Raw genomic sequence first — 41176 nt, forward strand, 5'->3', positions numbered from 1 at the left:
ACGACGGAAGGAATGATCAAAGCGACGGAAAGAAGTCAAAGCGACGGAAAGAAAGGCTAGAGCGACGGATAGAACAGTCAAGGTGACGGAAAGAAGGGGCAAAACGACGGAAGGAATGATCAAAGTGACGGAAAGAAGTCAAAGCGACGGAAAGAAAGGCTAGAGCGACGGATAGATCAGTCAAGGTGACGGAAAGAAAGGGCAAAACGACGGAAGGAATGATCAAAGTGACGGAAAGAAGTCAAAGCGACGGAAAGAAAGGCTAGAACGACGGATAGAACAGTCAAGGTGACGGAAAGAAAGGGCAAAACGACGGAAGGAATGATCAAAGCGACGGAAAGAAGTCAAAGCGACGGAAAGAAAGGCTAGAGCGACGGATAGAACAGTCAAGGTGACGGAAAGAATGGCCAAAACGACGGATACACTTATCAAAGAGACGAAATAGCAGTAGCATTCGTTGTTTATTATTTGGTAATGTGGACGAAAGGAGTGATATTTTATGAAGTATTCAGCACAATATTTTATTGAGAAATTAAATTTAGCAGAGCATCCAGAAGGAGGGTATTATATATCCTCATTTAGAGCAGCTGAGGATATGACTGTAAGAGATGTGCAGAGACCAATTTATACGAGTATTTATTTCTTACTTCGTTCACAGGATATATCGCATTTGCATCGTTTGAAATCGGACGAACTTTGGTATTATCATGCTGGCAGTCCGTTAACAGTCCATATGATTTTCCCAGATGGTACATATGAGGCGAAGAAGCTAGGATTAAATGTTGAAGCAGGAGAAGTACCACAAATAGCAGTACCGAAAAATACTATATTTGGCTCATCCGTAGAGGATGTAGATACATTTAGTTTAGTAGGCTGTATGGTTGCACCAGGCTTTGACTTTGAAGACTTCGAATTATTTACACAGGATGAGCTTCTAACGGACTATCCACAGCACGAGGAAGTTATTCGAAAAATGGCTTACACGACAATTCAAGAATAGAAGAAAAGTAGCCGTCTCAAATCAGTTGAGACGGCTCATGCCATTGAAAAATGATTATATCAATGAAATTAAGTTGTCAAATTTAATAAGGTATGGCTCTTCGGCAAAAAGAGGGGTTAATTTCCGTTCCGGCGGGCGCTTTGTCGCTGACGCTTCGCTTTCGCACAGATAAAACATTTGTTGCTGACGCTTCGCTTTCGCACAGAGCAAAGCTTCCTGGGGCGTCCGATGAGCCGCTTGGGGCAACAGATGTTTTTTGTGCGAAAGCGTAGTGTAACGTAGCGGCAGCAACACGATGTTGGTCACGAAAGCGTTATCCAAAAATCACCGCTAATATGTGCTCCGGTTAACTGCTCAGTACGTTGAATTGACAGCATAGTCCCATCCCCTTAAATGGCTTTATTTTGGTGTGTATTTAAGTAGTTTGAATAGTTCTGTTCGTTCTTTATCTGTTAAATCGCGCCACTGCCCAACCTTTAAATTGCCAAGCTTAATATTCATAATACGAATGCGTTGTAGACGCTTAACGGAGTAGCCAAGTGCCGAACACATACGACGTATTTGACGGTTTAAACCTTGCTCTAAAACGACTTTAAAGACTTTATCAGATATTTTTTCAACATAACAAGGTAGGGTTGTAGTATCTAAAATATCTACACCAGTGCCCATTTTTTTGATGAATTGTTCCGTAATAGGTTTATCAACTTGCACGATATATTCTTTTTCATGATGGTTTTCTGCACGTAAAATTTTATTAACGATGTCCCCATCATTGGTCAGTAATAATAGCCCTTCTGACTCTTTATCCAGTCGTCCAATATGGAAAATACGAAGGGGGTGATTAACAAAATCAACGACATTTCCTTTTATATGACGTTCAGTTGTGCTTGTAATTCCTACTGGTTTGTTTAAGGCAATATAAACGAGCTGTTCTTCTTTTTTTACCTCTTTTCCATCAACACAAACCATGTCACCAGTCTCAACCTGACTGCCGACTGTAGCAAGTTCACCATTAATCGTTACTTTACCTTCTGCTATCCATTTATCTGCGCCTCGACGAGATACAATACCTGTTTCACTTAAATATTTATTAATCCGCATACTGTTCTCCTATACATTTATATTATTTTTAAGTATACATTATAGTTGGTCTCACCGTGAATCCTTGAGGCTTTTCTGATAAATATAGCCTCTCTAGGAAATCATTTTCCGTTGGCCTTCTCGTCGTTCATACTTCGTTCCATATGCTTTCATACCAACCTACTTTTTTAATAAAACTAGATTTTTAGTATTGATTCGAAAAAAAATTAAAAAAGTTGAAATTATTTTTCGTTTCTGACAATATATTGTGTAAGAGGGTATCTATGAAAATATTGTTATTTCGATATAAAATGGCGATATTTGTAGAATATTTTCTCATTATTTTGTGTAAAGGGGAGAAGTAAAATGGTTTATGCATTTCCAAACACTGAAGGATCGGTAGTTCAATTCAAAGAGAAATATGAAAATTACATTGGTGGGGAATGGACACCTCCAGTGAAAGGACAATACTTCGATAATGTTACACCTGTTACTGGACAAGTTTTTACACAATTAGCTCGTTCTACTGCTGAGGATATTGAACTTGCAATTGATGCAGCACATGCCGCGAAAGAAGAATGGGGCAAAACATCTCCAACAGAGCGTGCAAACATTTTACTTAAAATTGCGGACCGCATAGAACAAAACTTAGAAAAGCTTGCCGTTGCCGAAACATGGGATAACGGAAAAGCGGTACGTGAGACATTAAATGCAGATATCCCTCTTGCCATTGATCATTTCCGTTATTTTGCGGGGGCTTTACGTGCACAAGAAGGCGCGGTAAGCCAAATCGATAATGATACAGTCGCTTATCATTTCCATGAGCCAATTGGGGTAGTAGGTCAAATTATCCCTTGGAATTTCCCGTTATTAATGGCTGTTTGGAAGCTAGCACCTGCACTTGCAGCTGGAAACTGTGTAGTATTGAAACCTGCAGAGCAAACGCCAGCTTCGATTATGGTGCTCGTTGAATTAATAGAAGATTTATTGCCATCAGGTGTACTGAATGTTGTCAATGGCTTTGGTTTAGAGGCAGGGAAGCCGCTAGCATCGAATCCACGCATCGGTAAAATTGCTTTTACTGGTGAAACAACGACTGGTCGCTTAATTATGCAATATGCTTCACAAAACCTTATTCCTGTTACATTAGAATTGGGCGGCAAGTCACCAAACATCTTCTTTGAAGATATTATGGATGAAGATGATGCCTTTTTAGATAAAGCAGTTGAGGGCTTTGTATTATTCGCTTTAAACCAAGGTGAAGTATGTACATGTCCTTCTCGTGCACTAATCCAAGAATCTATTTACGATAAATTTATGGAGCGCGTCCTACAGCGTGTTGAATCGATTAAAGTTGGGAATCCACTTGATCCGAATACGATGATGGGAGCACAGGCTTCGAGTGAGCAAATGGAAAAAATCCTTTCTTACTTAGATATTGGTAAGCAAGAAGGTGCTGAATGTCTAATTGGAGGAGAGAAAAACAGTGTAGGAGCAGGCTTTGAAAATGGCTACTACATTAAACCAACTGTCTTCAAAGGACATAATAAAATGCGCATTTTCCAAGAAGAAATTTTCGGGCCAGTTGTTGCTGTAACAACATTTAAAACAAAAGAGGAAGCATTAGAAATTGCAAATGACACATTATACGGTCTAGGAGCAGGTGTATGGACTCGTGATATGAATACAGCTTATCGCTTCGGTCGAGGTATCCAAGCAGGTCGTGTTTGGACAAATTGCTACCATGCTTATCCTGCACATGCAGCGTTCGGTGGTTATAAAATGTCGGGTGTTGGTCGTGAAAACCATAAGATGATGTTAGCGCATTATCAGCAAACGAAAAACTTATTAGTTAGCTACAGCGAAAACAAACTTGGTTTCTTCTAATTAGTAGGGAGGTGCATGAGCGTGGTCGTGCGTGTTTTAGCAACAGAAGAAGCGCTAGCACTAATCGAATTATTGAAAGAAAAGCATGGGCCCATTATGTTTCATCAATCAGGTGGATGCTGTGACGGTTCCTCGCCGATGTGTTATCCAGAGGGAGACTTACTATTAGGCGATCAGGATATTTGCCTTGGAGAGATTGGTAGTACTCCCTTCTACATGCATAAAAATCAATATAACTATTGGAAGCATACACAAATAATCTTGGACGTTGTCGATGGTAGAGGTGGCATGTTTTCACTGGAAGGCGTTGAAGGTAAGAGGTTTTTAACAAGATCAAGAGCCTTTTCTGCTGAGGAATTAATAGAATTAGGGTTAATTTAAAGACTTTAGTGACAGCGGTAAAAAAATATTGCCGCTGTTTTTCTATGTTAATTTTTCTGGGAGAATGTATGTAAGGCTATATTTCTTGGAGAGTTACGTAATATCAAAAATAATTGTAATCGATCTGGTTGGGTTTCTTTGAATATGACTTTCTATTGGTCATTTCAATCAGTGTCTGCCCCTCCATTCATTTTTAATTATTTCTATTAAACCACTCATATTGAGTAACACGCACATTACATTAATGTTAATAGGTTAACTGTTACAAAGCCGAGATTCACGATTAAAAGATGGATATGACATTTGTAAAAACCTATACCATGCATAAAAGTTGATCTTCGTTACGGCTGGGCGACTCCTTGGGGATCAGCGATAGAGGAACGAAGGCTAAAACCATCACGTCTTGTGATAACGCCTTCGTGACCAACATCGGCTCATTGGACGCCCCTAGGAAGCTTTGTTCTGCGCGAAAGCGAAGCGACAGCAACAAATGTTTTATCTGTGCGAAAGCGAAGCGACAGACAAAGCGCCCAGACGGAACGGAAATCAACCCCTCGTTATGGCGATGAGTCAAAATGGATGAATCCTTTTTTGTTTTTTTACGTAAATATGGAAAAGGAGCGTGTTAAACATGGATTTTGTTATGATTGAAAATCAGTTTACAAATACAGTGGAGGATGTCTCAAAGGCTGCTGGTCGGACGGTTGATCGTAAAATTGTGTTGGCAATCGCTAGCAAATATGTGGCATCCGGAAAACCTTTTGATTCCGTTAAATATAAAAAAGTATTACAAGAAATGAAAAAGCAAACGTCATGGTCATCTCCGTTAAGAACAACGGTAGGTTATAGTATTGCTGCAAATTTGATGGAGCAAGAGGATACAGAACAAGCAGTAAAAAATTTGCTGACTAACGTTTGCATAATGAAGGAAGCCAAATTTAGAAGTGGGAATTTTAGTTTTATAGGAGCACAGTTTTTAACGGAAGAGGAAAGTGAGAAACGTGCACATGCACAGGCAGCACGTGCATTATTTGACGCAATTCGCAAACATCATCGTTTTTTAACATCATACGATGATATTCCCTATGCCGTATTGTTAAGTAGCCCATCTGACGACGCTGAGCTACGTGCAGAAACAATGAATCGTTATTATAAAGAATTACGTACATATAGTTTTAATGCAGGTAATGAGCTTCAATGGCTATCGCAAGTACTGACTTTTTTATCACCTCAATATGATAATAAGTTAGTGCCTAATGTTGTAACGATCCGTGACACACTAAAAAATCAGGATGTAAAGGTCAAGACGATGCACTATCCATTACTGGGCTTTTTAGCAATCCTTGAAGTGAATCAAGCACAGCTTCAACAGATTGTTGATTTATATCATGAGTTAAAGGATCTGAAACTTTTAAAATGGCATCGTGAATTCGTGTTATTTATGGCCACGCAAATTGCTATTTATGATATGGCAAAGGTACAACAATCCTTATCAATGTCGATCATGTCATCCATTGAATTGTTAATTCAAGCACAACAGGCAGCAATGTTAGCAGCAGTTAGTGCAGCAGCTGTAGCATCAAGCTCTTCGTGATAAAATAAGGAAGAACTTGATTTTTGGAGGTGCATTTGAAGGATGAAGGAAACAAAGCTTTGGATGAATGGCCAGTGGCAGAACGCAAAGGAAACATATGAACTGAAATCACCCTATAGTGGTGAGGTTATTGCAAAGGTAGCTAAGGCGTCAATTTCTGATGTTGAACGAGCAATAGAAGGTGCACAGGAGACATTCCAAACGTTTAAAAAGACAACAGCCTACGAACGTGCCGAAATATTATATAAAGTGGTCGACATCATGCGCCAACGTAAAGCGGAATTAGCTGAAATTTTGGCTATAGAGGCAGGTAAACCAATATCAGCAGGTTTAACCGAAATTGAACGTACAATAGCAACCTATCAATTTGCCGCAGAGGGAGCTAAGCAAGCAAAGGGTGAAACAGTACCGATGGATGCTGCACCTGGGGCAGGAGATCGTATTGGCTGGACAAAGCGAGAACCTCTAGGTGTAATTTCAGCCATTACACCGTTTAATTTTCCCTTTAATTTAGTGGCACATAAATTAGGTCCTGCCTTTGCAGTTGGAAATACGGTCGTCTTAAAGCCTGCGACGCAAACGCCATTAAGTTCTATCGTGATGGCGGAAATTTTCCAGCAAGCAGGTCTACCTAATGGCGCGCTTCAAATTATGACAGGTAGCGGTGGGGAGCTAAGTGATACACTTGTGACCCACCCGCTTGTGAAAAAAGTAACATTCACGGGAAGCGGTAAGGTTGGATTGGGCATTAAAGAAAAAGTAGGTTTGCGTAAAGTTACTTTAGAGCTTGGTTCCAATGCAGCTGTAATTGTCGAGCCATCGACACCGATTGATAAAATTATTTCGCGCTGTGTCGGCGGTGCCTTTAATTTTGCTGGACAAGTTTGTATCTCCTTACAACGTATTTATGTGCACGCATCTATTATGGATGAATTTACAAAGGCATTTGTAGCTGAGACGGAGAAATTAGTGGTAGGTGATCCACTAGATACAAATACTGATGTTAGTGCAATGATTAACCCAAAAGAAGTTGAACGTATGCGTCAATGGATTGAGGAAGCCAAGTCACAAGGTGCGGTAGTTGCTACAGGAGGAACATTTACGGAGCGTACTTTAACGCCGACTGTAATGACGAATGTGACGGCGAATATGAAAATTGTTTGTCAGGAAACATTCGCGCCAATCGTCTCAATTGTTTCATATGAAACATTAGACGACGCTATTCGACTAGTGAATGAGTCGGAGCTTGGCTTAAATGCTGGAATATATACGAATGTATTACAAGATGCATTACAAGCAGCGGATGAATTACAGGCAGGTGCTGTTATGATTAATGATATTCCGACATTCAGGGTTGATAATATGCCATATGGTGGTGTAAAAATGAGTGGCTACGGACGCGAAGGCATTAAGTGGGCAATCGAAGAAATGACAGATATGAAATTTATTACGATGAAAAAATCATTCTAATTTGCATCAGCACTTTTTCTACGATACGATGGCGAAAGAACATTCATGAAGGGAAGTTGCAAGAACTATGACAAACAACGCAATACCGATGGGTCAGTCACGTACAGTTCAAACGCGTCTCGTATTACCGCCAGATACAAATAATCACAACTCCATTTTCGGTGGAAGAGTGTTAGCGTATATTGATGAAATTGCTGCAATTACAGCAATGAAGCATGCAAAAGGGCATGTAGTCACAGCCTCTATTGATTCAGTTGATTTTTTATCGGCAGCACATGTAGGGGCTATTTTAGAAATTGAAAGTATTGTTTCGTCAACGGGACGTTCTTCAATGGAAGTTTATGTTCGAGTTATTTCACGAAACATTGAAACTGGTGAGGAAAAGTTAACGACGGAATCCTTTGTAACGATGGTTGCAGTAGATGATGACGGAAAACCTAAGCCAGTTCCTGCAATTTATCCTGAAACAGATGTAGAAAAACGTCTGTTTGAAACTGGACCAGCGAGACGAGAGCATCGTAAACAAAAACGTGAGTTATCGCATTAAAAATAAAAAAGGGAAATTGACGTATGCTGTCAGTTTCCCTTTTTTGTGCTTACATTTTCAACTCATTTACCACATTAATTAGTGAATCGGAAGAAGAGGAAACTAGTGTAGCCCCTTGTGACAGTTCAGTAATCAAGTTAGAGATTGCTGAAATATCTCTTGATGTATTTACATACTGCTGTTGAATTCCAGAAACAGCATCGGCGATATCATTAAATGATTTAGATAAACTGTTTTGTGTATCTACGCTATGTTGAATCTTTTGATCAACGTTAATAACCGAAGTCGACATGGTTGTAATATTACTTTCTGTTTCTTTAATGAGATGGGAAACATTTTGTACAGCATTTTTTGTTTCCTCAGCAAGCTTACGAACTTCCTCTGCAACAACAGCAAAGCCTTTACCATGCTCACCTGCACGGGCTGCCTCGATAGAAGCATTCAGTGCTAATAAGTTCGTTTGATCGGCAATTCCTGTGACCAGTCCTACAATTTCCGATATTTTTTGAGAAGATGTGCGTAACTGGTTCATCGTAACTTCGAGGCTGTTTACACTTTGTAAAATTACCTGTATTAAATCATTTTGATCTTGCAGCTGCTGCTGTCCACGTCTGGATTTTTCCTGTGTATCAGCAACAAAGCTTAAGCCTTGCTTAGTAGCTACTGCGATATCATCTGTTTGAGAGGAAATGACTAATAAAGAAGCTGCTGTTTCTTCACTAATCTCATTGAGTTCCTCTGCCGTTTTTTGAATGGTAGTAACAAGTGCATGTTTTGTTTCACCGTCTACTGCACGAATGCGTTCCTCTTCTTTTTCATAGGCTTCGATTACAAGCTGCTGTTCAAAGTTAATGATTTTGCAGAAGGCATTGATAGCACGAATTGCATCATGTTTTGATATATCTAACTCATCTGTAAAGCGTGTAAAGGTAGCTGTTAACGATTGGAATGAGGCGATATACCACTTTGATTGTAGACCAATTCGAACATGGGTTTCGGCAATTGCCTTCCGTTCATTAATATAAGAGTCATTAATACGACTTTCAAAAATATCACTCAAATGTTTATGTAAAGTAACTTTTAAACGCTCAATTTGTGACGTTCTGTTTATAATTTCTAACAAATCTTGGCTCAAACTAATGGCTGCATAAAATTGATCCACCATTTCAGGAACTAAATCCTTAGCTAAAGGCTGTAGTTGTTTAATGATGGCTAAATCCTCAATTGTTAAATCTAAAAGCTGTAACTGTTTTTGAAGTTTTGGATGGTTTGATACATCCAATTGTACATTGCTCTTATAATTTTCAGGTGTTAATGTAATTGAGTAGCTAGAATCGCTCTTTTTTGTAAACCAACTCATCGTTGTTTGCTCCATTTCTTAAGTCCGTATTATGTATAGAATAGTAAACTAAATACCTATTAAATTGCTTGGGTTCGTTAATTTGCGGAATATATAGTATTTAATATATTCTACTATTTTTTGTACTATATTTGGTTGAAATTTTAGTTTATTTCTATATTTTTTTATCAATTACAGATGATTGTCAATTAAAAGTCATGAAATAGACTACTAAAAAGGTAATAGGTAAATTGAATTTGAAATAGGAAACCTGTAAAATACGAACTGTTTAGCTTGAACGTAACAATAGTTTTGAGGAGGTATTATATGGAGAAGAAACGTTTCAAATTTGTCATTCCGGTTATGGTAATTGTAGCAATTGGGTCGGTTTACATGTTAAGAAACTACTATGCTGAAGTACCAAACTTAGATCAACTATTAATTACTATCTGTGCAACATTAGTATCTGGGGTGCTCGCATACTTTTTATTTCCACAGCAAGGTGAAGATAAAGTTGATGACCGCGGTCCTTACTAATAGTGAAAGGCACCTTAGAAAAATCTCTAAGGTGCCTTCAGCTTGTCGACAAAAGAATAATTGGTGGATTTCCAAGCCGAGGGACACTTTCCGTGGGCTTGGCTTCAATCTTCTCGTCACTCCGTTCCTGTGATCCCGATTGTAATGTTAATATTCAAGGATAAACGATTACTTTTAAGTTTTAAATAAATTGAACCAACCTTTAAGTTTAAAGATTGCCAGCATAAATAAAGCGATAAGAATCATAATTCCGAGTACAACAAAGTAGCTAAATTTCCCATGTAGTTCGGGCATATAGTCAAAATTCATTCCATAAACACCGGCAATAAATGTTAGAGGAATAAAGATTGTTGAAACAATTGTTAAGGTCATCATAATGCCATTCATGCGACTAGAGCTCATCGCCATATAGCTATCACGCATATCAGCAGTGAGCTCGCGGTTAGATTCGATCATTTCGGTGAGTTTTAGCAGATGATCGTAAATATCTCCGAAATAAGCACGTTCTGATTTTTTAAGAGAAAATCGATAAGAGTTAAGGATACGATATAATAAATCACGCATTGGTAAAATGGTGCGTCTTAAATCGAGCAAATCACTACGGAATTCAAATACAATTTTCATGGCATTGGGGTTACTTTGGTATGTAAGCTCATCTTCAAGTTCATTTAAATGATCCTCAATTTTATAGACAAGTGGGAAATAGCTATCAACGATTTTATCGATTACCTGGTACGTTAAATACACTGTGCCACGTTCCCAATTCTTTGGCTGTTTTTCTAACATCTTTTGTACTCGATCTATTTCCGGTGCTACATTTTTGTGGAATGTGACAATATATTTATTAGAAACAAAAATATTTACTTCCTCAGATGTTAATTCTTCGTTCATCCTTTGAATAACAAAGAAATGGAAATCATCATAAAAATCGAGCTTTGGCCGCTGTAAACGCATTAAACAATCTTCTATAGCGAGTGGATGGAAGTGGAAAAATGTGTCTAACAGTAATTCTTCCTCATCGGTCGGACAATTAAAATCGACCCAGTACCATTCAAATTCGTTTTTGTGTATATCTTCAAGCGGAAATTCCTTTATAAGTTTTTGGTCTTTTGTAATTCCAAATGTGCGTATCACAGCATTCACCTCAATTCTTTTAATTCTATCCTAACAGGTGTATTGATCTTCACATGAAAGAATGCCTTAAGTTATCAATTATGCCTCGGCATAATTGCGTCCAGAATCGGCTTTGTGGTTAGGCATGCACGAGGGTTGACACGATGTCGGTCATTTCAGTAATGCCACAGGACGTGGTGTTCTTAGGCTGAGTTCCTCTATTTCAGCGGGTGTTTGGACACCTGTACCTGTCGCTACGCTTTCGGTACAAAAGACATTTGCTGAAAGAAGTTATACGCTTTCTTTATAACATATCCAACCGCCAAATAAAGTAGTGGCAAAGAATCTAGATGGTTTTGTAAAGCCTGCCTGCTGTAATAGTGATAAAATGTCCTCTTCACACATAAATGAAAGAGAACGGATGGATTTCTCCATTTCCGCTACGTCTGATGGTGAGAGCTTTGTATGCTGTAGCCAATAAGCACGCCATAAATTAAATTGTAGCTCGGTTTCTAAGGAACCTGGCTGCCCGTATTTTGAGACGAGCACAAATGGAGCATCAGGCTTTAAATTATTTGCTATTTCTTTTAATGTTGCAAGTTTCTCTTGATCATCTTGTATAAAATGAAGCACTAATACACAGCTTGCTGCATCAAATTTTACTGAAGACGGCTTAGTATCCAGTATAGTTCCTTGATATAAAGAAATATTATTAGGTAGAGATTTTAAACGTTCGCTAGCTATTTGTAGCATCGCTTCTGATGGATCGATGCCAACAAATGACCAATGAGGTCTTTTCTCAGCGAGCTGTAAAATTTCATTACCGCTTCCGGAACCAATTACTAAAAATTCAGCGTTCTCAGGTAATGCAGATTGATAAAAGGTTTGTGTTAAACGCAGCATTGCATCGTAGCTTGGTAGCGTACGACGAATACCTTTTTCATATTCATTTGCAAGTGTGTTATTAAATTCCATCAAGTATCACATGCCTTTCAAAAAAAATTTAATAAAGCCAATTCATATTTGAAACTATTTGAGGGGTAGTTCCGTAAAAAGTAGTACATAAACTAAAAAATTATATGGAAGGGTTGATATAAATGGAAACAAAATGGTCTAAGGTAATCATACACGCAAGTGCATTTTTTGCGCCATGGTTAGTACCTATTATATTTTTCTTAATTGGCTCGGATGAAGAGGTAAAGAGTGTTTCTGTGCAAGCTTTATTATTCCAAATTGTCATTGGAGCATTACTTACAATTTCGGGTATTTTAAGCTTCCTGCTCATTGGTATACCGTTCGTGATTGCTTTCGGCATTATGTATGTTATCGTACCAATTATCGGTATTGTGAAGGCTTTATCTGATGAGCCTTGGCGTTATCCAATTGTTGGTCGCTGGGTATAATTTTTATAGACGCAAGTATATGCTAGTTGCATATGCTTGCGTTTTTTCTTTTGCCGATAAGGGTATCTTATAGTTAAAACATTCGGTGGATTTTTTCTGTGTGCGAAATAATTGCAATTATTTTCAAGCGTTTTGTATAATATACTCAAAGAAAGTCAAAGATAGTCAAAGTCAGTGTAGTAAGCGAGGTGTATTCCTAAAATGCGTAATATATCAGACATCATAGAAGGCTACTTAAAGCAAGTACTTGAATTAGGTGGAGAAGGGCATGTTGAAATAAAACGTAGTGAAATCGCAGATAAATTTCAGTGCGTGCCCTCACAAATAAATTATGTAATTAATACAAGATTTACTGCCGAACGAGGTTACCTTGTTGAAAGCAAACGTGGTGGTGGTGGATACATTCGAATTTTACGTGTCCGCGCGAATTCACAAATTGATCTAATCGATGATGTCCTCAGGCAAATAGAAGGTGGGGCATCGCAAACAATGGCAGAAGATTTAGTTTATCGACTAATTGATGAGCAGGTAATTTCAAGGCGAGAAGCGAAAATAATATTAGCAGCAGTTGATCGTTCAACTATTGATTTGCAACTCCCGTTACGGGATCATATTCGAGCAAAAATTTTACGAGCGATGCTAACAACGATTAAATATGAACAGCAAAAATAAAAGAGGTGATGGAAATGATATGCGAACATTGTCAGCAGCGTAATGCGACAGTTACCGTAACACAAGTTCAAAGTGGTCAAAAGGTGGAGCACCATTATTGTGACGTCTGCGCCTCGCAGTTCCATCCATTTCATGCTGAATTTAAGCAAGAGCCAATATCTATTCAACAGCTATTATCTAATTGGTTTGGCTCACCTTCATGGCAGCAACAAAAAGTGGGTGAAAAACAGCAGGCACCACCACAACCGCAAACATGTCCACAATGTGGATTTACGTATAAACAGTTTTTAAAAGAAGGCAAATTTGGATGCCCTAGCTGCTATGACACCTTTAGCGAGCACTTACCGAAACTCTTTAACCGCATACAGGCTGGGCCTCAACATATAGGGAAAATGCCCGGTGCTCGAAGCAATGTTTATGTCATCAAAAAGCAAATTGAGGATATTCGTAAACGTATGAAGCTTGCTGTAGATAAAGAACAATTTGAAGAGGCAGCTAAGCTTCGCGATGAAGCGAAGGAACTTGAGAAGCAGGTACAATTTGAAGGTGGTGATGTGTCGTGATGATTGAATCGTTTTTAGAGCGTGCTACACCAATATGGATGAGTGTGGAGGACGATTATTCAGATATTGTCATTAGTACACGCATTCGCCTTGCTCGAAATTTAGATGGTTATCGTTTTCCATTAGCTTTTACAGAGGATGAAGCATTACATGTAGAACAGGCAGTTACACATGCAATAAAGGACAGTACAGAACTTCAAGAAAATTATTCATATTTTGCTATTAAGGATTTAACGCCTTTACAACGTCAAATACTTGTAGAAAAACATTTAATTAGTCCTCAGCTTGCAAAAAAAGAGCAAGTTGGCTCCATGCTCTTATCTGATGACGAATCAATTAGCATTATGGTGAACGAAGAAGACCATTTACGCATTCAATGTATGACAGCGAGTTTTCAACTTCAACAGGCATACGAGCAGGCCAATAAAATTGATCGTACCTTAGAGAAAGCTTTGCCTTATGCATTCCGAGATACATTTGGTTATTTAACAAGTTGCCCAACAAATATTGGTACTGGTTTGCGAGCATCTGTCATGATGCACCTGCCAGCCCTTACACTCACGGCTCAGATGAATCAAATCATTAATGCAATGACACGATTAGGAATGACGGTAAGAGGAATATATGGAGAAGGTAGCGAAAATATAGGTAACGTTTACCAAGTGTCAAATCAGATTACACTAGGAAAAACAGAGGATGACATTTTAGCGGACATCCAAAGTGTCGCTGAAAAAATAATTCAAAAAGAACGGCATGCAAGAGGCAAGTTAATGGAAAAAGCAGAACTTGCTCTAGAAGACCGTGTGTACCGTGCTTTAGGTACGTTAACATATGCTCGAATTTTAACGAGTGAGGAAGCCGCTACCTGTCTATCAAATGTTCGTTTAGGCGTAGATTTACAGTTAATTGAAGGTATTAAAGCGACTAAATTAAACGAATGTGTAGTCAGTATGCAACCTGGATTTTTACAGAATTACGCAGGGGACGTTTTGCCGCCTGCTGAGCGAGATCGCGTACGGGCTGAAATGCTTCGTGAGGCACTGTCTCGAGAAAATGTGAGTAAGCCTATTATTCGGGGAAAAGGAGAGGATTCATTTGATGTTTAATCGTTTTACACAACGCGCACAAAAAGTATTACAGCTTGCACAAGAAGAGGCAATTCGTTGGAAGCACGAATCAATTGGAACAGAGCATATTCTTTTAGGGCTTATCCGTGAAGGTGGCGGTATTGCTGCAAAAGCATTAGAAGCCATTGATATTAGCCCTCAAATGATTGAAGCGGGTATTGAAGAACTTGTAGGGAAGGGGAAAGAGGATGTTGGCCCAATTGTCCACTACACACCTCGAGCTAAAAAAGTAATAGAGCTATCAGTCGATGAATCACGTAAATTAGGTCATTCCTATATTGGAACAGAGCATTTACTATTGGCGCTTATTCGTGAAGGTGAAGGGATAGCGGCTCGCGTATTAAATAATGCTGGTGTCGGATTGAATAAGGCTCGTCAGCAAGTGCTATTGTTATTAGGCAATAACGACAATGCTCAATCTGGTCAACAAGCTGCACAGGCTGCCAATACACCAACATTGGATAGTCTTGCTCGTGATTTAACGCAAATTGCTCGTGAAGGTACTTTAGATCCAGTCATTGGTCGAAGCAAGGAAATTACACGTGTTATCGAGGTTCTATCTCGCCGTACAAAAAATAACCCTGTATTAGTCGGGGAGCCAGGTGTTGGTAAAACAGCTATTGCTGAAGGCTTAGCGCAGCAAATTATTAATAATGAAGTGCCAGAAATTCTTCGTGATAAACGTGTTATGACACTTGATATGGGGACAGTTGTTGCTGGAACAAAATATCGCGGTGAATTTGAGGATCGCTTGAAAAAAGTAATGGATGAAATTCGCCAAGCAGGTAATGTTATTTTATTTATCGATGAACTGCATACATTGATCGGTGCAGGCGGTGCAGAAGGTGCCATTGATGCGTCAAATATTTTAAAACCATCTTTAGCACGTGGCGAGCTTCAATGTATTGGCGCGACAACACTTGATGAGTATCGCAAATATATTGAAAAGGATGCGGCATTAGAGCGCCGGTTCCAACCAATTCAAGTTGATGAGCCGACTGTAGAAGAAGCGATCCTAATTATTCAAGGTTTACGTGATCGCTATGAAGCACATCACCGTGTGAAAATTACAGATGAAGCAATTGAAGCGGCAGCAAAAATGAGTGACCGATATATTTCTGACCGTTTCTTACCAGATAAGGCGATTGACTTGATTGATGAAGCGGGTTCTAAAGTACGCTTACGTTCATTCGCGGTACCACCAAACTTAAAAGCGCTTGAAGATAAATTGGAAAATGTACGCTCTGAAAAGAATGCAGCCGTTTCTGGTCAAGAATTTGAAAAGGCAGCATCTTTAAGAGATACAGAGCAAAAGCTAAAAGATGAAATTGAAACTACGAGAAAAAATTGGAAGGAAGAGCAAGGTAAGGCTGAATCAAAAGTGACAGTGGATGATGTAGCAGCGGTAGTATCTATGTGGACTGGAATTCCAGTATCAAAAATTGCTTCCGAAGAATCTTCTAAGTTATTACAACTTGAAGAAGAGTTACACAAACGTGTTGTAGGTCAAGGAGAAGCGGTAGAGGCAATTTCTCGCGCAATTCGTCGTGCAAGAGCTGGATTGAAAGATCCGAAACGACCAATTGGTTCATTTATTTTCTTAGGCCCTACAGGGGTTGGTAAAACAGAGCTTGCTAGAGCATTAGCGGAAGTTATGTTTGGCGACGAGGATGCAATGATTCGCGTTGATATGTCTGAGTACATGGAAAAACATTCGACTTCACGTTTAGTTGGTTCACCTCCTGGCTATGTAGGCTTTGATGATGGCGGTCAACTAACAGAAAAGGTTCGTCGTAAACCATATTCTGTAGTATTACTAGATGAGATTGAGAAGGCTCATCCAGATGTTTTCAATATCTTACTTCAAGTACTTGAAGATGGCCGTTTAACAGATTCTAAAGGTCGAGTGGTAGATTTCCGCAACACAGTTGTTATTATGACATCAAACGTTGGTGCGGACGCTTTAAAATATCGTAAAAACCTTGGTTTCAATGTAGGTAGTACTGATACGAAGTATAAAGATATGAAGGGTACAATGCTCGAAGAATTAAAAAAAGCATTCCGCCCAGAGTTCTTAAACCGTATCGACGAAATGATCGTCTTCCACTCACTAGAAAAAGAACATTTAAAAGAAATCGTAGCGATGATGGCGAATGCTTTAACAAAACGTCTGAAAGAGCAAGACATTTCGTTAGAGTTAACGGAATCGGCTCTTGAAAAAATTGCAGAGGAAGGCTACGATCCTCAATACGGTGCTCGCCCACTACGTCGTTCATTACAAAAACAAGTAGAGGACCGTTTATCGGAAGAACTACTGAAAGGCAATGTAGAGAAGGGTAACCAAGTAATCATTGATTACGTGAATAATGAGTTTGTTGTGAAGAAAAAAGAGGAAGTATCTACTTCTAAATAATCTTCATATCATACGATAAAGTGAACCTTCGCTTTCGGTACAGATAAATTACTGCACATTCATGCGGGGTAAACATTTCATTTGAAAAGGACAGCAAGGCTATAGTGCCAAGCTGTCCTTTTTTATGTACAATAAACATAAGAACAAATATTCGAGGTGGATGCAATTTGGCAAAGAAAAAAACAAAATTTGTATGCTCAAGCTGTGGTTATGAATCTGCAAAATGGATGGGGAGATGTCCAGGGTGTGGGGAATGGAATAAGATGGTTGAAGAGGTGGAGGTCGTTGCAAAAGGGCCGCGCGGTGCATTCCAACATTCTGCTACGGTTACCCAAAAGGCCCTCCCGATTATGCAAATTGAAACTGCTGAGGAATCACGAGTTGCTACAGAAATGGGCGAGCTTAACCGAGTATTAGGAGGAGGCATCGTACCAGGTTCTCTTGTGTTAATTGGGGGAGATCCTGGGATTGGGAAGTCGACGTTATTATTACAAGTATCTGCGTTGCTGTCGAATAAGGGACATCGTGTGCTCTATATTTCCGGTGAGGAATCCATCCGTCAAACAAAGCTGCGTGCAGAACGTTTAGGGGTGATCTCACAGGAGCTTTATATATATTCTGAAACGAATTTAGAGTTTTTAAATCAGACCATTGATGATGTGCAGCCAAAGTTTGTTATTGTCGATTCTATTCAAACTGTTTTTCATCCAGAGATAACGAGTGCACCTGGTAGTGTATCACAAGTGCGTGAATGTACAGCAGAACTTATGCGAATTGCAAAAACAAAAGGAATTGCCATATTTTTAGTCGGACATGTAACAAAAGAGGGGCAAATTGCAGGACCACGTATTTTGGAGCATATGGTTGATACGGTATTGTATTTTGAAGGAGAACGACATCATAATCACCGTATTTTACGCAGCCAAAAAAACCGCTTTGGCTCTACGAATGAAATTGCAATTTTTGAAATGCTTCAGGGGGGCTTAAAGGAAGTGTTAAACCCGTCTGAGTTGTTCCTACAGGAGCGTTCACAGGGTGCGGCTGGATCAACAATCGTAGCCTCAATGGAAGGTACACGGCCAATTCTAGTTGAAATTCAGTCACTGGTAACACCAACAAGCTTTAATTATCCGAAACGAATGGCAACGGGTGTCGATCAAAATCGTGTGCAACTGCTTATGGCTGTCCTTGAAAAGAGAATGGGTCTCATGCTACAGGCACAGGATGCATATATTAAAGTTGCTGGCGGCGTGAAGCTTGATGAGCCTGCCATTGATTTGGCTGTGTTGACAAGTATTGTTTCGAGTTTTAAGGATCAAGCTGTTCGGGCAACGGATTGCTTTATTGGGGAAGTAGGTTTGACAGGCGAGGTGCGTCGTGTATCTCGTATTGAACAACGTGTGATCGAGGCAGCAAAGCTCGGATTTAAGCGGGCCTTCATACCAGCCTCAAATATCGGTGGTTGGGATTTCCCTCAAGGTATTGAGATTGTTGGTGTAGAAACGATAAAGGATGCATTGAATGCTTGCTTTAGAGAGCTATAAAGAAGTTTGTGCATGTTGGACAATGTTCTGACATGCACTTTTAATTGCATGAGTGGAGATTTGTTTTTTTAAAATTCATAGATAGAAGGTAGGAAACTCAAAGAGGGGAAATGGCGTCTATGATAACGTCCGTGAAAATGCTTGTTTAATGCCGAGCTGGTGCCAAAGAGCATTTCGGATTTTAGAATTTTAGAAATTGATTTTCAGTAGACTTGGGATGATCAATTGATGGATGAAATTACCGATGCTTTGATAGGGTCATAAAAGATTTTCTGCAGTAAACTATGTATAATTATATATTAAGAATGGGAGGTGACAGTTTATGAAAAAATTTGTTCAAATTGCTTTTTTACTGATTGGAGGAGCATTAGGCCTTGTTTTCTTACCGCCATTATACGAATTGCTTCATTTATCATCTAATCCTTGGCTTGATAACCCTTATGTATCAGTAGCTTTAGGAGCGCTTTTACTATTTACATTATCATTTGCCTTTTCAGATTATTTTGTAAGGCTCATTAGCTGGATGGAAGAGGTGCTATTTAAAGTACCGGTTGGTGACTTATTATTTGGTACACTTGGACTTGTTATTGGACTAATCGTTGCGTATTTCTTAGGATTTGCAATCGATAGTATTGATTTACCGAGTTTTACAAAGGTTTTACCAATTATACTGTCATTTATGCTTGGGTATTTAGGGTTCCGTGTAGGCTTTAAAAAGCGAGATGAATTAATCCAGCTATTTACTTTGCGTGGTAATACTTCAAAGAAAAAATTAGCGGAAGGTGTAGAGGCTCAAGAGGTACGAGGAAGCTATAAACTGTTAGATACTAGTGTTATTATTGATGGTCGTATTGCAGATATTTCTGAAACAGGCTTTATAGAAGGTACACTAGTTGTACCCCAATTTGTCCTTACTGAGCTCCAGCACATTGCTGATTCTTCGGATACATTGAAGCGTACAAGAGGTCGCCGCGGCTTAGATATTTTGAAAAAATTACAAGATGAACGTATGACGAAGGTTGAGATTACTGAAGAGGATTTTGAGGATGTTCAAGAGGTTGACTTAAAGCTAGTCCGCCTTGCAAAGAAAAGGGGCTACGATACACAAATTGTGACGAACGACTTTAACCTTAACAAAGTTTGCGAGCTACACCACGTTAAAGTGCTAAACATCAATGATTTAGCAAATGCAGTCAAACCTGTCGTAATTCCAGGTGAGGATATGCAAGTGATGGTCATTAAAGATGGGAAAGAGCATAATCAAGGGGTTGCTTATTTAGATGATGGCACAATGATCGTTGTTGAAGGTGGACGTAGCTATATAGGACAGGCAATTACAGTAACCGTAACAAGTGTTCTTCAAACATCAGCTGGTCGTATGATTTTTGCTAAACCAAAGGATGACTAGGAAGTGGGAAATGTGCAATATGAAGTAGTATTGCCTGCTGCGGGAAGCGGAAAGCGAATGGGTGCAGGGCAAAATAAGTTATTTTTAAATCTTTTAGAAAAACCGATCCTCATACACACACTGGAGGTATTTGAACAGGATGGTCAGTGTACGGGTATTTGGCTTGCAGTAAAGCCTGAAGAGCGTGTATTTATTCAAGAAATGCTAGAGAGGTATGGAATTACTAAAGTTAAAGGTTTACCTGATGGTGGAGCAGAGCGACAGCATTCCGTCCATTCGTGCATGAAAGAGATGAAGCAGGTTGATATTGTGCTTGTGCATGATGCTGCGCGTCCATTTATTACTCACGACATTATAGCGAATCTTGTGCAAAGTGCGCATGATTTTGGCGCTGCGATTGCGGGTGTTCGTGCGAAGGATACGATGAAAAAAGTACGTGATGGTGTTATTGAAGAGACGATTGATCGAGAAAGCTTATGGATGATTCAAACCCCACAAGCGTTTCAATTTGATTTGATTGTAGAGGCAGAGGATGTCGCTGAGAAGGTGGGCTTCCTTGGTACCGATGAGGCAATGCTTGTTGAACGTCTTGGTCATGAGGTGCATATTGTAGAAAGTAGCTACGAAAATGTAAAAATGACGACGCAAGAGGATTTAGTTTTCGGTGAAGCGATCTTGCGTAAACGTGCTTTGGGTTGCTAATGTGGAAGAATGTGAAAGAGACGAGGTGTAAAAAGCCGAGTCTCTTTTTTGCATTAGGACCAGTATTATGTTTTAGAATATAGAATAGAAAACATCACTAAATGCGTTATTCTACGGCCAGTAATTTAAGAGTGTCAATCTTTTAAATGGGGGAGATTCAACTGAGAGACATTAGTACTTGGGAAAGAATAGGTTACGGTGGAAAAAGTACGCTAGAAAAAGAAGAGCTAATTGCTCCATCTACTAACGAAAAATATTTAATTAAGTACCCTCGTCAGTTTCAAGTAGGTGTTTCGTGGGAAGATATAACAGAATTAATTGCTGCTGATATAGGGGAATTAATTGGGTTACGAATGATGGATGTTGAAATTGTTTTACGACATGAAAAGAGAGGAAGCCTTTTAAAGAATTTTATTCCTAACAATGTAATGAATGAGGAGGGTGGAGCTTTACTTAGTATGTTAGATGGGTATGAAGAGTTTATTAACTCATCTTTGAAAGGACATGAACTTATTGAACAAGGCTTTCATTTTATAAAACAGTTATATTTTTGGGAACAAATTAAGGAAGATTTTATTAATATGAATTATTTTGATATATTAATTGGTAATCAAGATAGACATCCTTATAATTGGCTAATTTTATTTGAATCTACGAAAAAACAAACATTTTCACCGATTTATGATAATGGAGCATCATTAGGCTTTAGATTTGATGATTCGCAGCTAGTGAATCATATTAAAGACAATCTTTTATTAGAGAAATATATACGTAAATCAACTGTAAAAGCCGGGTTATTTGAAAAAAAGAAAGTCCAAGCTTCAGAGATGATACAGTATTTGAACATGCATTATAAACAGGAATCAGAACCAATAATTAAACGAATAAAGAGCTTTGATTTTCATCAATTTTATAAGAAAATTGAAGTGTACGATATATTAAGTAATACGCAAAAAGAATGGTTGAAATTAATCGTTTCCCATAGAAGGGAAAGTATTCTAAAATGGTTGAGAGAGGAGGAGTAATTATGAATAAACATCAATCTTTATGGCTTGTTTGGCAGAATGCAGAGACACGTTTGTTTTATCATATTGGTACATTGTCTTTTACAAATAATCAATATGAATTTTACTATACGTGGCAAAGTGCGAGTGGTCAAAAAGTGAAAGATGCTTTAGAGAATGGTTATATGTTACATCCTTCATTCCCTGATTTACAAAAATGCTATAAGGCTAACGAATTGTTTGCAGCATTTGATCGGCGCCTACCATCAGAGAAGCGAGCGGATTTTACACAAATTATAAGTGAGCTACATCTAAGTGCAGCTCCGTCAAAAATGGAGCTATTAGAGCAAACTAGAGGTAAATTAGCGACAGACACTTATTCTTTTGAAAAGCCATTAAAGGTGGAAAACGATAAGCTTGTTACAGCATTTTTTGTCCATGGCATGCGACATCAACAAGACTTACCTACTAACTGGGCAGATATTGTGAAAATGACAAATAGAGTCTATTTACAAGCAGAACCAGAAAATCCTGTAGATAAAAATGCAATTGCTATTTATGCAGGGATGGGGACGAAGTTAGGTTTTGTTCCCCGGTTTTATGCGACTGGTATTTCAGCATTACTGAAGAGAGGTCTTCAACCTACTATTCAAGTGGATACAATTAATGATAAATCTACACCAGACTGGTGGTTAAAAGTTGAACTTAAAAGTAATTTTAATGAACTATCGCCAGAGGAGTTAAAACAGCTAGATCCGTTATTTGAATATGTCATTTAATTTATACAAAACCCCGCAGAGGAGTACTATTCACTTCTCTACGGGATTTTATTTTGAGTTTAAGTAGACTACTTCTCTTGTTTCTCATCCATTAACTACTCTTCTTAAGCATTCACCGTTTGCTTAAATGTGGTCTGTTTCTTTTTGCAGAGAAAATCCACTATTTCATAATACTCTTTAATTCCTCTATAAAAGCAGACCGTCTTGGGTAAGTTTGCAGTAAATCAGCAATTAACCGTTCTGCTTCTATGGCATAGCCAGCCTTCCGCATAATATTGATAGAACGACAGACATCTTTATAATTTTTTCGATTAGTGGAAGATTGAGCATCGATAGTGACGGCGTCAATGAAGAGTGCACAAACTTCTTCATAGTACTGCTCTTTAATGAATTGATAATAGTCCTCTATTCGTGTTGGGTATTTTTTGCAATAGTCTAGAATACGTTTAGTTTGTTGTTCTTCTACAATAAGTCTTGCATATAAGTGTGAATTGGCAAGGCTATTTAATAATTCTTCTAGAACCTCAGGCCATTGTTCAGTAGAGTGAAGAGCTTTGAATTCCTTGTAAAAATCATAATCACCTTGTTGTAATAGCTTTAAAGCTAATTCACGCATTTCTTCTGTATGCCCTAAATGCTGATGAGCTATAAAAGCATAGCGTTGCCACATGCTCACAATGCCAGGAAGTTGTTGATCTTGCTGGATCCCATCCGCTGTCAATTGTAATGTTTTTTCATATTCGCCATGGTTAATGGCAGATTGAATAAGTTGTTCACGCATATGGTAGTCCTCAATATGCTTTTCCAAAAATGCCTCTACTTCCTTACTACTGTATTTATTCTGCAATAAGTGAAGCTCAATCTGCTTTAACTCTTTATTAATATATTGTGCATTCCAATCATCTGATGTACTTTCCATCGAATGAATAAGGGTTTTGAATTGCTCTTCAATCGCATCATCCATACAAAGAGGAACACAGGCATGGAGCAAATGAATTCGACAGTCTACCCAGCCATCTAACTCGTGTTGCATTGCTTTTTGAATAACAAGTTCATATACTGTTTCATACTGCTCTTTTGACCAAAGACTAACTCCTTCTTCAATCGCTTGACTAATTAATTCAAGACTTTCATTTATGGCATCACCGAAATGACCATCGGAATCATCACCATATTGTAGTGCCTCTAATGTGTATTGAAGGCACAGAAAACTAAGCTCAATAGCTGTAATATAATTCTCTTCGTCAATATGCTCCTTAGCGTGTTGAAGTGTTGAGTAGACACCTTTTAGTGCTTTCGATGCCCGATGACGTGGGATAAAACCGCTACGCCCCTCCTGCCCGCTTTTTAGATGCTGGACAATCATTTTTTTAGCGGCCTTTACTATATCTGTTGGCTCCATTAGTCGCATTTCTAATTCTTGCAAAAAATTCGGGGAGTTCTTCCCAACTGTTAGAATTAGGCTTATTAAATTTTCTTTTGTTTGTGTTGTTAGCAATTGCTGTAATGTTGATTTTTTGACTTTAGATGATCTATATACTGGTGCAGGAGGGTTGTTAAGCTGTTCCTTAATCGCGTATAGCACAGCGGCAATATGCTTGCAATCATCATCGAAAGGGCAGTCACAATTCGCATATGTAATATCGCCATTTGATGTGATGACGACGTCTACAGTATACGGTTCAGTTCCTTCAACCTCTGCCTGCCAATTGCTATTGTCAATTTGCATAATATCAATGACATGATTTTTTACATAATAATCGTGTCCACGCTGTACAATTACTTTTTTAAATTGCTTTTCAAAAGTATTGATGTTCATTTTAGTCCCGCCTTATCGTATTAGATTAATGCAAGCATAACAAAAAATACGAGGGAAATGAGAGCTCAATAGTATATAACTTTGTCGAGACACTCATTTCCTAGGAAATATGTTAAAATGTGAGGGTATAATATAGAGTAAATATAAAAGTGAAAGAAGGTGAATGAGACTGCCTTATGAGCTGAATAGACGCTTTTTAAGTCTGCATATTTTTTGAAGTAAATGGGCTTCGTGTGGTGGATTTTATTTATCTTATTAGACAGTCTCAAAATCATATGTTTCGAGTGGGACAAGGATTTGACGTGCATGCATTTGAAGAAGGGCGTCCATTAATTATTGGTGGTATAACAATTCCTCATGAAAAAGGGTTAGTAGGGCATTCGGATGCAGATGTTTTATTACACACTGTAACAGATGCAGCGTTAGGGGCTATTGGTGAGGGAGATATCGGTCGTCATTTCCCAGACACAGATCCTGCGTTCAAAGATGCTGATTCAGCGAAATTATTAGAGCATATTTGGAAGATTGTTGAGGACAAGGGGTATGTTCTAGGCAATGTGGATTGTACGATTATGGCACAACGTCCGAAAATGGCACCATATATTGAACAAATGCAAAATCGTATTGCTGAATTACTTCATGCAGAGCCTTCTCAAGTGAATGTTAAAGCAACAACAACTGAACGTTTAGGTTTTACAGGTCGCGAGGAAGGGATTGCGGCTATGGCGACAATCCTATTGATGAAGAAGTAAAAGCAGGCTCTCGGCGCTTTTATTTCCTGTAACAGAGTGGTAAAATGAACAAAGTCAATTTTTTGAACGAAAATTTAGGAGGCTTTTAATTATGGCGAAAGAAGTTCGTGTTCGTTACGCGCCATCCCCTACTGGTTTCTTACATATCGGTGGAGCGCGTACAGCGTTATTTAACTATTTATATGCAAAACATCATAACGGTAAATTCATCGTACGTATTGAGGATACAGATATCGAGCGTAATGTAGAGGGCGGAGAAGCATCTCAACTAGATAACTTAAAATGGTTAGGTATGGAATATGATGAATCGATCGATATTGGTGGACCGTATGCACCTTATCGTCAAATGGAGCGTCTTGATATTTATAAAGAGCACGCTGAGAAACTATTAGAGCAAGGTGTAGCTTACAAATGCTTTTGTTCTTCTGAGAAATTAGAAGCGTCTCGTGAAGAACAAAAAGCACGAGGTGTTGCAGCTCCAACTTATGATGGTACTTGTCGTCATTTATCAGCAGAGGAAGTTGCCGCTAAAGAAGCTGCTGGTGAACAATATACAATTCGTATGCGCGTACCTGAAAATGTAACATATGAATTTGAAGATTTAGTACGTGGACAAGTAACATTTGAGTCAAAAGATATTGGTGACTGGGTACTTGTTAAAGCAAACGGTATCCCAACGTATAACTATGCGGTAGTGCTAGATGATCACTTTATGGAAATTTCACATGTATTCCGTGGCGAAGAGCATTTATCGAATACACCAAAACAAATGATGATTTTTGATGCGTTTGGCTGGGAATATCCACGCTTTGGTCATATGACATTAATCATTAATGAAAACCGCAAAAAATTATCAAAACGTGACGAATCAATTATTCAATTCGTCACACAATATAAAGATTTAGGCTACCTACCTGAAGCGATGTTTAACTTCTTCGCATTACTTGGTTGGTCTCCTGAAGGAGAAGAAGAGATTTTCTCAAAAGAAGAATTTATTAAACTTTTTGATGAAAAACGTCTTTCAAAATCACCATCTATGTTTGATAAACAAAAGCTTACTTGGATGAATAACCAATACATTAAAAAACTATCTTTAGAAGAAGTAGTGGCATTATCTTTACCGCACTTACAAAAAGCTGGTTTATTACCAGAAGAGTTAACAGAAGAAGAACGTACATGGGCTACGGATTTAATCGCACTTTATCATGAACAAATGAGCTTTGGTGCTGAAATTGTAGAACTATCACGCCTATTCTTTAACGATCATATTGAATATGATGAAGAAGCAAAAGCAGTTTTAGCAGGGGAGCAAGTACCTGAGGTAATGGCTGCATTTAAAGCACAGCTTGAAGGTTTAGAGGAATTTACACCTGATACTGTCAAAGCGGCTATTAAAGCTGTTCAAAAAGAAACAGGTCACAAAGGTAAAAATCTATTTATGCCAATCCGCGTCGTAACGACAGGTGAAACGCATGGTCCAGAACTTCCTAACGCGATTTGCTTAATTGGCAAACAGAAAACAATTGATCGTGTAGAAAAATTTGCGCAATAAGTAGAAATTGATTGACAATTTATTAGTTCGTTGTAAAATGTATTTACATTGAAAAAGCGTTGATAAGGAGAAGTAAGTGGCGCATGCTCTAAAGAGAGGACCATCACCGGCTGAAAGTGGTCTGAGCCTAGGCAAAACTGAAATGCACCTTTGAGCATAAAGCTGAACAAAAAGTAGGCTTTATCGATTCGTTCCCGTTACAGAACGTCCAGAGTGGGAGGCTTTCGCCTTCAATCAGAGTGGAACCGCGCATATTTAGCGTCTCTGTCATTCCTTTTTTAGGGATGATAGGGGCGCTTTTTTATTTTCTGGACATGTGACTTGAAGCGATGGATGCGCCGAATTCTGCTCGACTACTCTGCGGTGAAATCAACGTCAGCTATAGTATTTCAAAGGCCAGGGATGCAGTTGATTTGTATGGCATTTTCAAAGGGTCAAAGCAGATCAAAATGAAAAGGGGGAGCTTTTTGTGTTTAAAAGAATGAAGGAAGATGTAGAAACAATTTTTGAGAATGATCCAGCAGCGCGCAGTGTATTCGAAGTGATATTAACATACTCGGGCCTGCACGCTACTTGGGCGCATCGAGTTGCCCATTGGTTCTTTAAAAAGCGTTTTTATTTTATAGCCCGTGCTATTTCACAAATTAGTCGCTTCTTTACTGGAATTGAAATTCACCCTGGAGCGAAAATCGGTCGACGTTTCTTTATTGACCATGGGATGGGCGTTGTCATTGGCGAAACATGTGAGATTGGTGATAATGTAACGTTGTATCAAGGTGTTACTTTAGGTGGTACAGGGAAAGAAAAGGGAAAACGCCATCCGACATTAGAGGATAATGTGCTAGTTGCGACAGGTGCAAAAGTGTTAGGTTCTATTACAATTGGTGAAAATAGTAAAATTGGTGCAGGCTCAGTTGTCTTAAAAGAAGTGCCACCTAATGCTACGGTTGTTGGTATTCCTGGTAAAATAGTGATTAAGGATGGAGTCCGTCTAGAGAAAAAACTAGACCACCAAAATATACCTGACCCTGTAGAAGAACGTTGTCAAGCTTTCGAGAAGCAGATTGCAGCATTGAATCAGGACATCGAACGCTTACAAAAGGAGAGAGAAACCCAATGAGTATTCAAATTTTCAACTCATTAACACGACAAAAGGAAACGTTTGTACCGCTGGAGGAAGGCAAAGTAAAAATGTACGTTTGTGGTCCGACAGTTTATAACTACATTCATATTGGGAATTCACGTCCTGTAATTGTCTACGATACAGTGCGCCGTTATTTTCAATACAAAAGCTACGATGTGAAATTTGTTTCAAATTTCACAGATGTGGACGACAAAATTATTAAGGCTGCTAATGAGCTTGGAGAAGAAGTTCATGAATTAACGGAACGCTTTATTGCTGCATACTTTGAAGATGTTACAGCGTTAGGCTGCAAGAAAGCGGATGTACATCCACGCGTAACAGAGCATATGGATGATATCATTCAATTCATTCAAGTTTTAGTCGATAAAGGTTATGCTTATGAGTCAGCTGGTGATGTTTATTACCGAACTCGTAAATTTAATGGTTACGGTAAATTATCTCACCAAGCGGTAGATGATTTAAAAATTGGTGCTCGTATAGAAGCAGGCGAGAAAAAAGATGATGCGTTAGATTTCGCTCTATGGAAAGCTGTGAAGCCAGGTGAAATTTACTGGGAAAGTCCGTGGGGCAAAGGGCGTCCAGGTTGGCATATTGAATGCTCAGTAATGGCGCGTGAGCATTTAGGAGATACTATTGATATTCATGCTGGTGGGCAAGATTTAACATTCCCACATCATGAAAATGAAATTGCACAATCTGAAGCTCATAATGATAAAACATTTGCACGTTATTGGATGCACAATGGGTATATTAATATTGATAATGAAAAAATGTCCAAATCCCTTGGTAATTTTATACTCGTTAATGATATTCGTAAACAAATTGACCCGCAAATTTTACGCTTCTTTATGCTTTCTGTGCATTATCGTCATCCAATTAACTTTGCGAAGGATTTAGTAGATGCAGCCGCAAATGGTTTAGAACGAATTCGTACTGCCTACAACAATGTCAAACACCGTTTAACAGCAACTGCGAGCTTAGGTGATCACTCAGAAGAATGGCTTAAAAAAATTGCTGAACAAAAAGCTCAATTTGAAGAAGCGATGGATGATGATTTTAATACAGCCAATGCCATTTCCGTATTATTTGAATTAGCGCGTATCGCAAATATTTATTTAAATGAAACGAATACTGATGAAAAAGTATTATTGAGTTTTACTGGAACTTTTGAGGTGTTAGGTGACGTCTTAGGTATTGAATTTGCAAAAGAAGAAGAGTTATTAGACGAAGAAATTGAAGCGCTTTTACAGGAGCGTATAGAAGCTCGTAAAAATCGTGATTTTGCTCGTTCAGATGAAATTCGTGACCATTTGCAAGCGCAAGGTATCATTTTAGAAGATACGCGACAAGGAACTAGATGGAAACGAGGGTAAGTAATTTGGGTAAACTCCGCAACGAAGATGTTAAGCAATTAAATGCATTAGCGTTAGCCTATATGGGGGACGCAGTTTTAGAACAAAAGGTACGAGAGCATTTACTACGTGCCGGCCGCGTCAAACCTAACACACTTCATAGAGAAGCGACACATTACGTATCAGCGAAAGCACAATCTATGATTGTACATCGAATGATGGATGAAGGTTTTTTAACAGAGGAGGAATTGGCTGTGTTCCGTCGTGGGCGCAATGCCAAATCCGGCTCTGTGCCAAAAAATACAGATGTTCAAACATACCGTAATAGCTCAGGCTTTGAGGCTGTGCTAGGTAGTTTATATTTATTAAATGAATTAGAACGCGTTTATGCAATCATTGCATACGCTATTCAAATAATCGAGGAATCGAAAGGAGTGTCGAATTAATGGCAGAGCAAAATGGTGAAATTATTGCCGGTAAAAACCCAGTGTTAGAAGCGCTTCGTTCAGGCCGCGATATGAATAAAGTATGGATTGCAGAAGGTGTGAAAAAATCGGGGGTTAACGAACTTCTAGATTTGGCACGAGAACGTGGTGTCATTGTTCAATTTGTCCCGAAGAAAAAGGTCGATCAATTATCAGATGCCAATCACCAAGGAATTGTTGCCTCTGTTGCAGCATATCAATATGCAGAGCTAGAGGATTTATTTGCTGCCGCTGCAAAAAAACAAGAAGATCCATTTTTCTTAATTTTAGATGAGCTAGAGGACCCGCATAATCTAGGCTCTATTATGCGAACTGCTGATGCGATAGGTGCGCATGGCATTATTATTCCGAAGCGCCGTTCTGTGAGTTTGACAGCTGTAGTGGCAAAGGCATCAACTGGAGCAATTGAGCATGTACCTGTTGTGCGTGTTAATAATCTAGCGCAGACGGTAGATGAGCTAAAAGAACGAGGGGTATGGATTGCAGGTACAGATGCCAAAGGTTCTGCAGACTATCGTAAAATGGATGCAACATTGCCGCTTGCGATTATTATTGGTAGTGAAGGCAAAGGAATGGGCCGCTTATTAAAAGAGAAATGTGACTTTTTATATCATCTACCGATGGTTGGGCATGTCACATCACTAAATGCATCGGTAGCTGCTGCACTTTTAATGTACGAAGTGTATCGTAAACGTCAAGAAGCGAATGATTGACAATGAACAATATTTTGCTTGTTGACGGCTATAATATGATAGGAGCTTGGAAAGAGCTACGACCATTACGTGATACTAATTTTGAAGATGCCCGTAAGAGATTGATTGAGCTTATGGCTGAGTATAAGGCAGCTATAGGGTGGCGCGTAATTATAGTTTTTGACGCGCATCTTGTACCGGGTGTGGAGCAAACTTATTTAGAAAACGATGTCGAAATCATTTATACACGGAAAAACGAAACAGCAGATGAACGTATTGAAAAAATGACACACGAACTAAAGGCTAGAAATGTACAGATTCACGTAGCTACCTCCGATATGGCAGAGCAAAACGTTATTTTTGGTAATGGTGCTCTGCGAAAATCGGCAAGGGAGCTAGAAATTGATATGGGTATTATCCAACATAAAATTTCTCATGATGTGAAACAAAAACATGATAGCAAACCGCCATCTCGCATGGAGCTTAAGCCGGATGTTGCTTTAGCCTTTGAAAAGTGGCGGCGTGGTTTGAAATGATTGATTGACTCATATTTTCCAATTCCGTTATACTGTTCCTATTATCTGTTGTGGCTGAGGTGATACCATGTTTAAAAATAGTATTGTACAAGTGACACAAGATTTTGAACGATTCAATGATGAAGAACTTATTGAAATGGTGCATCAAGGTAATACAGATGCGTTGGATTATTTAATTACGAAATACCGTTTGTTAGTAAGAGCAAAGGCTAGATCTTATTTTTTAATTGGTGCAGATAAGGAAGACATTGTGCAAGAGGGCATGATTGGTTTATATAAAGCCATTCGCGATTTTAAGGGAGATAAGCTTGCTTCTTTTAGAGCTTTTGCTGAGTTATGTATTACAAGGCAGATTATTACGGCTATTAAAACAGCTACAAGACAAAAGCATATTCCACTAAATTCATATGTTTCTTTGGACAAGCCTATTTTTGATGAAGAGTCAGACCGTACTTTAATGGATGTATTAACTGGTGCTATTATGGATGATCCGGAAGAGTTAATGATTCATAGAGAAGAGTTTGGCTACTTAGAAGAAAAGATGGGTGAGATTTTAAGTGAACTAGAACTACAAGTGTTAGCTCTTTACTTAGATGGTCAGTCTTATCATGAAATTTCTGAGAAACTAAATCGTCATGTGAAATCTATTGACAATGCTTTACAACGAGTAAAGCGTAAATTAGAGCGACATTTAGTTCTTGAAGAAATGTCTTAGCGGTTGTATGCCTTTGTTGACATTGACAAATATAGGTGTTAGTCTTGAAAAGACAAAGTGCCGAAAAGGTGATTATATGGCAAAAAAAGTCGTTCTAAATTGCGAAAAATGCGGATCGAGAAATTATACGTTTCCAGCTAAGGCAGATTCAACTGTACGCCTCGAATTAAAGAAATTTTGCTCGCATTGCAATGAACATACAGTGCATAAACAAACGCTATAAAATAATATGTAAATAGACAGATATGATTGATTCGGAGGTTAGGCTAGAATGGGCAAGATTAAAGGCTTTTTCAGCAATGTAATGTCGGAAATGCGCAAAACAAGCTGGCCAAAAAGTAAAGAACTGACGAAATATACAGTCGTTGTAATTTCAACTGTTGTAATTATGGCTTTATTTTTTGTGTTAGTAGACTTAGGTATTTCATCATTATTCCGCTGGTACTTAGAGTTATAATTTAGTAAATAGCATGTTAATACTTCTGAAATAGCCCGTCATTACAATAAACGGGTTTTTTCGTTTGTTTTATGAAGTAATCAGCAGTAAAATATTCTCAATATGATAAGTATGCTACTAGAGATAGTATGAGGGTAGCGATAGATGACTATGCTAGATTTGGTATATATCATCAGGCTTTCGCTAGCTATTAGCGAAAGCTATGTTTTTCTAATGAGCAGTTTGTGAAAAGAGTAAAGAATGCACTTAGCATATCCGATGCATTTTCACTTTTATTTGTAAGGGAGGGACGGACGAGGAGTCCTAGTAGTTATGGAGAAAAATTGGTATGTTGTTCATACGTATTCAGGGTATGAAAACCGCGTAAAAGCAAACCTAGAGAAACGTGTAGAAACAATGGGTATGCAAGATAAGATTTTCCGTGTTATTGTGCCTGAACACGAAGAAACGGAAATGAAGGATGGGAAAAAGCGTACAATGATGCGTAAAGTTTTCCCTGGTTATGTTTTAGTAGAGCTAATTATGACAGATGATTCATGGTATGTTGTACGTAATACGCCAGGTGTAACTGGCTTTATCGGTTCATCTGGTGGTGGTGCGAAGCCAACACCTTTATTACCTGAAGAAGCGGATCGTCTACTAGAGCAAATGGGCATGACTGACAAAGTTGTCGAGATTGATATTTCTATTGGAGAAGCGGTAGAAGTATTAGAAGGGCCATTCGCGCACTTCCAAGGACGTGTTGAAGAAATTGACACGGAAAAAGGAAAAGTGAAGGTTTCTGTCGACATGTTTGGTCGCGAAACAATTATGGAACTTGATTTTGAGCAAATACAAAAAATGTAGTTTTGGCAACTAAAGTGTCATATGTCTGATGAGTATGTCACAGAATTTGTTATTTACTACTTGCTTAAAAAAAATAAAAGTGGTATCATTTCAAAGGTCAGACTGTCATACTTTGGTTTGACGTCTGCAATGATAATTTTAATGTTATCGGCAATTAGCTGACAGACAGATATTGAGTGGGAGGGGCAACCCAATTACCACATCACGGACTTAAGGAGGTGTGTCTCGTGGCTAAAAAAGTTATTAAAGTTGTTAAACTTCAAATCCCTGCTGGTAAAGCAAATCCAGCTCCACCGGTTGGTCCTGCATTAGGTCAAGCGGGTGTGAACATCATGGGATTCTGTAAAGAATTCAACGCGCGTACTGCAGATCAAGCTGGTCTTATTATTCCAGTTGAAATTTCAGTATTCGAGGATCGTTCATTCACTTTCATTACAAAAACTCCACCTGCAGCAGTACTACTTAAAGTAGCAGCTGGTATCCAATCTGGATCTGGTGAACCAAACCGTAAAAAAGTGGCAACGGTTAAACGTGATAAAGTTCGCGAAATCGCTGAAACTAAAATGCCAGACCTTAACGCTGCTTCAGTTGAAGCTGCAATGTTAATGGTTGAAGGTACTGCACGAAGCATGGGTATTGTTATCGAAGACTAATCCCATTACTTGATGATGTATTTGTTTTTTGGAAGGTTGCGGAGTTTCTTTGTGAACGCGCAACCTTTATTCGTGGGAGGTAAAATCCGCTATAACCACAATCAAGGAGGAATTATATAATGGCTAAAAAAGGTAAAAAACTGCAAGATGCAGTAAAATTAATCGACCGTAACGCAGTATACGGCGCACAAGAAGCAATCGAACTTGCTCAAAAAACTAGCTCAGTGAACTTCGACGCTACTGTAGAAGTTGCTTTCCGTTTAGGAATCGATACTCGTAAAAATGACCAACAAATCCGTGGTGCAGTAGTGTTACCAAACGGTACTGGTAAAACTCAACGCGTATTAGTATTCGCTAAAGGTGAAAAACTTAAAGAAGCTGAAGCAGCTGGTGCTGATTATGTAGGCGATGCAGAATACATCCAAAAAATCCAACAAGGTTGGTTCGATTTCGATGTAATCGTTGCAACTCCTGATATGATGGGTGAAGTTGGTAAACTTGGTCGTGTATTAGGACCTAAAGGTTTAATGCCAAACCCTAAAACTGGTACAGTTACTTTCGATGTAACAAAAGCGATCGCAGAAATTAAAGCTGGTAAAGTAGAATACCGTGCTGATAAAGCTGGTATCATCCACGCTCCTATCGGTAAAGTTTCTTTCTCTGCAGAAAAATTAGTAGAAAACTTCTTAACTGTATTTGATGTAGTACAAAAAGCAAAACCTGCTGCTGCTAAAGGTACTTACATGAAATCTGTAAACGTTACAACTACAATGGGTCCAGCTATTAAAGTTGATGCTTCAAGCGTAGCTGTAAAATAATTAGTTTTTTTATATAAATCTGTTGACGGCTCTGTCTATCTGTGATATGATGGATGCTGTTGTGAATCATCCATTTGTACCGTAGACAGTAGGAGTGACTTGTCACTTAATGATCCTACCGAGGACATCGGAATTCGGATTCTTATTTTAAAGATGATGACTTTCAGCCTCTGTGTCTATTTGACCCGGAGGCTTTTCTTTTGTCGGTATAAATGACCCATTCTAATAGGAGGTGTCATCATGAGCAAAGCAATCGAAAACAAACAAGTACAAGTTCAAGAGATTACTGAGAAATTCCAAAATGCTGCTTCTGTAGTAGTTGTGGATTACCGTGGTCTTAACGTTACACAAGTGACTGAACTTCGTAAACAACTTCGTGAAGCTGGTGTTGAGTTCAAAGTTTATAAAAACACTTTAACACGTCGTGCTACTGAAGCTGTTGGTCTTGAAGGAATCAATGACGTATTAGTTGGTCCTAACGCAATTGCGTTCTCAAATGAGGATGTTGTAGCTCCTGCTAAAATCATCAATGAGTTCGCTAAGAAAAACGAAGCTTTAGAAATTAAAGCAGGTATTATCGAAGGTACAATCTCTTCTGTTGAAGATGTTAAAGCACTTGCAGAACTTCCATCACGCGAAGGTCTTCTTTCTATGCTTTTATCTGTACTTCAAGCTCCAGTGCGCAACTTCGCACTTGCAACAAAAGCTGTTGCAGAACAAAAAGAAGAACAAGGCGCGTAATTCCATACGCACTATAACTTCTGCGGCCTAACCCGCAACAATAAAACATTATCCATTAGGAGGAAATTATAATGAATAAAGAGCAAATCTTAGAAGCTATCAAAGCTATGACAGTTCTTGAATTAAACGATTTAGTAAAAGCAATCGAAGAAGAATTCGGTGTAACAGCTGCTGCTCCTGTAGCAGTAGTAGGTGGTGCTGCTGCTGGCGCTGCTGAAGAAAAAACTGAGTTTGACGTAGTACTAGCATCTGCTGGTGGCGAAAAAATCAAAGTAATCAAAGCGGTTCGTGAAATCACTGGTTTAGGTCTTAAAGAAGCTAAAGAAGTAGTAGATAACGCTCCTAAAGCTCTTAAAGAAGGCGTTTCTAAAGATGAAGCTGAACAAATCAAAGCTAAACTTGAAGAAGTTGGCGCATCTGTAGAAGTTAAGTAATCTCGCATTACTTTTAAACAAAAGGAAAGCTCGTCATTGCGGCGAGCTTTTTTTCTTCATTCTGAGGAGGCGTGGAAATGTCAGATCACTATTATACAAGTAAGCCTCAAACTGAGAGTAAACCTCGTCACTGGACATACAAATTGTTAGGGCATACGTTTTCCTTCGAAACGGATGCAGGGGTATTTAGTAAAAGCGAAGTAGATTTTGGATCCCGTGTTTTAATAGATGCTTTTCAAATGCCTGCTATTGATGGTGCAATTTTTGATGTGGGGTGTGGGTATGGACCAATCGGATTATCGATTGCCAAAGCAAACCCGGATCGTACCGTTCTTATGATGGATATCAATGAACGTGCAGTTGCACTTTCACAAAAAAATGCGCAAGTAAACGGTGTTCAAAATGTACGGATATTTGTGAGTGACGGACTATCGATGGTTGACAACGATGTAAAAGCCGCAGCTATTTTAACCAATCCTCCGATTCGCGCAGGAAAGGAAACAATTTTCCGTTTTTACGATGGAGCTTATGATAAGTTAGTGTCATCTGGCGAGCTGTGGGTAGTCATACAGAAGAAGCAAGGTGCACCATCAACGGTAAGTTATTTAGAAGAAAAATTTTCTGAAGTCGATGTTGTGGAGAAGAAAAAAGGGTACTGGATAGTACGTGCGAAAAAATAAATGAAATATGCATAATTTATTGACTTGACAAATCGGCTATGATAATATGGTAAAATGCAAAAATATTATTTTGAGGTCGTATGCCCTTTTGTATATGATTGTTATAATGTGGGTATACTTGCCAAGATAAGTTTAGTTAACCGAAAATGAGATCTTTTTGAAGACTCGTTTTCTTTTTGTCTTTCGAAATCATACACTATTTGTATGATTTTGCAAAGACCTAATATCGCTTTATTGAGGGGTGAATGAGTTGACAGGTCAACTAGTTCAGTATGGACAACACCGCCAGCGTAGAAGCTTTGCGCGTATTAACGAGGTGCTTGAGCTTCCAAATCTGATTGAGATTCAAACGGCGTCTTACGAGTGGTTCCTTGAAGAAGGTCTACGTGAAATGTTCCGTGACATTTCGCCGATCGAGGACTTTACAGGTAATCTTTCATTAGAATTCATCGATTATTCATTAGGAGATCCTAAGTATGAAGTTGATGAATGTAAAGAGCGAGATGTTACTTACGCAGCTCCATTACGTGTGAAAGTACGTCTTTACAACAAAGAAACAGACGAAGTGAAGGAACAGGATGTCTTCATGGGTGACTTCCCATTAATGACAGAAACAGGTACGTTCATTATCAATGGTGCTGAACGTGTTATCGTTTCACAATTAGTTCGTTCACCAAGTGTGTATTTCCATGATAAAACTGATAAAAACGGTAAGAAAGGTTTCGGAGCAACAGTTATTCCGAACCGTGGTGCATGGTTGGAATATGAAACTGACGCGAAAGATGTAGTATATGTGCGTATTGATCGTACTCGTAAGCTACCAGTAACAGTGTTACTTCGTGCATTAGGCTTCGGTTCAGACCAAGAAATTATCGACATTATCGGTGACAATGAATATTTACGTAATACGTTAGAAAAAGATAACTCTGAAAGTACTGAAAAAGCACTTTTAGAAATCTATGAACGTTTACGTCCAGGTGAGCCACCAACAGTTGAAAGTGCGAAGAGTTTATTATACTCTCGTTTCTTTGATGCGAAACGCTATGATTTAGCGAATGTTGGTCGCTACAAAATGAATAAAAAGCTTCATATCAAAAATCGTTTATTTAACCAAACGATTGCTGAAACGCTTGTAGACCCAGAAACAGGCGAAATTTTAGTAGAAAAAGGTACAGTTCTTGACCGTCGTACTTTAGATAAAATCTTACCGTATCTAGAAGATTCATCAAAAGGAATCGGTTACCGCACTTTATCACAAGTAGGTGGAGTGCTTGAGGATGATGTAACAATCCAGTCTATTAAAATTTATGCACCAAAAGATGAAGCGCAAAAAGAAATCAATATTATTAGTAATGCGTACATCGATGAAGAAGTGAAGAATATTACGCCTGCTGACGTATTATCTTCAGTAAGTTATTTCTTCAACTTACTTTACCAAGTAGGGGCAACAGATGATATCGACCACTTAGGTAACCGTCGTCTACGCTCTGTTGGTGAGCTTTTACAAAACCAATTCCGTATCGGTTTATCTCGTATGGAACGTGTAGTACGTGAGCGTATGTCTATTAACGATACAGCTGCTATCGTACCACAACAATTAATTAATATTCGTCCAGTGATTGCGTCAATTAAAGAGTTCTTTGGTAGCTCTCAATTATCACAATTCATGGACCAAACAAACCCACTGGCAGAGTTAACGCATAAACGTCGTCTATCTGCATTAGGACCTGGTGGTTTAACACGTGAGCGTGCTGGTTTCGAAGTACGTGACGTTCACTATTCTCACTATGGTCGTATGTGTCCAATCGAGACACCAGAGGGTCCAAACATTGGTTTAATCAACTCATTATCTTCATTTGCCAAAGTAAATAAATTCGGATTCATTGAAACACCTTATCGTCGTATTGACCACGAAACAGGTCAAGTATCGGATCAAATTGATTATTTAACAGCTGATGAAGAAGACAACTACTATGTAGCACAAGCGAACTCACTATTAAATCCTGATGGTACATTCGCTAAAGAAGAAGTAGTAGGTCGTTTCCGTGGAGATAATACAGTATTTAACAAATCGCAAATGGACTACATGGATGTATCTCCTAAACAAGTAGTATCAGCTGCGACTGCATGTATCCCGTTCTTGGAAAATGATGACTCGAACCGTGCACTTATGGGTGCCAACATGCAACGTCAAGCAGTTCCTCTTCTTAACCCAGAAGCACCATTTGTTGGTACTGGTATGGAACACGTTGATGCGCGTGACTCAGGTGCGGCTGTAGTAGCGAAATATGATGGTATTGTTGAACACGTTGAAGCTCGCTCTATCCATGTTCGCCGTATTGAAGTCGTTGACGGTAAAGAGGTTAAAGGCGATTTAACAAAATATAAATTACAAAAATTCATTCGTTCTAACCAAGGTACTTCATACAACCAACGTCCACTTGTAAAAGTTGGCGAACGTGTGAAACCTCGTGACATTTTAGCAGACGGTCCATCTATGGAAAAGGGTGAACTTGCTCTTGGTCGTAACGTACTTGTTGCGTTCATGACTTGGAATGGCTATAACTATGAGGATGCTGTTATCATGAGCGAACGCCTTGTAAAAGACGATGTTTATACATCTGTTCATATTGAAGAATATGAATCAGAGTCTCGTGATACAAAATTAGGACCTGAAGAAATCACTCGCGATATTCCAAACGTTGGGGAAGATGCACTTCGTAATTTAGACGAACGTGGTATCATCCGCATTGGTGCAGAAGTACGCGATGGTGATATTCTTGTAGGTAAAGTAACACCTAAAGGGGTTACAGAATTAACTGCTGAAGAACGCCTATTACATGCTATCTTCGGTGAAAAAGCTCGTGAAGTTCGTGATACTTCATTACGTGTACCACATGGTGCCGGCGGTATTATTCTTGACGTGAAGGTATTTAACCGTGAAGATGGCGATGAATTACCACCAGGTGTTAACCAATTAGTTCGTGCTTACATTGTTCAAAAGCGTAAAATTCGCGTTGGGGACAAAATGGCCGGACGTCACGGTAACAAAGGGGTTATCTCTCGTATCTTACCGGAAGAGGATATGCCATTCATGCCAGACGGTACTCCTGTCGATATCATGTTAAACCCACTTGGTGTACCTTCTCGTATGAACATCGGACAAGTTTTAGAATTACACTTAGGTATGGCTTCTCGTTCCCTAGGCGTTCATATGGCAACTCCAGTATTTGATGGTGCCAACGAAGAAGATGTTTGGGAAACGATGGAAGAAGCAGGTATGAACCGCGATGGTAAAACAACCCTGTATGATGGACGTTCAGGTGAACCGTTCGATAACCGTGTATCAGTAGGGATCATGTACATGATCAAACTTGCTCACATGGTTGACGATAAACTTCACGCGCGTTCAACTGGTCCTTACTCACTTGTTACGCAACAGCCACTTGGTGGTAAAGCACAGTTCGGTGGACAACGCTTTGGTGAGATGGAGGTATGGGCACTTGAAGCATACGGTGCTGCCTATACACTTCAAGAAATCTTAACAGTTAAATCCGATGACGTTGTTGGTCGTGTGAAAACATACGAAGCAATCGTTAAAGGTGAAAGTGTACCAGAGCCAGGCGTTCCTGAATCATTCAAAGTATTGATTAAAGAACTTCAATCTCTTGGTATGGATGTGAAAATGTTAACAGTTAATGATGAAGAGGTAGAGCTTCGCGACTTAGACGAAGAAGAAGATCTTCAACCAGCTGATGCACTTAACATTGCACCACAGCAAGATAAAGAAGAAGAGCCAGTAGAGTCTTTTGAATAATGGAAAACGTTAATTCACATTATTAGTGGACACGGTCAAAGTTATTTTTCAAATTAGTCGGGCAGGATTTAACGCCCTGTCCGGCTTTTTCTTTCAATAAATCATTCTATTTTTAATCTTTTGCTAAAGAGCAATGATTCTTGCAAACGATTATCGAGCTGCGTAAAAGAGTCTTTATAAAGACCTATACTAGAGGGAGGTAGGCTCCTTGATAGACGTTAATGAATTTGAATATATGAAAATCGGTTTAGCTTCTCCTGACAAGATTCGTTCTTGGTCATACGGTGAAGTTAAAAAACCTGAAACAATTAACTATCGTACATTAAAACCAGAAAAAGATGGTTTATTCTGTGAGCGTATTTTCGGTCCAACTAAGGACTGGGAGTGTCATTGTGGTAAATACAAACGTGTACGCTATAAAGGCGTAGTTTGTGATCGTTGTGGAGTTGAAGTAACACGCGCTAAAGTTCGTCGTGAACGTATGGGTCACATCGAATTAGCAGCACCAGTATCTCATATCTGGTACTTCAAAGGTATTCCTAGCCGTATGGGTCTTATTTTAGATATGTCCCCACGTGCACTAGAAGAAGTAATTTACTTTGCTTCTTACGTTGTAATCGAGCCAGGTGCTACAAACTTAGAAAGTAAACAACTACTTTCTGAAAAAGAGTACCGTGCATATCGCGAAAAGTTCGGCAACACATTCGAAGCAGCTATGGGTGCGGAAGCAATTAAAAAATTATTAGGCAAAATTGATCTTGAAGATGAAACTCAATCTTTAAAAGAAGAGTTAAAATCAGCACAAGGTCAACGTCGTACACGTGCCATTAAACGTCTTGAAGTTGTAGAATCATTCCGTAACTCAGGTAACTCTCCTGAATGGATGATTTTAGATGTACTACCGGTTATTCCACCAGAGCTTCGTCCGATGGTGCAATTAGATGGTGGTCGTTTTGCAACTTCTGACTTAAATGATTTATATCGTCGTGTAATCAACCGTAATAACCGTTTAAAACGTTTACTAGACCTTGGTGCTCCAAGCATCATCGTACAAAACGAAAAACGTATGTTACAAGAAGCTGTTGATGCATTAATCGATAACGGTCGTCGTGGTCGTCCT

Annotated in this window: 40 protein-coding genes, 1 pseudogene and 2 other annotated features; of the genes and pseudogenes, 35 read left to right on the plus strand and 6 right to left on the minus strand. The window is 38.9% G+C overall.

What is annotated here, in order from left to right:
- Positions 1-499 precede the first annotated feature (499 nt).
- Positions 500-1000, plus strand: a complete 501-nt coding sequence (locus ACFXN8_RS20125; protein ID WP_386847417.1) for a cupin domain-containing protein — start codon at positions 500-502, stop codon at positions 998-1000.
- Between the two features lie 54 nt (positions 1001-1054).
- Here ACFXN8_RS20125 and ACFXN8_RS20130 read toward each other — a convergent pair whose 3' ends face one another.
- Positions 1055-1306 carry a hypothetical protein gene (locus tag ACFXN8_RS20130; RefSeq protein WP_386847418.1) on the minus strand — a complete coding sequence of 84 codons (252 nt, stop codon included), beginning with the start codon at positions 1304-1306 and terminating at the stop codon, positions 1055-1057.
- 93 nt (positions 1307-1399) lie between these two features.
- Complete coding sequence (gene rluF, locus ACFXN8_RS20135) at positions 1400-2101, minus strand: 23S rRNA pseudouridine(2604) synthase RluF (protein WP_386847419.1); 702 nt, start codon at positions 2099-2101, stop codon at positions 1400-1402.
- A 345-nt stretch (positions 2102-2446) separates the two neighbouring features.
- Between rluF and adh the strand changes: the two genes are divergently transcribed.
- The 5 genes from adh (at position 2447) to ACFXN8_RS20160 (ending at position 7959) form a co-directional block, all read left to right on the plus strand.
- The gene (adh, locus tag ACFXN8_RS20140; RefSeq protein ID WP_386847420.1) at positions 2447-3967 is read left to right on the plus strand and encodes an aldehyde dehydrogenase; all 1521 of its coding nucleotides are present in this window, start codon (positions 2447-2449) and stop codon (positions 3965-3967) included.
- Between the two features lie 21 nt (positions 3968-3988).
- Positions 3989-4348: a DUF779 domain-containing protein gene (locus tag ACFXN8_RS20145; protein ID WP_386847436.1), complete on the plus strand. Its 360-nt coding sequence runs from the start codon at positions 3989-3991 to the stop codon at positions 4346-4348.
- A 631-nt stretch (positions 4349-4979) separates the two neighbouring features.
- Positions 4980-5942, plus strand: coding sequence for a DUF4003 family protein (locus ACFXN8_RS20150; protein WP_376074176.1), 963 nt, complete (start codon positions 4980-4982; stop codon positions 5940-5942).
- Positions 5943-5984: 42 nt separating this feature from the next.
- Positions 5985-7412, plus strand: a complete 1428-nt coding sequence (locus ACFXN8_RS20155; RefSeq protein WP_386847421.1) for an aldehyde dehydrogenase family protein — start codon at positions 5985-5987, stop codon at positions 7410-7412.
- 67 nt (positions 7413-7479) lie between these two features.
- Positions 7480-7959 carry an acyl-CoA thioesterase gene (locus tag ACFXN8_RS20160; protein ID WP_386847422.1) on the plus strand — a complete coding sequence of 160 codons (480 nt, stop codon included), beginning with the start codon at positions 7480-7482 and terminating at the stop codon, positions 7957-7959.
- Positions 7960-8008: 49 nt separating this feature from the next.
- Here ACFXN8_RS20160 and ACFXN8_RS20165 read toward each other — a convergent pair whose 3' ends face one another.
- Positions 8009-9319: a protoglobin domain-containing protein gene (locus tag ACFXN8_RS20165; protein WP_376074173.1), complete on the minus strand. Its 1311-nt coding sequence runs from the start codon at positions 9317-9319 to the stop codon at positions 8009-8011.
- A gap of 306 nt (positions 9320-9625) precedes the next feature.
- Between ACFXN8_RS20165 and ACFXN8_RS20170 the strand changes: the two genes are divergently transcribed.
- Positions 9626-9835 carry a hypothetical protein gene (locus ACFXN8_RS20170; protein ID WP_376074172.1) on the plus strand — a complete coding sequence of 70 codons (210 nt, stop codon included), beginning with the start codon at positions 9626-9628 and terminating at the stop codon, positions 9833-9835.
- Positions 9836-10009: 174 nt separating this feature from the next.
- On the opposite strand, the gene corA is transcribed toward ACFXN8_RS20170, so the two are convergent.
- On the minus strand, positions 10010-10969 hold the full coding sequence (gene corA, locus ACFXN8_RS20175; RefSeq protein WP_376074171.1) for a magnesium/cobalt transporter CorA: 960 nt from the start codon (positions 10967-10969) through the stop codon (positions 10010-10012).
- 270 nt (positions 10970-11239) lie between these two features.
- Complete coding sequence (locus ACFXN8_RS20180) at positions 11240-11923, minus strand: class I SAM-dependent methyltransferase (RefSeq protein ID WP_386847423.1); 684 nt, start codon at positions 11921-11923, stop codon at positions 11240-11242.
- Positions 11924-12045: 122 nt separating this feature from the next.
- Between ACFXN8_RS20180 and ACFXN8_RS20185 the strand changes: the two genes are divergently transcribed.
- The 10 genes from ACFXN8_RS20185 (at position 12046) to ACFXN8_RS20230 (ending at position 22563) form a co-directional block, all read left to right on the plus strand.
- Positions 12046-12351, plus strand: a complete 306-nt coding sequence (locus tag ACFXN8_RS20185; RefSeq protein WP_376074170.1) for a magnetosome magnetite crystal formation protein family — start codon at positions 12046-12048, stop codon at positions 12349-12351.
- A 201-nt stretch (positions 12352-12552) separates the two neighbouring features.
- Positions 12553-13023, plus strand: a complete 471-nt coding sequence (locus ACFXN8_RS20190; RefSeq protein ID WP_386847424.1) for a CtsR family transcriptional regulator — start codon at positions 12553-12555, stop codon at positions 13021-13023.
- A 14-nt stretch (positions 13024-13037) separates the two neighbouring features.
- Positions 13038-13586, plus strand: coding sequence for a UvrB/UvrC motif-containing protein (locus ACFXN8_RS20195; RefSeq protein WP_386847425.1), 549 nt, complete (start codon positions 13038-13040; stop codon positions 13584-13586).
- Positions 13583-14692 carry a protein-arginine kinase McsB gene (gene mcsB / locus ACFXN8_RS20200; RefSeq protein WP_376074168.1) on the plus strand — a complete coding sequence of 370 codons (1110 nt, stop codon included), beginning with the start codon at positions 13583-13585 and terminating at the stop codon, positions 14690-14692. The genes ACFXN8_RS20195 and mcsB overlap by 4 nt, the downstream gene beginning before the upstream one ends.
- Positions 14682-17126, plus strand: a complete 2445-nt coding sequence (locus ACFXN8_RS20205; protein WP_376074167.1) for an ATP-dependent Clp protease ATP-binding subunit — start codon at positions 14682-14684, stop codon at positions 17124-17126. The genes mcsB and ACFXN8_RS20205 overlap by 11 nt, the downstream gene beginning before the upstream one ends.
- A 167-nt stretch (positions 17127-17293) precedes the next feature.
- Positions 17294-18670, plus strand: coding sequence for a DNA repair protein RadA (radA, locus tag ACFXN8_RS20210; RefSeq protein ID WP_376074166.1), 1377 nt, complete (start codon positions 17294-17296; stop codon positions 18668-18670).
- A 322-nt stretch (positions 18671-18992) separates the two neighbouring features.
- On the plus strand, positions 18993-20078 hold the full coding sequence (locus tag ACFXN8_RS20215; protein ID WP_386847426.1) for a PIN/TRAM domain-containing protein: 1086 nt from the start codon (positions 18993-18995) through the stop codon (positions 20076-20078).
- Between the two features lie 12 nt (positions 20079-20090).
- Complete coding sequence (ispD, locus tag ACFXN8_RS20220; RefSeq protein WP_386847437.1) at positions 20091-20780, plus strand: 2-C-methyl-D-erythritol 4-phosphate cytidylyltransferase; 690 nt, start codon at positions 20091-20093, stop codon at positions 20778-20780.
- 146 nt (positions 20781-20926) lie between these two features.
- Positions 20927-21805: a HipA domain-containing protein gene (locus ACFXN8_RS20225; protein ID WP_386847427.1), complete on the plus strand. Its 879-nt coding sequence runs from the start codon at positions 20927-20929 to the stop codon at positions 21803-21805.
- Positions 21806-21807: 2 nt separating this feature from the next.
- A complete protein-coding gene (locus ACFXN8_RS20230) occupies positions 21808-22563 on the plus strand; it encodes an HIRAN domain-containing protein (RefSeq protein ID WP_386847428.1) in 756 nt (251 codons plus the stop codon).
- Between the two features lie 160 nt (positions 22564-22723).
- On the opposite strand, the gene ACFXN8_RS20235 is transcribed toward ACFXN8_RS20230, so the two are convergent.
- A complete protein-coding gene (locus tag ACFXN8_RS20235) occupies positions 22724-24382 on the minus strand; it encodes an SWIM zinc finger family protein (RefSeq protein WP_386847429.1) in 1659 nt (552 codons plus the stop codon).
- Positions 24383-24657: 275 nt separating this feature from the next.
- On the opposite strand from ACFXN8_RS20235, the gene ispF reads away from it, so the two are divergent.
- The 18 genes and pseudogenes from ispF to ACFXN8_RS20325 all read left to right on the plus strand — a co-directional run.
- Positions 24658-25134, plus strand: coding sequence for a 2-C-methyl-D-erythritol 2,4-cyclodiphosphate synthase (gene ispF / locus ACFXN8_RS20240; protein ID WP_053482833.1), 477 nt, complete (start codon positions 24658-24660; stop codon positions 25132-25134).
- A gap of 91 nt (positions 25135-25225) precedes the next feature.
- The gene (gene gltX / locus ACFXN8_RS20245) at positions 25226-26686 is read left to right on the plus strand and encodes a glutamate--tRNA ligase (RefSeq protein WP_386847430.1); all 1461 of its coding nucleotides are present in this window, start codon (positions 25226-25228) and stop codon (positions 26684-26686) included.
- A gap of 50 nt (positions 26687-26736) precedes the next feature.
- Positions 26737-26955: a binding site (T-box leader), on the plus strand.
- A 200-nt stretch (positions 26956-27155) separates the two neighbouring features.
- A complete protein-coding gene (epsC, locus tag ACFXN8_RS20250) occupies positions 27156-27806 on the plus strand; it encodes a serine O-acetyltransferase EpsC (protein ID WP_386847431.1) in 651 nt (216 codons plus the stop codon).
- A complete protein-coding gene (gene cysS / locus ACFXN8_RS20255) occupies positions 27803-29203 on the plus strand; it encodes a cysteine--tRNA ligase (protein WP_386847432.1) in 1401 nt (466 codons plus the stop codon). The genes epsC and cysS overlap by 4 nt, the downstream gene beginning before the upstream one ends.
- 5 nt (positions 29204-29208) lie before the next feature.
- Positions 29209-29628 carry a Mini-ribonuclease 3 gene (locus tag ACFXN8_RS20260; protein ID WP_483869464.1) on the plus strand — a complete coding sequence of 140 codons (420 nt, stop codon included), beginning with the start codon at positions 29209-29211 and terminating at the stop codon, positions 29626-29628.
- Positions 29628-30380, plus strand: coding sequence for a 23S rRNA (guanosine(2251)-2'-O)-methyltransferase RlmB (gene rlmB / locus ACFXN8_RS20265; RefSeq protein ID WP_376074159.1), 753 nt, complete (start codon positions 29628-29630; stop codon positions 30378-30380). The genes ACFXN8_RS20260 and rlmB overlap by 1 nt, the downstream gene beginning before the upstream one ends.
- 2 nt (positions 30381-30382) lie before the next feature.
- The gene (locus tag ACFXN8_RS20270) at positions 30383-30895 is read left to right on the plus strand and encodes an NYN domain-containing protein (protein ID WP_386847438.1); all 513 of its coding nucleotides are present in this window, start codon (positions 30383-30385) and stop codon (positions 30893-30895) included.
- Between the two features lie 67 nt (positions 30896-30962).
- On the plus strand, positions 30963-31610 hold the full coding sequence (gene sigH, locus ACFXN8_RS20275) for an RNA polymerase sporulation sigma factor SigH (RefSeq protein ID WP_049662792.1): 648 nt from the start codon (positions 30963-30965) through the stop codon (positions 31608-31610).
- Positions 31611-31686: 76 nt separating this feature from the next.
- A complete protein-coding gene (rpmG, locus tag ACFXN8_RS20280; protein WP_386847434.1) occupies positions 31687-31833 on the plus strand; it encodes a 50S ribosomal protein L33 in 147 nt (48 codons plus the stop codon).
- 48 nt (positions 31834-31881) lie between these two features.
- A complete protein-coding gene (gene secE, locus ACFXN8_RS20285; protein WP_053596042.1) occupies positions 31882-32067 on the plus strand; it encodes a preprotein translocase subunit SecE in 186 nt (61 codons plus the stop codon).
- A gap of 312 nt (positions 32068-32379) precedes the next feature.
- A complete protein-coding gene (gene nusG / locus ACFXN8_RS20290; protein WP_323648552.1) occupies positions 32380-32913 on the plus strand; it encodes a transcription termination/antitermination protein NusG in 534 nt (177 codons plus the stop codon).
- A 227-nt stretch (positions 32914-33140) separates the two neighbouring features.
- Positions 33141-33566 (plus strand): 50S ribosomal protein L11, encoded by a 426-nt coding sequence (rplK, locus tag ACFXN8_RS20295; RefSeq protein WP_004233593.1) that lies wholly within the window; start codon positions 33141-33143, stop codon positions 33564-33566.
- Positions 33567-33685: 119 nt separating this feature from the next.
- Positions 33686-34384 carry a 50S ribosomal protein L1 gene (gene rplA / locus ACFXN8_RS20300; protein ID WP_376074156.1) on the plus strand — a complete coding sequence of 233 codons (699 nt, stop codon included), beginning with the start codon at positions 33686-33688 and terminating at the stop codon, positions 34382-34384.
- A gap of 61 nt (positions 34385-34445) precedes the next feature.
- Positions 34446-34592 (plus strand) — a sequence feature (ribosomal protein L10 leader region).
- 32 nt (positions 34593-34624) lie between these two features.
- Positions 34625-35125 carry a 50S ribosomal protein L10 gene (gene rplJ / locus ACFXN8_RS20305; protein ID WP_079562380.1) on the plus strand — a complete coding sequence of 167 codons (501 nt, stop codon included), beginning with the start codon at positions 34625-34627 and terminating at the stop codon, positions 35123-35125.
- A 71-nt stretch (positions 35126-35196) separates the two neighbouring features.
- Positions 35197-35559, plus strand: coding sequence for a 50S ribosomal protein L7/L12 (rplL, locus tag ACFXN8_RS20310; protein WP_079562379.1), 363 nt, complete (start codon positions 35197-35199; stop codon positions 35557-35559).
- A gap of 77 nt (positions 35560-35636) precedes the next feature.
- Positions 35637-36239, plus strand: coding sequence for a class I SAM-dependent methyltransferase (locus ACFXN8_RS20315; RefSeq protein ID WP_386847435.1), 603 nt, complete (start codon positions 35637-35639; stop codon positions 36237-36239).
- A gap of 241 nt (positions 36240-36480) precedes the next feature.
- Complete coding sequence (gene rpoB, locus ACFXN8_RS20320; RefSeq protein WP_376074154.1) at positions 36481-40056, plus strand: DNA-directed RNA polymerase subunit beta; 3576 nt, start codon at positions 36481-36483, stop codon at positions 40054-40056.
- A 208-nt stretch (positions 40057-40264) separates the two neighbouring features.
- Positions 40265-41176 (plus strand): annotated as a pseudogene (locus ACFXN8_RS20325) (DNA-directed RNA polymerase subunit beta'); the annotation flags it as partial.

This window comes from Lysinibacillus sp. NPDC059133 (assembly GCF_042755925.1).
Lineage (GTDB): Bacteria > Bacillota > Bacilli > Bacillales_A > Planococcaceae > Lysinibacillus.

Bases quoted from the DNA above. Each gene is read 5' to 3' on its own strand.
- ACFXN8_RS20125 (WP_386847417.1), top strand. From the start codon at position 500: ATGAAGTATTCAGCACAATATTTTATTGAGAAATTAAATTTAGCAGAG.
- rluF (WP_386847419.1), bottom strand. From the start codon at position 2,101: ATGCGGATTAATAAATATTTAAGTGAAACAGGTATTGTATCTCGTCGA.
- adh (WP_386847420.1), top strand. From the start codon at position 2,447: ATGGTTTATGCATTTCCAAACACTGAAGGATCGGTAGTTCAATTCAAA.
- ACFXN8_RS20150 (WP_376074176.1), top strand. From the start codon at position 4,980: ATGGATTTTGTTATGATTGAAAATCAGTTTACAAATACAGTGGAGGAT.
- ACFXN8_RS20155 (WP_386847421.1), top strand. From the start codon at position 5,985: ATGAAGGAAACAAAGCTTTGGATGAATGGCCAGTGGCAGAACGCAAAG.
- ACFXN8_RS20160 (WP_386847422.1), top strand. From the start codon at position 7,480: ATGACAAACAACGCAATACCGATGGGTCAGTCACGTACAGTTCAAACG.
- ACFXN8_RS20165 (WP_376074173.1), bottom strand. From the start codon at position 9,319: ATGAGTTGGTTTACAAAAAAGAGCGATTCTAGCTACTCAATTACATTA.
- ACFXN8_RS20170 (WP_376074172.1), top strand. From the start codon at position 9,626: ATGGAGAAGAAACGTTTCAAATTTGTCATTCCGGTTATGGTAATTGTA.
- ACFXN8_RS20180 (WP_386847423.1), bottom strand. From the start codon at position 11,923: ATGGAATTTAATAACACACTTGCAAATGAATATGAAAAAGGTATTCGT.
- ACFXN8_RS20185 (WP_376074170.1), top strand. From the start codon at position 12,046: ATGGAAACAAAATGGTCTAAGGTAATCATACACGCAAGTGCATTTTTT.
- ACFXN8_RS20190 (WP_386847424.1), top strand. From the start codon at position 12,553: ATGCGTAATATATCAGACATCATAGAAGGCTACTTAAAGCAAGTACTT.
- ACFXN8_RS20195 (WP_386847425.1), top strand. From the start codon at position 13,038: ATGATATGCGAACATTGTCAGCAGCGTAATGCGACAGTTACCGTAACA.
- ACFXN8_RS20215 (WP_386847426.1), top strand. From the start codon at position 18,993: ATGAAAAAATTTGTTCAAATTGCTTTTTTACTGATTGGAGGAGCATTA.
- ACFXN8_RS20225 (WP_386847427.1), top strand. From the start codon at position 20,927: ATGGGGGAGATTCAACTGAGAGACATTAGTACTTGGGAAAGAATAGGT.
- ACFXN8_RS20230 (WP_386847428.1), top strand. From the start codon at position 21,808: ATGAATAAACATCAATCTTTATGGCTTGTTTGGCAGAATGCAGAGACA.
- ACFXN8_RS20235 (WP_386847429.1), bottom strand. From the start codon at position 24,382: ATGAACATCAATACTTTTGAAAAGCAATTTAAAAAAGTAATTGTACAG.
- ispF (WP_053482833.1), top strand. From the start codon at position 24,658: ATGTTTCGAGTGGGACAAGGATTTGACGTGCATGCATTTGAAGAAGGG.
- gltX (WP_386847430.1), top strand. From the start codon at position 25,226: ATGGCGAAAGAAGTTCGTGTTCGTTACGCGCCATCCCCTACTGGTTTC.
- cysS (WP_386847432.1), top strand. From the start codon at position 27,803: ATGAGTATTCAAATTTTCAACTCATTAACACGACAAAAGGAAACGTTT.
- rlmB (WP_376074159.1), top strand. From the start codon at position 29,628: ATGGCAGAGCAAAATGGTGAAATTATTGCCGGTAAAAACCCAGTGTTA.
- ACFXN8_RS20270 (WP_386847438.1), top strand. From the start codon at position 30,383: ATGAACAATATTTTGCTTGTTGACGGCTATAATATGATAGGAGCTTGG.
- sigH (WP_049662792.1), top strand. From the start codon at position 30,963: ATGTTTAAAAATAGTATTGTACAAGTGACACAAGATTTTGAACGATTC.
- rpmG (WP_386847434.1), top strand. From the start codon at position 31,687: ATGGCAAAAAAAGTCGTTCTAAATTGCGAAAAATGCGGATCGAGAAAT.
- secE (WP_053596042.1), top strand. From the start codon at position 31,882: ATGGGCAAGATTAAAGGCTTTTTCAGCAATGTAATGTCGGAAATGCGC.
- nusG (WP_323648552.1), top strand. From the start codon at position 32,380: ATGGAGAAAAATTGGTATGTTGTTCATACGTATTCAGGGTATGAAAAC.
- rplA (WP_376074156.1), top strand. From the start codon at position 33,686: ATGGCTAAAAAAGGTAAAAAACTGCAAGATGCAGTAAAATTAATCGAC.
- rplJ (WP_079562380.1), top strand. From the start codon at position 34,625: ATGAGCAAAGCAATCGAAAACAAACAAGTACAAGTTCAAGAGATTACT.
- rplL (WP_079562379.1), top strand. From the start codon at position 35,197: ATGAATAAAGAGCAAATCTTAGAAGCTATCAAAGCTATGACAGTTCTT.
- ACFXN8_RS20315 (WP_386847435.1), top strand. From the start codon at position 35,637: ATGTCAGATCACTATTATACAAGTAAGCCTCAAACTGAGAGTAAACCT.